The sequence below is a fragment of the Cytobacillus sp. T106 genome, assembly GCF_040492155.1.
Classification (GTDB): domain Bacteria; phylum Bacillota; class Bacilli; order Bacillales; family Cytobacillaceae; genus Bacillus_AB; species Bacillus_AB infantis.
The window spans coordinates 109,893-165,003 of sequence record NZ_JBEUMK010000010.1 but is presented as its reverse complement, the minus strand read 5'-3'; the positions used below and the strand labels follow the sequence as shown (position 1 = coordinate 165,003).

Sequence of the window (55,111 nt, the reverse complement as noted above, 5' to 3'; positions counted from 1 at the left end):
AGCATCAATCCCCCGATCCCAGCCATAAAAAGGAATCCTAATATACTGCCTTCTATTAAGGCAAAAAAGCCAAACACCAAAAAAATGATCGACAGCCATGTAAGAAAGGAATTAATCGTATATTCATAAATCGCACTTATAAAGGTCAGAGTCCTTCCAAGGAACTGTCCTTCGCTTCCTGCCCTTTTTGCGTGAATCGCTGCAAGCAGCGTACTCCATAAGAGTAAAGCAGGCAGCCCCCACAAGAAAATCCATCCAAAAAGCCCCATAGAAATCCTCCCCGCCAAATCAGCAGCAGTCCCAGTTAAACAGCACCCGGTCAAACCGGCGTGCCTTCAGGTCGCTTACGTTAATAAAAAAATTACAGATGCCGACATCGCCCCAAATGACCGCGTATTTTTCACTGACCTTGTCATAATCGCTGTCCAGCTGGAACAGGAGGGTATCATATCTGCTTCCGTCCTCACGCGGATCCATCTGTGTGAAATAAGGGTAGCCGCCCATCTGATGGTGGACTTCTCCCCCAGGATTGCTGTAGTCATTATAAAGGTCGTCAACCTCTTCATATCCTTCTGGCATTTCTTCTTCTGCCAGCCTTTCGAAATAATTTAGGCTTGATTCCCCGATCACTTCATCAAACCGGTAATCCCCTGCTGCTATATACATACTTGAAGCTTTTCCTTTAATCATAAACTCTCCGCCTTCGAGAACTTCATATTCACAATTGGAACGGTGTTCATCTATAGCGGAAAAGTCTGTGACCAGATTTTCTTCATTTTCCTCCACATCCGCAAAAAATAGGACACGGAAGCCTGACTGGTCATCCTGCTGTTCAAAATTCATCCCGAAAACATCATCATTTAAGTCGATGTAAAAAGATAGAATACCTTTGTCCGGAAAATCCGGCAGTTTAGGGAGTTTGCCTAAATTTAGCTGGGCAAGCAAATGAAGGGGCTCCCCTGCTTGATTAAGAGGATATTGGGTGCCTTTTGGCAAGTAAGGATTTCCTCCAGCCTTGCTTTCCCAGAGCCGAAGCTCATATTCAGGCTTTACAAGTTCTAGCTGCACAAACTCTTTCCTCGTCTTTTCAAATGTTTCCCGATCATTATGGCGTATTAATTTTTCCTGTTTCATCAAACAAACCTCCTGATTTCAAAACATAGACTCTCATTTATTTTTTCTGGCGACAGTATTAAACGATGCTGCAGGGAGACAGTTCCTAGTCCATTTTCCTTTTTTCTTAAGAAGTAAGAAGTAACAGCTCAACCCAAATATAGAGTACTTTACAAATTGTAATCGTACAATAAAATTTTTCCGAAAATTCAACATATTATTCTATAATAAAAGCAGATAAAGAACTAAGGGGGAAATAGATTGAGTAAATGGAAAATCAGTCTTATGATCTTCGGAGGATTGCTTCTGCTATTTGCAGCTGTAACCGGTTTCAACACTTTAATGGTCAAATCCCGGCAGCCCGAACCAAAAGAAGCATCCTTGAATATCAATGAAGACCAGGCTGTCGGGCATTTATCAGAAGCAGTTACATACAAAACGGTTTCCTACCAGGACAGAACCAAATTTGACTGGAAGGAGTTTGACAAGTTCATTTCATTTCTGGAGGAAAGCTATCCACTCGTCCATCAGAAGCTGGAGCTTGAAAAAATCAACTCTTACGCACTCGTGTACAGATGGAAAGGAAATACCGGGAAGAACCCAATCGGCCTGACGAGCCATTATGATGTGGTGCCAGTCCTTTCAGGAACGGAAAATAAGTGGGAACAAGGACCTTTCAGCGGGAAGGTGGAGGGAAAGAAAATATGGGGCCGCGGTACCCTGGATGATAAAATCGGGGTCATCAGCATACTTGAAGCAGTGGAGCATCTCCTATCCGAAGACTATCAGCCTGAGAGGGATATCTATTTAATGTTCGGATTCGATGAAGAAATTGGCGGAGATGAAGGGGCCTTTGCCATCGCTGAAACTATGAAAAAGCGGGGTATCGAATTTGAATTTGTCCTTGATGAAGGCGGCGCCATCGTGGATGGGATGGTACCAGGCATCAGCCAGCCGGTCGGAGTTGTAGGGATTTCTGAAAAAGGCTCTGCAACAGCCGTACTATCGATTGAAGGCAGCGGAGGACATTCATCGCAGCCGAAAAACCATACGAATATCGGCCGTATATCCAGCGCGATAGCGAAGCTTGAGGAGAAACAGTTCAAAGGCGATCTGAAAGGCCCTGGCGAGGATCTATTCGATTTCACCGCACCGGAAATGAGCTTTCCGATGAAATACGTTTTTGCCAATAAAATGATCTTTGAGCCTGTCATTGAGCGGATTCTCCTGCAGCAGCCTGCATCAGCCGCCCTTATCCGCACTACGATCGCTCCGACCATCTTTCAGGCCGGGGAACAATACAATGCCCTGCCGGAAAAAGCAGAAGCAATCATCAACCTGAGAGTCATGCCGGGAGACACACTTGATTACATCCAGTCTTTCATAGAAGACACAATCGAGGATGAAGCTATTAAGGTTACCGTCACCGGCAGCGAAGCTTCCAAGGTTTCCAGCATTGACAGCTGGCAGTTCAAGACAGTGCAGCAGGCAGCAAGGAATGTCTATAAAGATGCCGTTATTGCGCCATACTTGATGTTCGCCGGCTCTGACGCCAAGCATTATGACTCTGTCTCCAAAAACACATACAGGTTCCTGCCTGTCCACATCACCTCAGAAGACCTGAACCGGATGCACGGAACAGATGAACATATTTCAATTGAAAACTATCTGAACGCAATTGCCTTTTATGCAGAAATCATGAGAGAGGCGGATGCAGCAGAATAGTTGCACTTGTCCTTTAAATTTCCATTTGCTGTGCTCGGCACAGTTCATGGGCATTTTTCATTTGTTCGGAACATTTTTACAGTGTATGATTCTCTTATCTGAAAAACTTTTAAAAAGGTGAATCTATTTATGTCCCGTACAATCGTCCGCAGTGCCGCCGCTGCACAGCTTTTCTTTCTCCTGTCTCTGCCATTCATCGGCAATCTGATTCAATATCTGCATCCGCTCGCTTTAATTGTCGTATGGGCCAGCATTACCAGCTTCACAATTACAGCTGGTCTGCTGATCCGCGGTGAAAAGCTGCCATTAAACAAATATCTAATTCTGCTCGTTTTTGCCTTATATAGCGCTTCCCTCCTGGTCCTGCTTTTTTTCAGGCCGGGTGATCATGCTAATGCAAACTATAACTTAGACCCCTTCAGTACGATTGAATTTTATTTAGCCGGACGGGTGGACTTCCTGGTTGCCTTTTATAATTTAGCTGCAAATGTCCTGCTGTTCGTCCCTTTTGGGCTTTTTCTCCTTTCCCTTTTGAAAAAGCGGTCTTTCTTTACTCTGCTGGCCGTTCCGTTTGCAGCTATATCGGCCATTGAGATAGCGCAGTTTCTGAGCAGGCGGGGCAGCCTGGACATTGATGATCTGATCCTGAACATGTCAGGAGTATTTTTGGGGTATGCTTTATTGCCGCTGCTAAAGAGATCTTACCGGATTAAGTGATTTAAAAAATCAGCAGCCATAAAAAAACCAATCAGCCAAAATAGCTGATTGGTTTTTTGGGTTTATGCAAGCTCAATCCCTCCAGTGACTCCATATACCTGGGCGGTCACATAGCTGGATTCTTCAGACGCAAGGAACACGTATACGCTTGATAGTTCGACCGGCTGGCCAGCTCGCTTAAGAGGTGTGTCCTGGCCAAATGTCGGGATGACTTCCTGAGGCTGCCCTCCGGAAATCTGCAGCGGTGTCCAAATTGGCCCTGGTGCCACAGAATTAACACGTATTCCTTTTGAAGCTACCTGTTTAGCCAGTCCCCGCGTAAAACCGTTGATGGCAAACTTAGTTGCAGCATAATCCAGCAGGTTCGGACTCGGATTATACCCCTGCACAGAAGAAGTGGTGATGATAGAAGCTCCTTCAGGCAAATGCGGAAGTGCCGCCTGAACGGTCCAGTAAAGGGAGAATACATTGATCTCAAATGTTTTGCGGAGCTGTTCGCTTGAAAGATCTTCAATATTTTCTACTGCCTGCTGCTTGCCGGCAACAAGGGCAAGAACATCAAGTCCTCCCAATTCTGATTGAGCCTGTCCGACCATGTCTTTGCAGAATGACTCTTCGCTTAAATCACCAGGAATAAGAACGGCTTTGCGGCCTTCAGCTTCAATCAGCTCTTTTACCTCTTCAGCATCTTTCTGCTCCTCAGGGAGATAATTGATTGCTACATCTGCACCTTCGCGGGCATATGCAATGGCTGCAGCACGGCCAATCCCGGAATCACCGCCGGTCACCAGTGCCTTTCTCCCCTTCAGTCGACCAGTTCCTTTATAGCTTTTCTCACCACAGTCAGGCTGAGGATCCTTCATCTCATTCTGAACCCCTGGCGGCTCCTGATACTGCTTCGGGAAATCTCCATTGAAGAATTGTTTTAGCGGATTTTCAGGTTTTGACATAGTCCAGCACTCCTTTAAAAAATATAGTCTCAATACATAAAAAGCCTGCTGCTGAGATTGTGCAGCACTTCACTATGTATTCGTACTAATAACATTCCCTTTTATGGTGGCGATAAACTAGCAGAGGGGGATTTTGATTGAGAGCGGAAATTTGTAACTAGTTGGATTTTATGTAGAACCATTCATTTTTTGTGTAGAATTCTAGTATTTTTAAGTAGAATTAATAAATTTTCAGATAGAATTAGGCTGATTTTATGTAGAATTACTAATCTTCCACAAATAAACCCGCCTTTTTGAGGGCGGGAATGATAATAATCAGGCGGAATGCTGCCAATCTGAGAAATACAAGCTCGGTAACCTCTCTGCACATGGCAGATTACGAAAAACCAGTCTAAATTAGGAAGCTGTTTAAGAAGGCTTGCATCACTTTTCGGCTGGTCATATTGCCAGCAGCCCGTATTTTTTAAAAATAGTTATACATGATCCTGTGAAGAATTTTCAGCAGACAGTCCCACTTAATCACAATAAGAGTCTGTGCTGCAGCGGCGCGCACAATGCTGGGTAAGTGCTTCAATAGCTTTTCTTACATCCGAAACTGTGATGAATATGGCATTTTCCTCACCAAAGAACAACGCTTTCACTTCGGTCCTGCACCAAAGAAGTCCATAGATCTGATTGATGAAGCCTGGCACACCTGCCGGGGTCTCTGTATTGGCAACGATTATTTCTATTTCCTTATAACGTATGCCTAAATTATGAAGAATCCTCCTGGCGGCACGCAAAGATTCCTGTGTCTGGCCCTCAGGGGCTCCTGCCACAAGCCTGACAAAATTCTTCCGGCTTTTATCCTTTGCCACCAGAATTCCTGTGATATTTACTGACATATGTGCTAATTTCTCCAATACAAGTGCCAGCTTTTTATCAGAAGCATAAAAGATAAATTGTCTTCGAATGTCAATGTCAATATTAAATTCATCAGAGCCATAGGGGTAGTTCATGTCATCCACTCCTTTACATAGATTTCCCTATATTCTATGAAAGGCAGTGGATTAAGGCTTGGACAAATATATTGCGTAAAAGGCACATTTCCTCATTCCTGAATGTAAAAAAGCCAGGATTCTTGTTCCCGGCTTTTTCGTTTACTTTTTCTTCACATCATCATTCGGTGAATCTCCTGTTGCTTTAAAGCCTTTGCTATTATTCGAGCCAAAGGTCTGGCCGTCATTTGTTACTTTAGCCCCTTCAGGAAAATTGTCCTTTGTTTTCATAGTCGTCACCCCTTTTGCTTATTATTGCACTGCAAAATAATATTATTCTTATGAAAATGGTTAAATTTTCTTAATATATTGACTGTTTATGGTATATAATAAATAATACTTATAAGTAATATAATCTTCAGGAGATAAATTTATGGCTAATCGAGGACGCAAGAAAGGCTCCATTGGGAAAAACAGCAAAAATCTGCTTTTAAAAATTGCTGCAGAGGAATTTGCAGAGAAGGGATTTCACGATGCCAAGATCAGCACAATTGTAAAAAAGGCAGGATTGACCCAGCCCTCCTTTTATCTGTATTTTCCAAGCAAGGAAGCAATTTTCCACGAACTGATCATGGAATTTCAGCAAAGGCTATCTAATTTAACAGAAGCAAGCCGAATAGAGCCAGGTGTAGAGTTGTCTCAGCTTCCCCTAAGAATTAAATCTGGACTTTATGGCATTTTCCATTTTTTCAATGAAAATCAAATGCTTGCTAAGATCGGTTTTTTTGTGAATCCCAATGCAGAAAGCATAAAAACGCAAATGGCTGCCCAAATCCATCACAACCTTCTTTCCGAGCAAAGAGCAGGCTACTTCCGGGAAAATGCTAACATGGAACTGGCTGCTGCGAGCCTTGCAGGTGCTATTGAAAGGCTTGCAGTCACAGAGATTTTTACGGGGAAGAAATCACCCGATATATTGGCAGAGGAAATAGTAGATCTCTTTCTCTACGGACTGATCAACAATAAGAAGGAAATGAACAGGGGGCTATCCTATGGAGGAAAAACAGCAAATTGATCCTGAATGGAGACTGTTAATTCTAAAAGCCAGACACTTAGGATTATCAAAGAATGAAGTGCGCCGCTTTATTCAAGGTTCAAACGGTTCAAAGACCCCCTTGAAGATACAGCTTGCCAGCAAATCAAAGCAAGAAGGAGACAAACAACATGAAATTCTTCCCCGGCAGCAAAGATAATATCCCTCATGAGCTAGATATAATGAATTCCCACCCGGTATTTTATACTATTGCCACAGGGAAGCCTATTCTATCACAAGAAGATATTATAAGGACTATCTAGAAGATTCTATGCTGAAAAAAGAAAGATATTTAATTGGCATTAATAACATTCCAGCAGGCATTATTGAATTTATCATGAAAAACACAAAGTTTTTCACCAAAAGATTCACGAATTTAAACATTTTTCAGCTAATTAGGGAATAAGCTGCCCATTAATCTGCATAGCTTTGTACTTTTGATTTAAATAAAAATATAAAGCCTTTGTTGCGGAGGCAAAGGCTTTATAAAAGAAAAAATTTATTGTTGATCCAGCAGTTTTTTCAGTTTGCCTGCCTGCTCCTTATCGGCAAGATAAAATCGTTCTCCTTCTTTAAGGACCGCTGTCCCGTCCTCTGTGTACCATAAATAAGCAAATTTCTCGGCAACTCCTTGTTTTGGCCGTTTTAAAACAAAAGCAGTATCTGCTGTTCTGCCGGGCTCCCCAATTGAATTTTTTACTGTCAAATCGTCCAATAAAGACCGGAGCTGCTGGATTTGAGCGGAATCATCCACTTCAGTATGAAACCGGACCCCTTCAACTCCAGCCTCATGAAAAGGTTTGCCGACTGACAAAACTTCTTCAGCCGAACAGCCAGCCAAAATAGCAGCCAGCATAAGTAATAACAGTATTAGAATGTTTTTCTTCACTTTCAAAAACCCCTTAGACTTCTCTCTGGATAAGCTAAAAGGACATCACCCTTTTATGAAAATAAGCAGTGAGCTAACTTTATGAAGAACATTTTATAAGCATAGATGAAGTTTCATGCTCACCTGCCTGCAGCCTGCGGGAAGCTTTGGTAATGCCCAGCCAAAGCCATAAAAAAAGGAAGCCGTGAAAGGCTCCTTTCTTAAAGTTCTTTTAAGACAGCCATCTCCCTGCCGAATCTATCTCCCTTATCAATAAAACCAAGGCTTGCATATAAGTGATGTGCAGCCAGATTGTCAGGATGATAGCCAACCGCTATACTCCTGGCACCTGGCAGCTGTGCCATTTGCTCAATCATCAGGAGCGCGGCTGCTTTTCCAATCCCCTGCCCTTGCATACTGGAATCAATCATGATTCTGTATACCCAGATAGAATCCAATTCTTCTGGAACAGTATTATACATCAATAAGCCTGCCATTTTTCCATTATTTAAAATGGCAAAAGCTCTTAAGGTCTGTTCATAATGAGACTGCAGGATTGATACTGCATTAGGCTCCATATAAGCCTCCTGGTCACTGGCTACCTTCAGCTGGCAGCATTCATACCAATTTTCTTCATTGATTTCTTGTAAACTAATCATTGTTTTCCCCTTTCATCATAAGGGGAACGCTCGACTATTTTGTTAAGAAGCCGTATTCCCCTCTGTGCTGTTATGCTTTCTTACTGAATTGTTTGGCATAATGAACGCCTCCTTTAACAAACTGGTCCAGTTATATACTGGCATTCTTATAATAGCAGCATTTTCTATCTTCGCCTATATTTCTCTTATAGGATTACCGCTTTTCTTTTAAAAGAGAATAAAGGTATGTATCATTTGCTTTTCCATCCTGATACATATACCCCCTCAGCAGACCTTCCTTTTCAAAGCCCAGCTTGCAAAGGAGCTTATTAGATGCATGGTTCTCAAGAAACACAACCGCCCCGATCCTGGACAGATCCATTTCTTCAAAACCGTAAGCAATTGCCTTTTCGGCAGCCTCTAAAGCATATCCTTTCCCCCAATAGCCAGGATGAAGCTCATAGCCTATTTCAGCGCGATGGTGCTTGGGGAGCCAAGAGTTAAACCCGATGGTGCCAATCAGCCTATCAGTTCCTTTTATTTCAATAGCCCAGCGGACTCCCCTTTTATCGTTGAAGTTTTTTTGAAAAGAACGAATCATTTCTTCAGCCTGTTCTACCCGCTGGAAAGCATCCTGTCCGTAATGGCGTACAACATCACTTCTCGAAAAATACTCAAACAGGCTTGCCGCATCCTCCATCACAATCTCCCTTAGCCTTAATCTCTCTGTCTCGAGTTCTTTAAACATTTATTCTCCCCCTCGGAAAGTCATTTTCTATTTTACAGATATTTTCCCAATTGTTAAATACTTACTTTTTCAGTTAGTATAATAGTGTAGACTTATAGGCAGGCAGGTGTACGATGAAAAAATACATAATGATGCTTCTGATTTGTTCAATATTTTTATCGGGATGTCAATTGAAGCCTCAAGCGGTATTAACAGAAGATGAGATGATGAATAAAGAAATGCTGAAACCAGAAGACCTGCTTTCTCCTGACGTAATGAAAAAGGATTTTGATTTCATGAAAACAAAAATCATTGAGATCCATCCCGACCCTAAAAGGAATATCGATAATTGGGATAAAGCTGTAAGGGATACCGAGAAAAAGCTTGAAAGGCTATTAACTGCCGGAGAATTTGCACAGGTACTCATGGCGTTTACAAGCAAACTGAAGGACGCGCATACTACTGTGTTTCCTTCTCCTGAAATGCTGAGGAAATCAAAAACCTTCCCGGCAGCTTTGGAATGGGTAAAAGAAGGACTGGTTGTCACCAAAAGTTTTGACTCTTCCCTAAAGGCTGGAGATCTTATACTAAAAATGGGCGGGCGTTCTCCTGAGGAATTGAATGAAAAGTTGAGCAAGCTGATTTCTGCAGAAAATGAATATTGGGAGAAAAAAACCAGCTTAGCATTGCTGCACTACGAAATCTTTCTTAAAGAAGCATCAATCGCTGAAAAGGACGATACAGTCAAAGCAACGATTGAACGAGATGGAAAACAGCTTAAGGCTGAAGTGAAATTATTAGAAAACAATTACAGCACCACTGGCCAATCAAAAGAATGGTTCAACTGGGAGATCCAGCAAGATCGGAATATAGCATATTTCAATCTGGACACATGCTTAGATACAATAGGCTATCAGTCTGCAGTAGACTCTTTTTTTCAGGAAACAGTTGAAAAAGGTATTGATAACATCGTTATTGACCTGAGGGGTAATGCTGGTGGAGATACGGACGTGACAAATAGTTTTCTCAAGCATCTTCCTGCTGCGAATATTCAAAGTATAGGATATATAACGAAGTACTCTAGCGAAGCGGCAAAAAAATATAGCTACAGACGGACTAAAGGTATGCAGAACATACCCTCAAGCAAAGTTGAAAATTTACAGGAGCCTCCTATATTCACTGGCAAGATTTATATTGCTTCAGATAGCGGCACATTCAGCTCTGCTGCTCAATTTGCAGTTATACTTCAGGACAACAATCTGGCTGAAGTCATCGGTGAACCTCCAGGCGGAAATCCGGAAGGCTTTGGCGATTATATTATCTTGAGCCTTCCATACAGCAAATTTGACCTGGGAGTTTCCCACAAGGAGTATTTCAGGCCCAATCCTGAAAAAAGCCATATCCCTTACATTGAACCAGATATATTGATAGAAAAAACAAGGAAAGATATCATCTCCGGACGGGATGGCCAGCTTGAACGGATTTTGGATTATGTAGAAAAGAATGGGCAGAGTTAACAAGAAGATTTGCGTAGAAAAAAAGTGAAAAGGACCTTCTCAAAAGGTCCTTTTCATCTGGCCATATAAAGAAGCAAAGCAACCGCAATATTCGGAAGTCCTATTAAAATAGAGGCAGCCGCTGTTCTTCTGCGCTTTTTTCTCTGCTCCGGAGGTTCTTCCACATGCAAATCAGCTTTGTACCTATGGGGTCCCATAATGATGCCTGAAATAAGAATGGATATTCCCAGGAAGAGCAGTCCAAGGGCTCCGGTCACCAAATGGGCATATTCCAAAATCTCTAATAATAACGAAGCTATAACACCAAGGATGGATATGAAAATCCCTATCAATAAATATTTCAAGCTGTTTCCCCCTTTTCCTTAGTTATAATACGAATCAGGCATCCATTCGGTTTCAGTTTATAGAAAATTCGAAATCATTAACTTTCTTTTTGGATTAACATTAGAGCTGAGGCAAGTTCCCTCTGTGTCAATGGTAATCTCCTTTTTGTCTCTTCATTTCCCAATACTGCATCTTCCGCAAAAAAAGCTGCGAAAGGTTGCCGCTGTCTTCTAGGAATCACATGAATGTGAAAATGGTTCAGGTCATTGAAGATTCCTCCGTTTTGGCAAAGAGTAATACCGTCAGGTTTATAGAGCCGCTTTATCACTGTTGACAAATGCTGGGCAGCTCGAAAAACAGCCACGGCTGATTCTTCATCCAGATCAGTCAATTCTTCTGCATGCTTTTTGGGCAGAATCAGAACATGCCCCTCCCCGAATGGATCATGATCCAAGATACAGGAAATCAGGTTGTTTTCATATATTATAAAAACCGGCTCACTCTTGTGTGCCAGCCGGCATCCAAGACAATCATCCATAAACACCAGGGTCCCCCATTTTTCTTACAGTTATTGTCTCTATACACCTATCCAAATATTAACATATTTCTCAGCGAATGTTATAATACTCACTAAACATCTGAAAATAGTAATTCCGATTTTAGCGCGAATCATGCCTATTAAACTAATAAAATGAAAATAACTGTCGCCGGAGGTCCTTATGAGCTATAAAATTATATTTTTCGATGTGGATGGGACAATCACCCATCATGAAGACGGAAGCATTTCAGATAAGATGAAGGAAACGATATTTAAGCTGAAAGAGCAAGGGATCAAGGTTGCTGCTGCGACCGGCAGGCCCTTGTCATTGTGCAGGGAGATTGAGGAGCTTGGCATTGATACATTTGTGACTGCAAACGGCGGATATGTTAAGCACCGTGATCAGGTCATCCATAAGGTAACGCTTGATCCGCAGGTCATCCGCGATGTGGCTGCCTTTTCCCTAGCAGAAAACCATGGTTTATCCTACTTTACGGAAGAATTCAGCACCAATGGCGTACAAAGCGAAGAAATTCTAAAGACACTGAAGGAGACGCTGGCCTTCACAGATTATCCTCCCTTCTATGAAAATATCCATGAACAGGAAGTCTATTTAATGTGCCTGTATGCAAACGAAGAAATGATGGAAAAATACATTCGCGCTTTCCCCGATCTTTCTTTTCAAAGATGGCATCCGTTTATAGCAAATGTGCTCCAGAAGGAAGTTTCCAAGTCTTTAGCCATCATGAAAGTGCTTGAATTCTTTGAGATTGAGCCATCAGAGATGGTTGCTTTCGGAGATGGAAACAATGATATCGATATGCTTGAACTGGCCGGTCTCGGGATAGCAATGGGGAATGGAACTGATGAGCTAAAAGCCATTTCTGATTTTGTCACCCGCAAATCCAGTGAGGATGGCATCGGATACGCTTTAAAAAAATTTGGGATGCTGGAGTGAATCTGAAAAATAATCTTGCCTTCAAACAGCATTCAGCCGTTAAAATGAACCCTGGATTCTATAATCTAGGGTTCTTTGAATCAGGCACTATATGATAAAATTCTTTAAACCAATCGGCAAACTTTTCGAGACCCTCGTCAATGGTGGTTACAGGCTTGTAGTTAATCAGTTTCTCCAGATCATCAACTTTGGCATACGTCTCCTGTACGTCCCCCGGCTGCATAGGCTTGAAGATCTTAATTGCCGGGATGCCCAATTTGTCTTCAAGAACCCTGATGAATTCTTTCAGCTCAACAGGCTGGCTATTGCCAATATTATAAATACTGAACGGCAAAGACTTCTCCGGTCTTCTCTCCATCAGCCGCCAAATTGATTCTGTTACATCATCCACATAGGTGAAATCTCTCTTCATATTGCCATAATTGTACACTTCGATCGGCTCTTTTTTGACTATTTTCTCGGCAAAGCTGAAATACGCCATATCCGGCCTTCCCCAAGGGCCATAAACAGTAAAAAACCTGAGGCCGGTTGCAGGAACTTTATATAGATGGCTGTATGTGTATGCCATTAGCTCATTGGCTTTCTTCGTCGCTGCATATAAACTTACAGGCTCGTCTGTCCGATCCTCCACTGAAAAGGGGATGGTTTTGTTATTTCCATAAACTGAACTGGAGGAAGCGTAAAGCAGGTGGTCAATTTTATATTTACGGCAGCATTCTAATATATTCATAAATCCAGTCACATTTGATTGGATATAGGCATGTGGATTTAACAGACTGTAGCGGACGCCCGCCTGGGCTGCGAGGTGAACGACGATTCGAGGCTCATGCTGTGTAAAAAGAGATTCAAGCAGCCTTTGGTCTTCAAGTGATCCTTTTGTAAAATAAAAACCAGAATAGTTATTTAATAATTGGAGTCTTGAATATTTCAGATCCTGATCATAATAGTCATTTATAGTGTCCAGGCCAAGTACGGGGAGGCCTTTTTCGAGCAGCTTTTTTGATAAATGAAAGCCAATGAATCCTGCACAGCCAGTAATAAAAATAGGATTTTTCTTCTGATGCACCCTTCAGACTCCTTTCCTTCATGCTTTAAAATGAACTTATGCCGACCCCTTTATAAATAAAACCCGCTCTTTTCATAGCTGAAGGGTCCAGGGCATTGCGTCCATCAAATAAATGGCTTCCTGACGCAAGCACTTTCGCCTTTTCCCAATCCATTTCTACTATTTCGTTCCACTCGGTAACAACCAGAATCGCTTCTGCGTTTTTCACTGCTGCTAAAGGCGAAGAGGCATAAAGAATATCAGGATAGATTTTTTTCATATTTTCTGTTCCTTTTGGATCAAAAGCTGTTATGATAGCTTTCTTATGCAGGAGGAAATCTATTATTCTAAGCGAGGATGCTTCCCTGATGTCATCAGTTTGAGGTTTAAAAGTGAGGCCGAGCAGAGCGATTTGTTTCCCTTCTAATGGTCCAAGAGCATCTGTAACCTTTTCCAGGAACCATTCAGCCTGGGTATCGTTAACATTTGAAACAGCCGTAAGAATATCCATAGGGGTTTTCTTTTCCGAGGCCATGGCAAGCAAAGCCTTTAAGTCCTTTGGAAAGCAGGAACCGCCGTATCCTATCCCCGCTCTAAGAAACTGCGGGCCAATCCGGCTGTCAAGACCCATTCCTTTTGCGACCTCATTAATGTTTGCCCCTGTTTTTTCGCATAGCCGTGCCAGTTCATTGATAAAGGATATTTTTGCAGCTAAAAACGCGTTCGAAGCATATTTAATCATTTCCGCGTCTCTTACTGATGTAAATAAAATAGTTGAGGAAACATCTTTATATAATCTTTCCATTGCTTTTTGGCATGGGCCCGGCTCGCATCCTATTACTATTCTTTCAGGATGGAGGGCATCCTCTAAAGCCTTCCCCTCTCTCAGGAACTCAGGATTTGAGACAAGGTCAAAAGGAATTTTTTTATCTTTTTCTGCAATCGCACTCCCTATTATTTTTTTGATATGGTCACCGGTGCCTACAGGAACGGTACTCTTAATGACAATAATTTTATAATCGTTCAGAAGTCCCCCAATCGACCTGGCAGCAGCCTCCACATAGGATAAATCGGCTTCTCCTTGAGGCGACGATGGTGTGCCGACTGCAATAAAAATATAATCACTTTTCCTTATACATTCTTCTAAATCACCTGTAAATAGTAGATTCCCATTTAGCTGAAGCTGCTGGAACTCGTTTTCTAACCCATCTTCATAAAAGGGAAGTCTATTCTGCTTCATCATGCTGATTTTTGTGGGATCCTGATCCATTACGAACACTTTGTGGCCGTATTTGGCAAATGCCACACTTGTCGTAATTCCGACATAGCCGGCTCCAATTACTCCTATATTCATCTTTTCACCCCGAATCCACTTCTGTCATTGCATTCCAGAAAGGTAATTTTCTATAAACTATGGCAGCCGGTACAGACTTGCAACCGTCAAAAACCCAGCAGAATGCAAACTCTAATGTGATTGATCTTCGAGGGCAAGCTTTCTGAGATAGCTTGAAATCTCTGCTTTCAGATCTTCCCGCTCTAACGCAAAATCGATCGTTGCCCTGATAAAGCCTGCCTTTGTTCCGATATCATATCGCTGCCCCTGGAAGCCGCAGGCTAGGACTGTTTCTGATTTATTTAAAATGTTCAGTGCATCTGTCAGCTGAATTTCCCCGCCAGAGCCTGGCGGTAAATCTTTAAGAATGCTGAAAATTCCTGGCGTTAAAATATATCGGCCCATAATAGCCAGCCTGGAAGGAGCCAATTCCTTTTTTGGCTTTTCTACCAATGCTTCTATATTGAACACATCTTGCTCTAAATTTCTGTTTATCGGTTTGATGATTCCATATTTTGACACATCCTCTTCAGCTACCTGCTGTACTCCTGCAACAGAACAATGATGGAGGTCAAAAACTTCTATAAGCTGCCGCAGGCAGGGTATCCTGGATTTGACAATATCATCACCGAGGAGGACAGCAAACGGTTCGTTGTTAACAAAACTTCTTGCACAGTAGATAGCATCGCCGAGTCCTTTCGGTTCTTTTTGGCGGATATAATGAATATTGGCCAGCTGGGATATTTTTTGGACCTCTTTTAACAGGCTTTGCTTGTTTTTTTTATAAAGGGTTTCTTCAAGCTCATAGGACTTATCAAAATGGTCTTCAATTGAACGCTTGCTCCGTCCGCTGATGATAATAATATCCTCTATTCCTGACAGCACCGCTTCTTCGACAATATATTGGATGGCCGGTTTGTCCACGATCGGAAGCATTTCCTTTGGCAATGCTTTTGTTGCAGGGAGGAATCTTGTTCCAAGTCCGGCAGCCGGTATGATTGCTTTTCTAATTTTCACCTGTCCTTCTCCTTTCCTAAGAATCTCATCATACTTGTTAACTATTTCTATGACAAAACAGACTAAAGCGCATGTGGGATAGCACAGGTGTACAAAATATTGGTGAATATTCTAAAAAAACGGGGGAGCTGTCCTATACAAAAGTCTTTTAAAATCATAATTTAGTAAAAAGTACTCTCCCTTCAAATGACCCTGCTTTAATCCAACAAAGCTAAAATTCCGGCCAGGAGCTTATTACAGAAACTCTTTCGTTATTAATTTTGAGGGAAACTGCTTTTTAATTTTAGGAGGGATAGCGTGGAAAGGATAGAAATTGTCCCATGGGAAGTAACTGATTCCATGCATGAATTTTTTGTTCCAGAATATATTAACGAGCTTGCTGCCGAAGTTCTCAAATCCTACGACCTTTCCGTTCAGAGCATTACGGTGGTCACAACGAAGCCGGATAAAGGCGGAGCCATATGGAAGCTTGAAACCGGCTCTGGCCCGAAAAGCTTAAAGCTTTTGCACCGAAGACCCACAAGGAGCCTTTTCAGCCTCGGAGCCCAGGAGTACTTGGTTGATGTCCAGGATGCCAGGGTCCCGCCCATCTATAAAACAAAGGAAGGGCATAACTATGTTGAAGCAGGAGGAAAGCTCTGGTTTGCAGCTGAGTGGATAGAGCCCCTGGCGCCTGTTACCAAGGATTTGGAGGGTGCGAGGCAGCTTTGCTATGCACTTGGAGAGTTCCATCGCTTAAGTAAGGGATATACACCCCCTCCATCTGCTGAAATTGCTTCAAGAGTTTTAAAATGGCCGAAAAGCTACCAGAAAGTCCTCAACAAAATGGACTGGCTCCGAAATATAGCTGCTGCTTATAAAGAAATGCCGGCAAGCGAAAGTTTAAAAAACGCAGTCGGCCATTTTGAAGAACAGGCTAAGCAGGGAATAGAAAAACTAAAATCTTCAGCTTATGCCGATCTTGCAGCACATGGGAATGAGTTCTGGGGACTCGTGCATCAGGACTACGGCTGGTCTAATGGCCAAATGGGTTCTGGGGGGATGTGGATTATTGATCTTGACGGAGTTGCGTATGATTTGCCAATCCGCGATTTAAGAAAACTAATAACAGGTTCAATGGCAGATTTGTACAGATGGGATATTACTTGGGTAAGGGAAATGATCAAAGCCTATCACGAAGCATACCCAATATCTCCTGAACTATATGACCTGTTATTGATAGATCTTTCCATGCCTAATGAATTTTATAAGAATTTAAAGGAAGCAGTATATGAACCTGAATTATTCCTGAATGAACAAACAACACAGCTAATACAGACAATCCTGGACACAGACCAGACGAAATGGCCTGTGCTGGAGGAAATTCAAAATGACTGGAAGGGAGCCCAATAACTATGAAAATATTAATGATCTGTACGGAGAAACTTCCTGTTCCTCCAGTTCTGGGCGGGGCAATACAAACCTATATCTCCGGAGTCCTTCCTCATATAGGAAAACATCATGATATTACTGTCCTTGGAATCAGCGATCCTTCCCTTCCCGATCAGGAAACACTGGACGGCATTGATTATGTGCGGGTTCCCGGCAAATTATTTGACCTTTATCGTGACGGAGTAGTTGGCTATATAGAAAAAAATCAATTTGACCTGATCCACGTCTTTAACAGGCCCCGCCTGATCCTTCCCGTTCGAAAAGCGGCCCCTCAGGCTAAAATTACCTTGAGCATGCATAATGATATGTTCGGTCCTGATAAAATAGCCCCCGAAGAAGCTGCGGCAGCACTAGAAGAGATTTCAAATATTGTTACGGTCAGCAATTATATCGGAAATGTGATTAAGGATCTTTATCCTCAGGCTGCGCCAAAGCTGCAAACGATTTATTCAGGAGTAGATACCCAGCGCTTCCTGCCGGGAAATCATCCAAAAATGCAGAAAATCCGAAACGAACTCAGAAATGCTCATGGGCTTGAAAACAAAACCGTTCTTTTATTTGCCGGGCGGCTCAGCAACAACAAAGGTGTTGACAGGCTGGTCAGGGCGCTGCCACAACTTTCACAAAAATTTAAGGATCTGGCTTTAGTTATTGTCGGCAGCAATTGGTTCAGCCAAAACCATGTCACAGATTATGTCGCCTATGTTAGGGCATTGGCAAGTAAACTCCCGATACCTGTTGTGACAACAGGTTTTGTCGCACCGAGCGAAATTCATAATTGGTTTGCAGCCGCAGACATGTTCGTCTGTACTTCTCAATGGCAGGAGCCGCTTGCGCGGGTTCATTATGAAGCGATGGCTGCTGGCCTTCCTATTGTCACTACCGCACGGGGAGGCAATCCGGAAGTTATATTACCAGGTGAAAATGGCATGATTGTTGAAAATCCTGAAGATCCTGACTGTTTTACAGAAAAAATTTCTAATATTCTTTCCAGCAAACCATTGATGAAGAAAATGGGGCAAAAAGGGAGAGAATTGGCAGTATCTCAATATGAATGGCCGAGGGTCGCCTCTGAGCTGCTTGGCATCTGGGAGAGAACAAAATTTACGACTTATGGTGCAGCACCAGAAGCAGGGACAATTCCGGTGGTTCAGGAAACTCCATCCAATACCTCAGTCAGGGAAATCACAAATTCTGCCCAAGATCGTAACGAAGCTGCACCCCTGACTGAGAAGACTTCCTTTGAAGATAAAAAAGAAAGGAAAAAACCTCTTAAAGAAATGCCGGTAAAACAGAAGCAGAAAAAACCCAGCCCTGAAAGTATGGATTCTGCCAAGAGTAAGCGAAGCAGCAGAGAACTGCTTAAGCTATTGCAGGATGAATCTATGAAAAAGGAAAAACATGATTCAATTTACAAACTAATAAGGAACAAAAAAGACAATATTTCAGAGGTGAACATGAAAGAGACAGTCAATGATGCCGTCTCCTCCGTAAATTCAAAAGCAGGCAAAGTAAATTCTGAACAGCCACATACAAAAGAGACAACAAAAAACGATAGGCTTAGGGGTATTGTCAGAGAATGGATCAGGGAATCCGCAAAAACGACCCTGGACCGTCTCAAGGAAGAACAAACAAAAAAAGAAAGAAGTACTAATCGAAAGTAAGAATAACTATATTGCCCGCCGTACTTAAAAGGCGGGCTATTTGGGTTGCATATATATGTAAATAGAAAAATCCTCCTTAGCAAAATATTAATGCTGCCAAGGAGGATTGCTTTCAATCTTAATTACATTACAATTCTTCAATCTTCTTTTGGATAGTAACAAAAACCGGACACCCAGCAGTAAGCAGCTGGGTCAGGCCAAGTTTTGTATGTCTAATATTATAGTGCCATTCGGTCAAGTATGAAAGTCTCAATGAGCTTACGTCTTCTGATTCGCTTGTTCTCTGCATCATTTCCTGATGAGGCAGCTTCTGTATCAACAAGCTGAGCATCTTCGTCGTCTTCTTCATCATCTTCATCTTCATCTTCATCTTCATCGTCATCATCTTCATCTTCATCGTCATCGTCATCATCATCATCTTCATCTTCGTCTTCATCTTCATCATCTTCATCTTCATCATCTTCATCTTCATCTTCGTCTTCATCTTCGTCTTCTTCTTCATCTTCGTCTTCTTCTTCTTCGTCTTCTTCCTCATCTTCTTCTGCTAAGTCTTCTCCTTCTTCACCATCTCTTTCAAATTCTGTCTCAGTTCCATCTTCAAATTCAACTTTTAAAGTGACTTCCCCGACAGCTTCATTGTTCATTGAACCTGACAGAAAGCTCAACACATCTTCATAGGTTGAGTTTTCATTCAGTTCAATTCCCTCCGTGAACTCGATCTTGATTTTGGCCTTTACAACTTCTTTAGACATTTCTCTTTCCTCCCTTGGAGCTTTCTTGTTTAATACCTATAAGCTTTTGAATATACATGTCCAAAATTGTCATCAGGGTTTCTGAATCCTTAGTATTAGAATATGTTTCTCTTAAAAACTTGATATAGGACAACTTTCTCATGTTGCGTCTTTATATAAAAATTGGGTAAATGCCCCTGCTGCCTAAGAGCTGACTTGCCAAAACAGAAGCATGAAAAAAAGCATCAAAATGATGCTGAGATTGGGTTCTATATTTTTTGGGAGGTTATTTCCCTTCTGAAGTATTCTCCAAGTATCAAAAACGAAGACTCTTTATAATACAATCACCTAAAAATTTGAGCCCCCATGATCCCTGTTGTCTCCCATCATATAATTGGAATCATCGCCAGGCTTGGCATGAGGATGTGTGACATTGGGCGGGTTATTATTTATTTTCTTTCGCCGCCAGTCGATCAGAAAGGCAAATCCAAGGACAAGGAATATGAAAATAAACAGAAACCAAATCATGATTCTCCTCCTTTTCCATAGTACTCCAGCGGGATTTTCAACTTGCCAATTATCAGTGTATGATCCTCATCCACTTCATATGACATCTTAATTAGTTTATTCTGGCTCTTTTCAGCGAGTTTCGAATCGTCTCTAAATTCTTTTCCCTCTTTATAAACATACGGTAAAACCCTGCTATAGACCTTTACGGCCACACCATCATAATCTTTTTGCGGTATTTCATAGCTAAATCCGGTGATGGCATAATCTGTACCTTCAATGATCGTATAATTTTCTGCAAACATGAGCCTTGGCAGGATGGATACAAGAATGATAAGCAGCAGAAGCACCGCTGCCATCCCAGGTATGCTTTTGTTTTTAAAGTATATTCCCGCAACCAGTGTGAACACAAAGACCATCAGAAAGTCGGGAACCAACGCTGCCATCTGCAGGTCCTGCCCTTCTGGTCCGATAAGAGCGAAGCCTGCCGCCGACAGAATGATCATGGCCAGTCTAATGAGGAGATACATTCCCGTAATTCCCAATAATGTTAAACAAAAAAAAGAGAGGATATAATGATAAGGACGCCCACTGGCATTCATCGCTAGACCTCCTTCTATCTGGCTTTTTCAAATACAATGAAGTGAAGAAAAGGTAAGCCTTCAAAACATCGACGCAAGCAGCAGCTCATTCTCTCTCATAAATTCCCTATGCTTCTCTGCCCCCCTCTTCTGCCCCCAGCCGACAGAACAAAATGCATCAAAGAACTTATAAAAAGGAAGGATGCTTTCCAGATCAATCATGGGCCTTATGGTTTCATAGCCTTCTGTATAAGCCTCCCTGGAACCTTCATGACGTTCCCAGACATCCCGGTTTATCTTAGAAAAGTCCATTTCAGGAGATCCGGAACGGGCACTTTCAAAATCGATGATACCTGCCACATTATTGTCTTTCTCCAGAATATTTCCCGGCCTGAAATCCATGTGGATGATACAAGGGCCATCAGGGGCGGGAAGTTCCTGCAAACTTTTATAAAAATGCTTCTGAGACATTTCAAGCAGACTATCAGGAAGCACCTTGGAGGCATGCAGGCCGAAATGTTCGAATGTCTCTCTGACCATTTCTCTCCACGCCTTAGGATCAAAGCAGGAATATGCCTTAGGAAGCGGCGCATTATGCAGCATTGCATGGTGCCTGCCAATCTTGAAGGCAAGATCCCCGTCCATACTCCGGGTGCATGGTTCGCCTTCGATTCCTTCAAGCAGCAGTGCACCTGCCATTTTTTCATCCCCTTCCCAATGATCAAGGACAGCAGGCACCGGGACATGTCCTCTTAATAATTGGAGCATTTCCAGTTCTCTTTCAAGCTTCTCCCTGGAAAATGGAATTTTTAAATATATCGTCTGTCCTCCATTAAGTACTAATTTGTACACAGTTGAACTGAAAGACTCGGGAACATTGCTGATTTGCTTTACACATATTTGAAATCGGTCAATATATTTCTGCATATATTCCATGGGTTCTCCTATTCTGCTATAAGCTTTTTACATAGCCTGTGCTTTTGGCCGCATAACCTGCGCTTAAATAAAACTGATGCGCTATTTCACGTTCTTCGCGGTTGCCGCTGTTCAGCACAATTCCTCCTGCGCCAAGCTTGACGGCCTTTTCCTCCATCTTAGCCAGGAGCATTTTACCTATGCCTGACCCGCGGAAATCTTTGTGTATGACTAGCGCAGTCACTCGTGCATACAGACTGTCCTGGGTATACAGATAGCCTGTGTGAAAGCCAATCATTCCCATTAAGCTGTCTTTCGATACTGCAGCTAAAGTATAATGATCAGCAAGTGTTTGAATCTTCTTAAATCGATCTGCCATCCTTTCGATCGATACTGGATAGCCGAGCTGCTCTATTAGTTCAGTCAGCTCCGGAATATCTTCATATCTGGCCTCCCTGATTTCCATTTTTATCTCCTTTTATGGTTGCTTTTGTTTTTACATTCGACTAAAGAATAGGAATAACCTCTTAAAAAGTAATTTATTGTAAAATAAAAGCAGGGTCAGTGCCCTGCTTTTCCATCCAGTTCAATCTTTATGTTTTTGCTGCTGAATATGGTGTAGCTGTAGCCCTTGATTTCAAGCCGTTCAGGAATCACCTCCCGGCTTCCATCTCCTCTTAGATTAATAGTATGCTTTGTTGTATACAGTCTCGGTTCGGATAGTTCGGCTGTACGCATAAAGTATTCGTCAGCCTTGTATCTCTGGCCATCTTTGTCGATAAAATAACCGTCTGAATTGCCTGCTGATGATGTCCTGCCTTTACCTTCAATTGTAAATTGCAGTTTTTCATATGCACGGCTTTCCGGCAATTCCTCAGTCAAGACTACTTGAGCCGTTTTGCCGGGTTCTATGCTGTCGATTGAGATGCTGTTTCCTTTATATTCAGCCTTGATGGGAAGGCTTTTTCCCTTAAGATCAATGCTTTTTGGTTCTTCTACTGAATATTGCAGAGCACCCAGATTTATTTTAATATCCTTTGGCTCTTCCCCGTATATAGAATCGAAGGAAGCTGTCACTGTATTCCACCCACCGCCTGATATGTCTCCTCCAGGACCGAAGAGCTGGTTGCTGACAAGGCCTTTCTCTGTTTCAATACTGTCGATGGCAATATAATCAAGGATTTTATCACTATGGGTGTTTTGATATCTGTAGGTAATCATGGTCGCTGTAGGAGCAATGACGAGTTTTTCAAAAACAATTGGATTCCCATCCGCTTCTGTTTTGGCAGATAAAGGGTATTCCAAGCTGGGATGTTTTACCACTGGAACCGTGAATGACCATTCCCCTTTCAAAACTTCAAGTGTATTTTCTTTTCCCTCATCCCGATTTGATGCTTCAATAAATTTCTCCAGCTGCACAATTTTAAGATTAATGGTTCCTTCTGGCTGATCCATTGGCGCCACAGCAAGTTTTCCCCTAAAGGTATTTTTTTGATTGGAATAAAGATTCATTTGGCTTCTAATGGGCGAAAATGAGGGTTCATCCTGATCCCCCCAATACTCTTCAGCATTCATGACTTGAATGCCGTCATAATCCGGCTTAAAAAGATCGTCGTTCTTCAAATTTTCTACTTCATAATAGATCAGAGTCTGGATATCATCTGCCGCCACACTTGTTATCCTCACTTTTACCCCGCCGCTTTCTGCTTCCAGATCCAGCTTTTCGCCAAGTCCTGACTGGATGTATTTCTGCTCCTGCTCACTTTCTTCGGTACTGAAATTCTGCCACCAATCTTTAAAAGTAGTGAATCCGCCATTGGCAGCTGCCGTACCGACAAATAAGGTAAGGCAGACAGCTGCCGCCAAACCGCCGATCATGCTGGCTTTGCTCTTCTTCTTCCTTTCCGATTCTGACAGCCTGACCCTTTTTGCCACATTCAGCATAAATTCTTCAGGCATGTCAATTTCTTTTGATCTTACAGATAATGCTGCCGTTATTTCCTGCAGCTGTATCATTTCAGCTCCACATTTTCCGCAGTTTTCCAAGTGGCCTTTCAATATTTTTTCGTCTTCATGCTGGAGTCTTCCTTCCAGGCTATCCATCATCAAGTTTTCTATTTCACTGCATGTCATGGCCAGCACCTCCATATTCTTTGCGAAGAATCAGCAATCCCCTATAAATACGGCTCTTGACAGTGCCGAGCGGAAGCCCGAGAATGCCTGCAATTTCTTCCTGAGAAAATCCTTGTATATATTTCAGCAGAATCGGCTCCCTGAATTTCTCATCAACCTGATCCAGTGCATCCAGCAAATCCAGACGGTCAGAGGGATGCTGCCCGGCCTCACTTCCTTCTATGGCATTTTCCTGCTGCCTGCGCTTATTCCTCCGGTAAATGTCCCTGCACTCATTGATGAAAATAGAAGTGACCCATGTTTCAAAATAACGGTCCTGCTTCAGTGTATCGATATGGTCATGAACCTTAAGAATCGTATTATGGAATACATCCTCCACATCATGATGATTCTTTAAATAAGCCCAGCCGATTTTGTAAAACTTTGATTTGCGTGCCTCAAACCAGCTTAAAACGGCATCTATATCCTTTTCCTTTATTTTTTTCAGCATAATTGAATCCTTTATCGCTTTAATCACACTCTTCCCCCGGCCCCTTCTGCTGTATCTTTGTTAATTAGAGGAATGACGGCTGCAAAAAGTTCCCATTAATTTTAGTTTTCAATAAAAAAAGAGCTGCAGAGCAGCCCTTCAAGACAGTCATAATCTCACTTGTATTTTTTTAATGAATATGATTGCTGTAAGGATCATAAATCCCTGTCAATAAAAGCACAGAAATACAAAGAATAATAGTAGCGAAAGCCAATGTTAATGAGGCTGCCTTTTTGTTCAGCTTTAAAATTGAGCATCCTGTTATCAGGAGAACAGCACCCATGATCAGCAGTATGATGCCAGCCCCAACATTCATAAGAAAATCTCCCTGTGATCAATAAAGCCTCTGCACATAGCCTTCATTCAGTTCCTTTTCAACCTGCTCTGCAGAGACATTCGGTATCTTTGTATGAGCGACGATCATTTTAGCTGCAGATGGAAGCTCTTCTTTGTCTGCCCATGTTTCCGGGTTCCACAGCCCTGACCTGATAAAAGCTTTGGCACAATGGGTATAGCATTCCTTCACCCGGACCCCGATGCCGAACAAAGGCAGCTTACCATTCACCGCACTCATCTCAAGCAGCTCGTGGTCGCGGACTATAAAAGCCTCCCCATTAACCCTTAAGGTCTCACCAAGCCCCGGTATAAAAAAAACAAGACCAACATGGGGGTTTTTCAATATATTTTGGACAGAATCCAGCCTCTTATTTCCTGGCCTTTCGGGAATGAATAAGTGCTTCTCGTCAATTACGGCAACAAACCCCGGCATATCGCCTCTTGGAGAAACATCGCATTCGCCAGCACTGTTGGACGTTGCCATCGTTAGAAACGGTGACATACGGATGAACTCCCGGCAATGTTCATCGACTATTGGAATCACCTTGCTTTGTGCCCTTTCACTTGGAGAGCCGACGACAGGACGGAACTCTTCAAATTCTTCCTTTGTTTGAATGACATTTTTAAAAATAGTATTCATTTTAATCACCTTTTTCATCAGATTTACGCACCGCCTGGCTGTCACTCTTCTTTTCTGTAAATGCCCATGTAAAAAATAGCCTGGCTCCAGTAATACAGATTGCGATACTCACGTTCCTTTGCCAATGGATGCTATCTCCACGAATCACATCATATAGACTGAATGAAAACATCCAGATCAGATATAGGACTGCGGTATGCCATTTAGGGTTCCTGATGCCTGTTCCCCCAATCTTCATTCCAGGAAAAATCCTTTTTTAATATGTCTAAAACTTCCAGATAAGTATATGTATTCAGTATAATAGACGAAATGCTGAGAATAAAGATTCAATTTTCCTCAAAAAAAAGAGAAGCAGTTTCTGCCTCTCCTTTCTTCTGTCTATAATACCTGATGAAGGCTTGAAAAAACTTGTATGTCGTTTAAATTCACCCCAAGCTTCACAAATGTCTGGGCAATTTCCGGCCGGATCCCTGTCAGCTTAACTGTCATCCCTGTTATCTGAATCGCTTTGACTGTCCTAAGAAGTTCATGAGCGATGCGGGTATCGATGAATTCTACACCTGACAAATCAATGACCATGCAATTCAGTGACCTGCTTGCACCATACTGCAGCGCTTTTTCCATGAGGTCATTCGTCCTTTTTCTATCAAGATCGCCAACTAGCGATATGACCGCTACGTCGTCAGAAACCCGGATAATTGGTATAGACAGCATCTTAACCTTCGCTTCTGCTGCCAGCAATCTCGTGCGCATCAAAGCAGATCCCTTTTCACTGGTCCAGCAGATGATATCATCGGCTGTTTTGTGAAATTGCCTGTCCCATTGTTCATAAAGGTCCTCAGTCCAATCTTTTTGTTTGGCCACCTTTCTGAGCTTTGCAGCAGTTTCCTCTCTGAAGGAGCATACCTGCTCTATCATTAGCTCAGCCGGTGTACCTGCCGCTAGCAGCTGATCCAGATTATCTTCCCAAAAGCCAATTGTTGTCTTCCTATATTCCTTGTCAGGATGAAAGGCCTCCGCAAACATATCAGCCAGATAGTTTCTCCAATGATGGAGCACATTTTTCCACTCAGGGGGCATATCCCGAAGTTTGTTTTCCAGGAAAACCTGATGAGTAATCTCTCTCATAATGCTGGTGTATTCCATAATCGTCTCTCCGTTCTTCATAGACTGCTAATAAGTTTTATTTTGTGACCTGATGAAGAAGGATTCGGCTATTGTTCCCTCTTAACCTACCTTTTCCAGTATGGGGGTTCATCAAACGAAAAAGGACTTAAAGAATGTGGCGGGTTTGACCCGGTAGGTCAAGAGCATAGAAACTTGACAAGTCAAAATGGTTTTCCAAAGATAACCATCATATAATAGAAGAATAAGGAGGTATGTTCATGTCGGATATAATTGTGTATTGGGGAGATGCGAAAATCAAGCTTTCCTGGACTAAAAGCAGTTCATTGCCGCCATTAAATAAGATTACCAGCATCCATAGCTTCTGTTTTTATAATGACCAATTACTGCTTGTTAATCTGAATGAACGGGGATGGGATTTCCCTGGAGGACATCTTGAGGAAAATGAGACACCGGAGGAATGCTGCAGGCGGGAAGCCTGGGAAGAGGGCTATATAGAAGGAAATTGCACCCTTCTTGGGTATATCACTGTCAGCCATGAGGAAAATCCGCTTTGGAACGAAACCAGCCCGTATCCTAAGATAGGATTCCAGGCTATTTATAACATGGAAATAGAGCTGCTCCACCCTTTTGAAGGGAAATTCGAATCTGCAGAGAGAATGCTGATAGATCCTGATAGAACCTCTATATGGTATAAAGGCTGGAATTCGCTGTACGAAGAAATACTGGAAGATTCATTGGCCAGCCGGCAGCTTAGAGCAGTGCCTCCAGATATATAATGGGGACATTCCGGGCCGCGAAGCTAGACATGGTAAAGCCTGGTTACCTTTGAAAGTATGATTCCATCAAATTCCAATTTATATAAATCAGGCTTGGAGGAACTTAATAAAAATCCCAATCCGTATTCTCTACTAAACTTACCCATCATAAGAGTCATAACAGCCCCATGCGTACCGATGGCAATTCTCCTGCCCTGATTTGTTCGAATCAGATGAAGCAATACTCTTGTTGCTCTATCTTGGCAAGCTCTATTCGACTCCCCGCCCGGCAAAGTGTAATCAGGGTCGGAAAAAGACCGCTCCAGCAGCGGCAGCAATTTCTCTTTACTTATAATAGCTTCATCCGGCAGGAACACTCTTTCCTTCAGATCCTCAAAAACATGGATGTCTTTATTGAGCCTTGCTGCGGCCCCCTCAATTGTCTGTACCGCACGCTGATAAGGACTTGATGCAAACATATTAACTCCTTCATCCAGAAGGCATTCACATACCTTTTGTGCATCTCTTTTTCCTTTTTCAGTCAACCCTCTTGATCTTTCATTTTCATTTTCTTTTGGCGACTCTCCATGCCTCACCATGTATATGTATGTTATCATAGCTTCCCCTTTGTCTTTTTTTAGACGCCTCTATAGGCCATTTAATCAGCAGGCAAACTAAATATTAAAAAGGAAAGGATTGCTGCCCTTTCCTTTCTCATTCATTTAAAGGGTGTCTTCCGTTTTATTACCGGTATCCAAATTTCGCTTTTGAATTGAGGGGATGAGGTATCTTTGCTTTCGTTCCAGAGAATTTCCGGACCTTCCGTCTGTTCATAACCTGATGAGGGAAACCATTCAGCATAAATGCGTCCCCATATATTCTGCAAAGTCTCAGGAAAAGGCCCCTTCGCTTCAAACACAGCCCAGGAGGAAGACTCAATCTTGAGTGATTCATATCGTGCTGGGCCCGGCTCTCCAGTGGCAGCACCAATATAATGGTCAAGCTCTCCTTTTTCCTTCATCCTTCCTTCTGAAAAGTGGACAGAAGCACTAATCAGGCCCCCGGGTTCCTGGTCGGACAATGCTTTCAGTTCCTGGATCTTATCTGGAGTCAAACTCCTCCACATTTCAGCGATTTCTCCGTTCACACCATTAAATTGGATTCGAACCCTTTTTTTAAGGCCCACAATATAAAAAGGACCCTTTTCTTCAAGCCGGAAGTTCATTTCATTTCCTCCTTTTATTGTCAACTGAAAGGACATCGGTGGAAATGCTTTTAGCCTATAGCCAGTTTTCCGAGCTTCTGATGGGGTAATCCCATGCATCTGGAAAAATGCCCTTGAAAAAGAATCCGGCGAGCTGTAGCCATACTTCACTGCAGCATCAATCACTTTTATCTTTTCATCAGCCAGCTCGAGCGCTGCCATGGTCAGCCGCCTTTTGCGTACATATTCTGATATGGAGACCCCAGAAAGGAAAACGAACATCCGCTTAAAGTGAAATTCCGAACAAAAGGCTTTTTTTGCTGCCTCCCTATAATCTATATCTCCTGTCAAATTTTCCTCAATATAGGCAATAGCTTCATTCAGCTGCTTTAGCAAATCCACTTGGATGACCTCCTTTCATATTTAATTTAACAGTTGAAGGAATTGAGCATCCGACTTTCTATGCACTCTAGTGCATGATTGATCTTGTTTTGCAGCTGTTCTTTATTTTCTCTTTTTAATAAGCAAGAAATAAGTAAAGAATCCCACAGTCGCCACTATAGACAGCAGGTGAGGAACAAAAAAGAATTCTGAAGGGACTACCCAAAACATTATAATTGACACGGCAATAACCGGCAGCATGATGAGCACCCACGCTCGAACAAGCTTATTATTCAGGCTAAAATCAAAGCGATCCATATAGCCTTCCTCCCTCTATACGTTTTTTATTACAAGGATGAGACTTAGGGCATTAACTAACCAAACGCAAAACCATGCGGATTGTCATTAATACATGTCCTTCAAATTCCTCCTCGAACTCTTTGATAAGCTCAAAACCTTTTGCCAGATAAAAATTCCTGCCGATCTCATTATCTTTTTCTACATTTATATAAATCTCTTTCACACCGGCCAGTTCTTCTATACCTTTGTTGAGGAGGGAGGTTCCAATCCCTTTGCCCTGTGCTTCCGGAAAAAGATAGATGGCACCCAACTCTGCTTTTCCTTCCTTGTTTACAGGTGAAAAGTTGGCAAAGCCGACAATCTGCCCTTCTGCCTCTGCAACAAAAAGATGGGATCTTTCAATTCTTTGCAGCATACGTTCACTGCTGTAGGCTGCAGCCAGGAATTGATCCTGCACCTCCCTGGGTATGATGCCTTCATAGGTGCTGTGCCAGCTTGCCTTTGCTACATTCTGTACCTGTTCTGTATCATTTGGTTCCATTTTACGGATGGTAAGTGTCATCTTTTCTGCTCCTCTGCTAAAGTTGCTGATGGCTGTTATTTTACATCGTATTTGCTGTTCAAGACACCAGAAAAAAATAAGAAGAATAGCCTATAGAGGGATTCCGGCAGGATCTGACGCTGCATGATGGCCTGCAGGGATGCTTATACAACCGGCTGTACAAGATATCCTGCTTATTGACCACGATGAGGCAGATAAAGAACCAACCAGCAAATAGATATATTAGACACCCAGTTAGAATAATCGTACCAGTTGTCTCCATAACCGAAAGGATTTCTTTTACAACTGATTCTGCAAGATTCTGCCCATAACTATTGTGTCATAATATTTACCGTCAGACAGCAGCTTATCTCTTCTCAATACACCCTCAATTTCAAAGCCAACCCTTTTGTAAAGCTGGATGGCATTTTCATTTGTTTCCAGTACTTGAAGGGTGATTTTTTTAATATCTGCATCTTCCGCCCACCTGATAGAATCAATCAGAAGGCGTTTACCGATTCCATTTCCCCAATAATCTTTCAGAACGCATACTCCGAACTCCACTTTATGGGCCGTTCTTCTTAAATTGGAGCCTTCGCAGCGGGAAAAGCCGACAAGTTTGCCATCCGCTTCAGCTACCAGAAAAAGATGGGTCTTCTGCTTGCTGTCATTTAAAATGACTTTTTTAAATCCTTCTTCACTGATAAAATCCTCGCCGCTCTCCCTGTCCATGTTTTCCGTTTCGCCGTCTATTTTCACCCTCAGTTCAGAAAGGCTTTTGGCATCTTCTATTTTCGCTTCCCTTATCGAGAAAGCATGCTTTGCATCCTGCAGCAAAATAATCTCTCCTTGAGCATTAGTATCTTCTTAGGATTTCGTCTTTTAGAAAAATGGTTATACCATCCGCATTTTGTGCAAAAAACGAATATAAAAAAGTCATTCGAACGCCTTTGCCATCTTTTCATTGAGCAGCTGGAATGATTGATTGAGCAGGTCTTTTGGAACCTCCTCATACAAGTCGCCAATGCTTACCTCATAATAGGAGGAATGGCTGTCTTTTTCTCTAAGATTTCCTGTAAAGCCTATCCCTGTCTCTTCCTGTATTTGAATCAGAATTGGTTCGATTTCTCCTTTCGGGTGCTCAAAATGGACATGAAACATATTGGATACCGGAATAGTTGGTAAAGTATATACGCCTTCACAGCTGTTGTATAATTGTGCAAGCTCTTTTGCTTCTTCATAATAAGCATCCATTTTCCCGGAACGCTGGTCATAATAATAATCAGCTGAAAGGATATATGGATAAAGGCTGATCAAATCGCCTCCGTGGCGCCGTTTCCAGACCTTTGATTTCTCCGTGAACTCTTTGCTCCCCGCAAGAACTGCACCGGCAATCCCGCCAATTCCCTTGTAAAGTGAGACATAGACACTATCAAATAGTGCACACACTTCTGCGGCTGTTTTTTTATAGTAGGGGAGCACTTCCAGTAAGCGGGCACCGTCCAGCTGCAGCTTAATCCCTTTTTCACGGCAATAGGCTGATATTTTTTCCAAAGTCCCATAATCAGGAAGCTGTCCGCCGATCTCACGCTGAGGCAATTCAAGCAGCAGGCAGGCAACGTCCTCTTCCATGCCAGTGACATCATCAAGTTCAATCACCCTTGTTTGGTCTGCGAGCAGGACAGTTTCGATATGGTGCAGCTCTTTCAACCCATCTTCTTCATGAATTTCAAGATGGCTTAAAGGGTGGTAAGCAACCTTCGCAACGCCCTTTTCGTCGCACCAGATACGCAGAGCGATCTGCTGGGCCATTGTACCGCTTGGGAAAAAAACAGCAGCCTCCTTTCCGAGCAGGTTTGCCATTTTATCCTGAAAATCCTCGATTACCTTCCCTTTCCCGTACATTTCACTCTCTATAGAACCGCTGATCTGTTCAAATGCGTTTTTCAGTACTTCTACATTCCGTTTGCCATGGCCTGCGAGCGGATATTTAACCAGGCTGTATGATTCTTGAAGCGATTTAGTATGCATATGTATTCTCCTGTCTTTTCAGAATAATAGAATTATATCCCAAAGCGAGCTGCCGGGTCTATGGAATGCTCTGTTCCAGGAAAAAAGGGCCGCCGCAAGGGCTGCCCTTCCCATTCTTATCTGTTTTTGAGTTTGTAAAATAATGAAGCAATCAGATTCGCTCCCCAGAATAGGAACCCTTGAGCATTATAATGCAGCAGCTGATTTTCAAAGGCCATGCTCTCATAAAACTCATCCTGGGCTTTTCCTTGTGCTTTCCGCTCCTGATCCATTTTCTTCAGCTCTTTAATATATCCATATTGAACGGGAGCAAGAATAAATGAAAGCAGCAGGTAAATGCCCGCAATCCATAAAAAGATCATACGGTCCATTTTTACAGCTCCTTTCCAGTGGTTTTCCTATATTTACGAATGGCGGTATGGAAAGGTTTCATTTTTTCAAAATATTTCCTTTATCTTTTGTTTAGCCCCTCATATTTGTTTGTTTAACCACAGGACAATTTTGTTTAAGCTAGGATGATATCTTCATGCAGAAATAAGGTTTTAAAAAAAGCAGAAAAAAAGCTGTCTTTTTAGTCGACAGCCTGACATAATGGTTTGTTTTTAATTATTATAGCGAATCGGTTGGATGGATCCCTCTGTTTCGATTTTCTGTGTTCAGAGGGTCTTAGCCCGTATGACTAGTACCCTCTGTTTCTTTTTTCTCTGTCCAGACGGTCTTAGTCCGTCTGACTAGTACCCTCTGTTTCTTTTTTCTCTGTCCAGACGGTCTTAGTCCGTCTGACTAGTACCCTCTGTTTCTCTTTTCACTGTTCAGACGGTCTTAGTCCGTCCGATTAGTACCCTCTGTTTCTTTTTTCACCTTTTAGAGGGTTTTAGTCCGCATGACTAATACCCTCTGTTTCTTTTTTCTCTGTTCAGACGGTCTTAGTCCGTCTGATTAGTACCCTCTGTTTCTTTTTTCACCTTTCAGAGGGTTTTAGTCCGCATGACTAGTACCCTCTGTTTCTTTTCTCTGTCCAGACGGTCTCCACTATGCCTATCGCCAGCCTCTCAGTAATTTTATTTGGTATATAAAAAGATTCCGTTCTGCGAGCATAGATGAGTGTGCCATTTTTACATAAAAGCTATCATTTTCTATCCTTACCATCAGCCTTTCTTTAAGAAGCATCCTCAAACTGGCTATTATACAAATCGGCATAAAAGCCATTCTGCCCCAGCAGTTCCTCGTGATTTCCGCTTTCGATGATGTCCCCATCTTTCATGACGAGAATCAGGTCGGCGTTTTTGATGGTGGACAGCCTGTGGGCTATGACGAAGGATGTTTTGCCTGCTGTCAGCTTATCCATTGCCTCCTGGATCAACACTTCTGTGCGTGTGTCTACAGAGCTTGTTGCTTCATCCAGAATCAGGAGCGGTGCATCTTTTACCATGGCCCGTGCTATCGTAATTAACTGCTTCTGTCCTGCTGAGAGATTTGCCTTATCATCGAGGATGGTATCATATCCCATAGGCAGCGTCTGGATAAAATGATGCAGGCCAACGGCTTTTGCAGCTTCCGCTACCTCCTGATCACTTACCCCTTTTCTGGAATAGACAATGTTTTCACGGATCGTCCCTTCAAACAGCCATGTATCCTGAAGCACCATGCAGAACAGGCTTCGCAATTTTTCACGGCTCAATTCTTTTGTGGGCACACCATCGATCAGGATTTCTCCCCCGCTTACTTCATAAAAGCGCATAAGCAGGTTGATGATGGTCGTTTTTCCCGCCCCAGTCGGTCCGACAATCGCCACTTTTTGCCCTGATTTTGCGAGAGCAGAAAAATCATTGATAATCATTTTATCTTCGCTGTAGCCAAAGCGGACATTTTTAAATTCAACTTCTCCTTTGACATCATTGAGAACTGTTTTCTTATTATCTTCATTTTCCAGCTCATCTTCAGCCAAAAACTCAAACACACGCTCACTTGCAGCTGCGGTGGCCTGAAGGTTTGCCGCTGCCTGTGCAAGCTGGGAAAGCGGCTGCGTGAACAATCTGATATAGATCATGAATGCGACGATGACTCCAAATGTTATTGATCCATTTACAGCCAATACTGCACCTGCCACACATACAACGACATAGCCTAAGTTGCCGACGAACATCATGATCGGCATCATGAGCCCAGAAAGGAACTGAGACTTCCAGGCGCTTTCATACAGCCTTGTATTGATTTTGTGGAATGTTGCCTTAGCTTCCGGCTCTCCGTTATATACTTTTACCACGCTGTGCCCTGAATATATTTCTTCAATATGTCCGTTTAGCCTTCCCAGCTCTGCCTGCTGCTGGGCAAAGTATTTCTGGGACTTGGATATTAAGAAACTCATAAACACAAAACCGATCAATGTTGAAAGGATGGCAGAGACAGCCATGATCCAATTTGTATAGAACATCATGACGAGTGAGCCGAGGAACATCGTGATGGCTGATACTAATGTGCTTAAGCTCTGGTTCATCGTCTGCCCGATCAGGTCGACGTCATTTGTCACGCGGCTGAGAACATCTCCGGTGCTGCCTGAATCAAAGTATTTCAAAGGCATCCGGTTCATTTTAGAGGATAAATCGCTCCTTAAGTTTTTGGATACCCGCTGGGTAACTGTTGCCATGATGAATCCCTGAATATAATTGAACAGAAAACCCAGGCCATATAAAAAGGCGAGGATGGAAGCAATACTCACTACCTCATCCAAATTGATTTCTGTCATCAGCCCTTCTGCAATCAGGTCAGTGATCCTGCTGAGAAGGTCCGGGCCGATGATGCTGAAGATGGATGCTGCCATTGCCAGAACAAGGGCAGTCACAATAAACGGCAGATAGGCCCTGCAATAGGAAACCAGCTTCTTTATAGTCTTCTTGAAATTCTTTGGTTTTTGACCGCCTTCCGGCCCCATGGCACCTGGTCCGCCTTTTTTTCCTGGCCTTTTGCGGTTATATTTTTTATCAGCCAATTTCCAGTTCCTCCTTTGACAGCTGAGAATAGGCAATCTCCTGATACACGCTGCAGCCGTCCAGCAATTCTTCATGTGTTCCGATGCCGGCAACCTTCCCTTGATCAAGGACTACGATGCGGTCTGCGTCTTTGATGGTACCGATCCGCTGGGCCACAATCAGGGTGGTGCTGTCACTGGTTTCTTTTTTCAAAAGTGACCGCAGCCGCCTGTCTGTTTTATAATCAAGTGCCGAGAAGGAATCATCAAACAGATAAATTTCCGGCTGCTTATAAATGGCCCTGGCAATGGACAGCCTCTGCTTCTGGCCTCCTGAAAGATTGGTTCCTCCCTGGGAAATAACGCCTTGATACTGGTCTTCCAGCTTTTCAACAAATTCAGTGGCCTGCGCTATTTCTGCCGCTCTTTCCATCTTCTCTCCAGGTTCTGTCCCGCCGGTGCCGTAGGCGATATTTTCCGATACTGTGCCGCTGAACAATACAGCCTTTTGCGAAACGTAGCCAAGCTTATTGCGGAGATCTTCTTGCCTGTAATCTTTAACGTTGATGCCATCGACCAGCACTTCGCCTTCTGTCGCATCATAAAAGCGGGGAATCAGGTTGAGCAAGGTGCTTTTCCCGCTGCCTGTTGATCCGATAAAAGCGACAGTCTCCCCTTTATGGGCGGTAAAGCTGATATTCTTCAGGATATAATCCGCCGCATCCGGATATTTGAAGCTGACATTCCGGAATTCAATCTCCCCTGCAGCTTTTGAATCATTCCCTTTTAAGGTGCCGTCAAGGATTTTGGAATCTGTTTGCAGCACCTCATTGATCCTCTTTGCGGATACCGTCGCACGCGGCAGCATCACAAAGATGATCGACAGCATCATAAAGGCCATTATGACCTGCATGCTGTAAGAAGAGAACACGACCATATCAGAGAAAAGGGTCAGTTTGTCTGGTGTAGCAGCATTGTTGATGATAAAGGCACCGATCCAATAGATGGCAAGATTGATTCCCGACATGATCAATGTCATAACCGGCATCATGATCGCCATGGTCCTTCCTGTAAAAAGATTGGTCCTCGTCAGCTCACTGTTTGCCTTTTCAAACTTATCTTCCTGGTATTCCTCAGCATTATAGGCTCTGACTACCCGGATTCCAGTGAGGTTTTCCCTGGTCACGCGATTCAGGTTGTCTGTTAAAGTCTGGATCACTTTAAATTTAGGGAGCGCTATGACAATGATGACAGCGAGCATCACCATAAGAACGGCAACAGCAATCCCGGTCGCTGCAGTCCACTGCCAGCTTTTGCCCATAATTTTCAAAATCGCCCAAACAGCCAGTATCGGCGCCTTAACAATCGCCTGCAATCCAACAGCGATCAGCAGCTGAATCTGGGTGATATCATTGGTGGAGCGCGTGATCAAACTTGGGGTTGAGAACCCATTGATCTCCTCCATAGAAAACGACATTGTTTTTTCAAACACCATTCCGCGCAGCCGTACGGCAAATCCGGCAGCCACCTGTGCGGCAAAAAAGCCGACTATCATGGCAGCAGCCATACTGCCGATGGCACATAAAAGCATGTAAGCGCCCTGAATAAGGACATCACCCATACTGCTGCCTTCTGTCTGGACAAGCATGGTGATTTCATGCATATATTCAGGCAGCTTTAAGTCAAGCCAGACCTGTACAATGATAAATATGAGGCTGCACAGGACAAGCAGCCAATCTTTCCCTTTAAAATGCTTAAACATAGCAAGCATCCGCCAAATTCCCCCTTAGACTTTATCTAACAGTATTAGATATTAAGTGCAGATTAACCGAATTGCGCGGTTGAACATTATTCCATTTCTTTATGAATTTCTTCTATGCGCTTCACAATACGGACAAACTCTTTAGCATCATGTTCCCCGAGCTTCCTGAAGGTCTTTTCGACAATACGCTTTGCTTCTCCATGCTCTTCCATTACAAAAGTTCTGCCAAATGGAGTAATGGAAACAATCACGAGACGTTTGTCATTTTCGTCCCTGCTCCGCTCGATATATTCTTTCTTTGCCAGATTTTTGAGTGCGGCAGCTACTCTCGGAGTTGAAAGGCACAGCTTTTCACTCAGTTCACCTGAAGTAACCTCATTTTGTATAAAGGTCAGGTAGCCCAATATACTCCTTTCCCCATGAGAAAGGTCATTGACTTTCTTTTGGAAAGGCATCTTTGGTGATTTGCTTATATTCTGGAAAAATTCATCCACTAAATCTTTATAATCCATAATCAGCACCTTTTAATTTATTTTATCTAATACTATTAGATATCATAATGCCAAGAATGTCAACGACGTGAAACAGCAGCTAAAGGCAGCCAGCATAAACCCAAAATAAAAACCTTTAACATTGGTTATTTTACTGATATGGAGGTGATTGGAATGGCGGAAAAGGAATTTCCGAATGTGAGTCTTGGGGGTAAGATCGCCAAGGAAAAAGGGGACGGCGGAGACCAGGTGCACGGGCATGAAAAAGAAAATAAAAACGGAAGAGTCAATACAAATCCAAAAACGAATATGTGAGGGCTGCATGCCGGCAAGACAGGAGCATCTAAAGCTGTTCTCCTTTCTTGCCGGTTTTTATACGAAGTTTAAGTTTCCAAAGATGGGGACATTGGAAACGAGACAGTCACAGCTGTGCCCCAGCCCTCTTTACTTTTGATCAGGAGCTCTCCTGAATCAGCCTTGACTAATTTATGGCAGATGGTCAAACCAAGGCCAGTTCCTTTTTCTTTAATTGAATAAAAAGGTTCTCCAAGCCGGGTTATTTTTTCGGCTGGGATTCCGGTTCCTGTATCAATCACCCTCATTCTTGCTCTGTTATCAGCGGAATCAACCACAACTTTTATTACTCCAGATGGCTGTGAAGCTTCTATTGCATTCTTAATAATATTTTCAGTGATGCGCTTAAGGTAATGCCGGTTAACAAATATGGAACAGGAAGCTTCCCTCTGTTTGTGGATCTGCAGTTTTTTCCCCTCTTTTCCGGCTTCAGTCTGAAGCGTCTTGACCGCTGTCTTTATTTCAGAAAAAAGATCGATCTCTTCTTTTCCTTGAAAATGTTGGGCAGCTTGAGGATTCGCCAATAAAAGCAGATCTTCTAAATATTCATCCATCCGGTCAATTTCTGTCATTATGACCTTTTCATATTCCTTAAAAGGAGTATTCCCCTGTTCACCGGCCAATTGCAGAAATCCCTTAACCACTGTCATTGGATTGCGGATTTCATGTGCAACACATGCAGCTAATTCACCCAGAACCTCCAGTTTTCCGCCTGCTTTATGTGCGGTTTCTTTAGTCGTAAAATTAACCACTTTGTCTCCTCCAAACAGCCACATATCAGTATGTATAAACTTACCATTTTAGTCATAATACCATAACTGGGTGAATGAAAATGTGGCTATCCAGATAAAGATGCATTGTTAGATGAATTTGACAATATATTGAAAAGCACAGCAAAAAAATGATTCCTTAAACACACTCAAACAGGAAGCCACTCTCAGTCTCTGCTATTCTCTTTATTAAAGACATAATGAAGGAGTCCTGAAATTGGAAGAAGACCATTTGAATGAACTGCTGAAAATACTGGAAAAATACCCGCAGACCGAAATAACCCTCACCCTTTCGACCCAGCAAAATATTCCCTACGCCATTATAAATTACGTAAAGAATGTATTTGTACTTGTAGACCAAGGAACACAAATGTCCTCTGTTTATACAGATAAATGGACATTAATATCAGCCATACAAAGTTACTGGGATAACAAAAAGAAACTGGCAGGAGCCTAACATCACTTCCCTGGAACCAAAATAAGCATGTTTCCCCTTCAACTGTGCACTCTAAAAAGAGAAATTAAGAGTAGCCGCAAAAACCGAGGGGGTAAGTCTGCATGTGGAATGCCTTGTTTTGGGGAGGACTATCAGGATCTGCTGTCTTATTGGGGGCAATGGCATCAATGCTTTTGCCTATCCCGCAAAAAATCATAGGGCTGATCATGGCATTCGGTACAGGTGTACTGATTGGTGCAGCATCTTATGAACTGATTGGAAATGCCGTTCTTGAAGGCGGCATCCTAGCCACTAGCATCGGATTTCTCTCGGGCGCCCTCCTTTTTACCATCCTTGACAGCATAGTTTCCCGGAGAGGTGCAGATAAACGGAAACGGTCCAGCCATATGGCTGCAGGAAGCGGAGGAATGGCCATTTTTATCGGCACCGTCATTGATGCAATTCCTGAATCGATCATGATCGGAGCAAGTTTGATCGAGGGACAGTCTGTCAGCTTCCTCTTAGTCGCGGCCATATTCATCAGCAATATTCCGGAAGGACTCTCCAGTACTGCCGGCATGAAAAAAAGCGGATATTCCTATACAAAGATTTTTCTGCTCTGGTTCACTGTACTCGCCATCTCTGCCATTGCATCGCTTACAGGCTACAGCCTCCTTGCCGGGGCTCCTGCTGAAGTGATGGCGGGAATCGCTTCTTTTGCTGGGGGAGGCATCATTAGCATGATCGCTTCAACGATGATGCCGGAAGCCTATGAAGACAGCGGTCCTGTTACAGGGCTTGTCGCCTCCCTTGGGCTTCTTGTATCCATCATCCTGGATCATGCTTCTTAAGAAAGCTCCCGTTATTAAAATCACTTGTTCCCCCCCTCCTCCTTAGCGAAAAGATGATGCTTTCATCTAGTACAAGCTCAGCCCCTCAATCATAAAATAATGTAGCGCCATGATGAGGGAGGTGGAGTCATGAGATGCAATTGCAGAAAATGCCGTGAACGTGCTGCAGCTGACAAAACGATTGTAAGCCCAACGGAAACAGTAGTCCGCAATAACACACGCACTAAAACAATCAGAAGGATTCACCCGACGGAAATTGTGAATGTTAACCGTACGATCATCCGCAATGAGAATTATTTCCCTGTCACTGAAAGGACAGTGAACGAAACTATTGTGGAAAATTTCGATTGCGGCAGGGACCCTAACAATAATCGCAACTGCCGCAGAATCTAAGCTTCCAGAATAATAGGCACCCTGCATGGGTGCCTATTTCAATTTTTTGATTAGATCGATAACATAATACAAAAGTGCAATCAAAAAAGAAACTAAGATAATAATGATGCAGCCAAATGTCACTGCGGCGAATTCCCCCGGTGAACTGTCATCAAAAATACTTGCAAAGATAAAAAACAGTATGATGCTGGATCCGATCCCAAGAAAAAAGATGCTGATATATTTAGCCATGGCCCCTCCTTATTTCTTAAGCTTTGTTTCTGCCATAACTGTACCCGCCATTAAAAGAACAAATATAATAACAAGAACTGGGATAAGCAGCGGCAGAAATGTACTTTCCTCATTAACAAAGGTATATTTTCTTTCCCTGTCAGCTCTTACATATATTCCGCTCCCTGCTTCCACTGCAATAGATTCTTCAGTACTCACTCCTTTTATTGAGAAATATTTGCTTCCTTCCTCAAACTCATTGGAAAAATTGCCGCCCATAGGATACATATCTGAATAAGATGTCACTTGCCCGATTTCTGACTCGATTTCGCTTTCTTCTATATAATCATCCTGTACTGTATACTGATAGCCTTCCCAGACAACAAAGCTGCTCACCCACTTGGTCGCTCCAGTGATAGCCGGACATGCTGCAATCAAAAGAAATAGAAGGCTAAAGGTAAAGAACATTCTCCGGATTCTCACTTTTCTTCTCCTAACCCGGCATTTCCATTTCTGCTGAGTATACCAAGATACTCTACCCAAGGGCCGACATCCTTACGATATCTTTCTGCCATAACCCTTGCGATCTGTGAAAGATGGGTCAGGTCATGCACTGCCCAGGTGGAAACCAGCTCCCTTGCCTTCACGGTTCCAAATTCAGGATGCTTTCCTGCAGCTTCCAGCCTGTCTTCGGTCACCATCAGTTCCCGCAGAAGAGCCAGGTTTTCAGCCCTGATCTCTTTAAATTCATGAAGCTTCCGGGCGACCGTCTGTTCCTCCTTTTTCAAGTGGGAAAAGCGGTCAAACGGAGGGAATGATTCTTCTTCCCCTTTTTCCAGCATAAACTTGAGGCGAGGCACCCAGTTATGCTTTTCTCCTTCAATCAAATGGTCGACCACTTCGACAGGATTCCAGGTTCCTTCCCCTTCATTGGCCCCAAGCCATCCAGGAGACAGCCCTCCCAGAAGTATCTCCAATACCCGGGGTGTACGCTCCAGCACTTCCATTGCTTCACCCAGCTTGAATTTCATCCCTTAACTCTCCCTTATGTTTATAATTTCTATAATTCTATTCCAGACTTTTACCAATTACCTGCTGTACATAGATTTCAGGAAAATAACAGTCTTGGATTTGCTCCGCTATTTGTACTATAGTAAGTGCAAACCGAAGGAGTGATATATATGTTCATCAAGCTGACGAAAGAACAGCAGCAAACCATGGTTTCTGATATCCAGGAGTTTTTCCTGCAGGAGCGTGACGAAGAAATATCAGAATTTGCAGCTGAAAGGGTGCTCGATTTTGTAAAACAGACACTCGCCCCTCATTTTTATAACAGCGCAGTTTCAGATGCCAAAACCTTAGTGGAACAGCAATTCGCTTCAATGGAAGAAGAAATTCTGACGCTTCTGCGCCCGATAAAAAAATAGATGTGATTGCCTGGATATACTCCGGGCTTTCTTTACTTAATGGAATCCAATAGCTCCACGTTCACATGATCAGTATTATCAGGATCGCTGTTAAAATCATAAATCTCCAGATTCCATCTGTCATTTGCCCGTTCATATCCCTCAGCTTCTATCCAGCGGTGCAATATTTCATAGCTTTTACGGATATCTGAGTTCGGCCCATGATGATGGATCGCAGCATACCGCTGAGGCGGAACAGTCTGACTTGTCATCCCTTCTGGCACCTGATCTTTTTGGTCAGCTGAAACCCCTATCCAATAACCATCTTCATCTTCCGAAGCCGGATTCACCACAAATGCGCCAATCTGCCGCCCGCTATCCTTTACACCTTGGATTTCGGAAACCCGCTCCTTCAGCCACTTAGCTGCCATGGGTATCTCCTCTATATATTGGCTTCCCTCACAAAGTACGCGAAAGCCTATCAGGTATACTTCCTCCATTTCGACTATCCTTTTTTCATATTTCAAGTTCGCCTGCATTCTGCCAGCTCCTTTCTTCTCACACCTTATTTCGACAAGGAGAGCAGGCAATCCCCCTCATTCACTAAAATTTGGGCAAAAAAAATGAGCTGTAGCCAGCTCATTTTTGATCAGAATTCCTCATATTCAGCCGGGTCCTGGTCATGCAGCCTGCCGCCGGGATGGCTTAATTTTGAGATGGCCTCCATATCCTCCACATCCAGTTCAAAATCAAAGATAGAAATATTCTCTTTCTGTCTTTCAGCAGAGGAGGATTTAGGAATGGATACAGCTCCCAGCTGATAATGCCAGCGAAGAACCACCTGGGCTATGGATTTCCCATGCTTTTCAGCAATCTTTTGAATATCCCCATTTCCGAGAAGATCGCTGCCGCGGCCGAGCGGGCTCCATGACTCTGTCAGAATACCATGTTTCTCATGATAGGCGCGCTGTTCTTCCTGGTTGAAATAAGGATGCAATTCGACCTGGTTCATGCTCGGTTTAACCCCTGTCTCCTTCTCCAGCCTGTCCAAATACTCCGGCAGGAAATTGCAGACACCGATTGAACGGACATACCCTTTTTTCTTTGCTTCTATTAAAGTTTGCCAGGCTTCAACATACAATTCTCTCTTCGGGTTTGGCCAGTGAATCAAATAAATATCATAATAATCCAAGCCAGCTCTGTAGAGGGATTCTTCAATTGCAATCATCCCTTTTGCTGATTCATGATAACGCCCCGGGAGCTTCGATGTGATGAGCAGATCCTCCCTGGAAACAGAGCTTCTTTTTACAGCCTCGCCGACTGTCCCCTCGTTTTCATAGTTATACGCAGAATCCAGAAGCCGGTATCCTCCCTCATCAATCGCCTTGCGGATCGACTCGGCGCCTGCACTCCCCTTCAATTGATATGTACCCAGCCCGATTGCCGGAATGGACAATCCATCATTAAGCTTTACTTCAGGTATCCCATTAACCATCTTCCATCACTCCTTTATCTGTCATACTATTACCTTACCATACTTTGGATTTTATACCCTGCTGGGGGGATTTGATTCTTCCCTCTTGGTATTCAGAAAACCGATCTCCTCCTGCAATTTTTGTTTTTCACTCCATATTTTTAAGGCAGCCTATTTGCTATTCTTGATATCTGGAGTGCTCTATAGACCTCTCTTGAAGCACTCTGAACGTTCCTTCAATCCTCTAGAGTGCTTCATAGACTTCGTTTGAATCACTCTGTACGCTTCTTCCATCCTCTAGAGTGATTCATAGACTTCGTTTGAGGCACTCTGTACGCTCCTTCCATCCTCTAGAGTGCTTCATAGACTTCGTTTGAATCACTCTGTACGCTTCTTCCCATCTTTAGAGTGCTTCATAGACTTCGTTTGAGGCACTCTGTACGCTCCTTCCATCCTCTAGAGTGCTTCATAGACTTTGTTTGAGACACTCTGTACGCTCCTTCCCATCTTCAGAGTGCTTCATAGACTTCGTTTGAGGCACTCTGTACGCTCCTTCCATCCTCCAGAATGCTTCATAGGCTTCTTTTGAATCACTCTGTACGCTCCTTCCCATCTTTTGAGTGCTTCATAGACTTCGTTTGAGGCACTCTGTACGCTCCTTCCCATCTTTAGAGTGCTTCATAGACTTCGTTTGAGGCACTCTGTACGCTCCTTCCATCCTCTAGAGTGCTTCATAGACTTCGTTTGAATCACTCTGTACGCTCCTTCCCATCTTTAGAGTGCTCCATAGACTTCGTTTGAGGCACTCTGTACGCTCCTTCCATCCTCTAGAGTGCTTCATAGACTTTGTTTGAGACACTCTGTACGCTCCTTCCCATCTTCAGAGTGCTTCATAGACTTCGTTTGAGGCACTCTGTACGCTCCTTCCATCCTCCAGAATGCTTCATAGGCTTCTTTTGAATCACTCTGTACGCTCCTTCCCATCTTTAGAGTGCTTCATAGACTTCGTTTGAGGCACTCTGTACGCTCCTTTCCTACTCTAGAGTGCTCCATAGACCTCTCTTGAAGCACTCTGTACAATCTTTCCTCCCTCTAGAGTGCTCTATAAACCTCTCTTGAAGCACTCTATCTGCTCTATTCCCACTCTGGAGTCCTCCAAAGATCAAACAATCCCCACCTCAATTCTCAACCTGCATCAATTTCACCCAAAAACAAAAAACCTCCCGCAAAGGAGGTTTTTCTACTATCAAATGCTTTCTTTCGCCTGCGATACACCGCCGCTGCGAATGGCAGCCACAAAGAATCCGATCACTGCACCCACTACGGCCGGCATGATCCATCCAAGCCCGACTTCATATAACGGCAGAATTGTGCTGAATACCTCTTCAACCGGTCCAAAGCTTAGGCCTGCAGCCTTTAACCCATCGAATAAGCTGACAATGAAAGTGAACAGCATACTTACCTGGTAAACTTCCTTTTTCCCTTTGAAAAGAGGATGAAGGAAGGTAAGGAACATCAGGCAGATGGCTAAAGGATAAATTCCTGTCAGAACTGGAACCGAAATGCTGATCAGCTGGCTGAGCCCGATATTGGAAAAGACGGCGCTGAATACAGACAAAATGACAACAAAAACTGTGTAAGAAACCGAAGGAAACACTTTATGGAAATAAGATGAACATGCTGTCACGAGTCCGATGCTCGTTGTCAGGCATGCCCCAAGAACAATGACGCTTAAAAGCAGGGCGCCGAATGAACCAAAATAATATTCAGATGCACCGGATAACACGGCTCCGCCATTATCAAGCCTGCCAAGCTCACCCACGCTTGATGCGCCAATATATGACAGTGAGGTATAGATAATAGCAAGAAGTGCTGCTGCAATAAGTCCTGCTTTAGCTATCGAAACCATGATCTCTTTTCTCGTGGCAGCTCCTCTTTCTTTTACTGCATCGACTACAATGATGCCAAATACGAATGCTGCCAGGGCGTCCATTGTCAGATAGCCTTCCTGGAAACCTTTAAAAAAGGTGTTAGCTAAATAATTTTCTCCTGGTGATTGGAAAGAACCCATAGGATTGAAAAAAGCGGCAATGATCAAAATGCCTACTACAATCAGCAGGATCGGCGTCAGGTATTTACCGACAATATCAACAATCTTGGAAGATTTTAAAGAAAAGAAGCCTGTTACTGCAAAAAACAAAACAGAAAAGACAATCAGCCCGATTGTGCTGTTCCCGGCTAAAAAGGGCTTTACGCCCATTTCAAATGAAACGGTTGCTGTCCTGGGAATCGCAAACAGCGGCCCTATGGACAGATACAAAAGCATCGTAAATACTGCGCTGAATGCTGGGTGCACCCTTCCTGCCAGCGACTGCAGATCGCTTTTGCCAGAAAAGCCAAGCGCCAATATCCCTAATAGCGGGAGCCCCACCCCAGTTACTATAAAGCCTGCATTGGCTGACCAGATACTGGTTCCTGCAGACTGTCCGAGCATCGCAGGGAAAATGAGATTTCCTGCCCCGAAGAAAAGTGCAAACAACATAAAGCCTACGGCGACTACATAAGAAAACGGTATTTTAGTTCCCATCCTATTCTCCTTTATGCTAAAGATTCTAGCTGCTTATTTTTTACCAACTTAAAAATTTCAGAAAATGATAAAAGCAGTTTAATAGTTACGTAATATATTGCATAACTCAAGATAACACACCATTAATCCGTATGCAATATATCGCATAAAGAAAATTGTCGAATTGTGCAATATATTGAATTTTTCTTTCTAATTCTCTATACTAAATGTATAATCCAGTAAAATTAATGAGTTTATGAAAATACTAGAGGTGAAAATAGATGCCCATCCCTGCCAATTTTGCTTCTCCTGCACGTGTATCAGCGAAAGACCGCGCCTTCCTTCAAATCCAGGAATGGATTATTGACGGCACCTTAAAGCCTCAGGAAAAATTAAACGATGCCGATCTTGCCAAGGCGCTCGGTGTAAGCCGCACACCGATCAGGGAAGCGCTTCAGCTGCTGAGCGTCCAGGGATTCGTAGAAATGTTCCCAGGCGTCGGCACTCAGGTCACTACCGTTAATCCGGAAGATATCAACAAGATTCTGCCGCCGCTTGGAGCCTTGCAGGCATTAGCTGCAGAGCTAGCAGCACCATACATGGACAGTTCGACGATTGAGAAATTGAGATCCATTAATCGTTCTTTTGCGGATTCCCTTCTACGGGGCGATACTTTTTCAGCACTGAAACAGGACGAACAATTGCACAATCTCATCATTGAAAAAGCGGATAATCCATACATCACCAGTTATGTTTCTTCCATGCAGGCACATGTAATGAGGCTTTATTATAATAAAACGATCATCTTGAAGCCCCGCTCAATCGATGAGCATGAGGATATCATCAAAGCTTTTGAAGAAAAAAATACGCATAAAGCTTCAGATGTAGCACGGACCAACTGGCTGAGGGCCATTGATGAATATTATGGTGAAAAATAAGATTAACAAAAAGGAAATGGCATATGCCCATTTCCTCTTTTTATTCTGCATCGGCCCTCAGATGTGCTCTTCTCACCAGCCTGGTGCCTATATAAGCAATAAAGGCAATGGCAAGATCTATCAAAAACAAGTAAAACAAGTTCATTCCCTTATTCAGCTCCACCATGCCGAGCGCTTTCTCTATCGAAGCAAAAACAAGCGAATACACTGCACTCAGAATGATAATATACAGAATAAAATTTTTCCCATGACTGGTGCAGTACTGATAGATCAGCATAAATCCTACAGGCAGTACTGACATCGTGATGTTAAAAGCATGCGGGAAAATCGGCAGCATATAATAGGTGTGGACGAGCAAGGTATAATTACCGAGCACAATGTCCGTGTAGGTCCAAAGAGCATGTACAATAAATCCGAAAAAGAATATCTCAAAAATCCTCTTGCGATCCACTGTAAAATATAATAAAACAAGCGGCAGCACCAGAACTACTGCTACAGCCCAGAACTGCCATGTACCAGGACCGGAATAGCTTTTCCAATAAGAATCAACCAAGGAAGTCATCTCTTCGCTCAGCTGAAATATTTTATCCCAATATTCGCTATAGCTCATCTGCAGCACTCCATGACATGTATTTCAAGCCCGACTTTTACAGCTTGCCTTCTTATTGTTCGTAGAACTTATATAGATATACACATAATTCCATGAATCAAAATCAGAAAGAAAGGCACGCCAGCTCAGAACATCAACCTGGTAATATTCCCATTATCGACTGATTGCTTCCATTACTAAAAAAAGCCAAAATAAAGACACCCAATTTATTTTAGGGTGTCTTCTCAGCACTATCCTTCCGTTTACCAGCGGGCAGTCAGCATCTTTCTTCTGGTATAAAACTCGACTCCGTCAGAGCCGTTGGCATGGAGGTCTCCATAGAAGGAATTCTTCCACCCGGAAAATGGGAAAAAGGCCATCGGTGCAGGTACGCCGATATTGACACCGAGCATTCCAACTTCAATGTTTTCCCTGAAATAGCGGACATTGCTTCCGCTGTCGGTAAACAGGCAGGCGCCATTGCCAAAATCTGATAGATTTGTCACCTCAATCGCTTCCTCAAGGCTTTTTACCCTGACGATGGAGAGCACCGGCGCAAAAATTTCTTCTTTCCAGATTTTCATGGTTGGATCCACATGGTCAAAGATGGTTGGTCCTATAAAATACCCATTTTCATGATAGGCTTCGTCTTTACGCCCATCACGAATAAGGACTGCTCCTTCTTTCTCGCCGACTTCAATGTAATGCCTTGTCCGTACTTTATTTTCCTGGCGGATGACAGGTCCTAAGAAAATATCTTCATCCAACCCATTTCCTATTGTCAGGCTGTCTGCCTGCTCCTGCAGCTTTGCCGCGAGTTCGTCAGCGATGGAGTCTACAGCAACCACAACTGAGCAGGCCATACACCGCTCCCCTGCTGACCCATATGCAGCTGCAATAATTTCTTTAACAGCTCCGTCAAGGTCCGCATCCGGCATCACAATCGAATGATTCTTTGCACCAGCAAGCGCCTGGACCCGTTTGCCCTTCGCTGAAGCTGATTTATAGATATACTCGGCAACAGGCTGAGAGCCTACAAATGAAATGGCCGGTACGTCCTGGTGGTCAATAAGGCTGTTTACAACCTCGTGGGCGCCATGCACAATATTGAAAACACCTTCAGGGAGGCCCGCTTCGGCAAATAGCTCTGCCAAACGGTTTGCGAGTATCGGTGTCCTTTCGGAAGGCTTTAGCACAAAGGTGTTTCCGCACGCGATTGCCAGCGGGAACATCCAGCAAGGGACCATCATCGGAAAATTGAAAGGCGTGATGCCGCCGATGACGCCAACAGGGTAGCGGTACATGCCGGATTCAATATTTGTCGCAATATCGGGCAGCTGCTTGCCCATCATAAGAGATGGGGCTCCTGCAGCAAACTCCACACATTCGATTCCCCGCTGCACCTCTCCATACGCTTCTTTATAGTTTTTCCCGTTTTCCTGTGTGATCAGTTTTGCAAGTTCGTCCCAATTGTCTATTAAAAGCTGCTGATATTTAAACAGAATTCTTGCTCTTTTAGGAACTGGCGTTTTGCTCCATGTTTTATAGGCTTCCCTGGCTGCCTGTACGGCATCCTCCACGTCTTCCTTGGTGGAAATCGGTGTACGCGCCAGTTCCTCGCCGGTTGCAGGATTGGGGACAGCTTCAAACCTTTCTGTTTTTGCATCCACCCAATCGCCATTGATAAAGTTTTTTAAAATATTTGCCGTTTTCGTTGCCATAAAAATAGCTCCTTTCAGCATTAGTGACAGTCAGCAATTATACTTTCTCAGATGCAGAGGAAAAATGATAGTCGTAGCAAATATGATAAAGTTCCTCCAGTTCCAGCTGGCTGGGCACTTTGGGATTATTGGCCGGGCTGCCGCTGTCAATAGCGTCTGCTGCCATTTTTCCGACGGCCTTCTCGAAGGCTTCCCCGTCAATTCCCCACTCCTTTAAGTTGGGTATATTTAATTTCCTGCATAACTCTTTTACAGATTGTACAGCTATTTCAGCTGCCTTAACACCGTCACCGCTTACAATATCAGGCCTGAAGATTCTGCCTATATCAGCAAGCCGTTCCACGCAGGCTTCCTGGCTGAATTCTAATACAGCAGGCAAAAGCATAGCATTTGAGATGCCATGCGGCACATGGAATAAGGCACCGATCGGACGGCTCATTCCGTGGACAAGGCAGACTGAAGCATTCGAAAAAGCCATTCCCGCCTGCAGTGAGCCAAGACTCATTCTTTCTCGCGCATCTAGATTCCCGCCATCATTGTAAGCGGTTAAAATATTCTCTGCAATGAGCTTCATGGCTGAGATGGCCATCGTGTCTGTCATGGGATGTGCTTTTTTAGATAAGTATGCTTCAATAGCATGACTTAGAGCATCAATCCCTGTAGCCGCGGTGATATTCTTTGGCGAAGATACTGTCAGCAGGGGATCCACAATTGCAGCATCCGGCAAGAAAGCAGGCTGCTTGATCATCATTTTAACATTGTTGGATGTATTAGTAATTACGGTTACATCAGTTGCCTCAGAACCTGTACCGGCTGTGGTTGGTATAGCAATATGCGGGACAGGGGTTTGCTGTGCCAGTTTCTTACCTCCCAAATAATCGCCAATAGATCCGCCATTTACTGCCAGGACTGCTATTGCTTTTGCAGTATCGATACAGCTGCCGCCTCCAATGGAAATCACCAAGTCGCACTGCTCACTTTTAAAAAGATCCAATGCTTCTGACACATATTTATCAGTGGGTTCAGATGCAATACCCAGGTAGACTTCGCTTTGAACACCTGCAACATGAAGCAAAGCTCTGCCTTCGGTCACATATCCAAGCTGATCCATTACATTATCACTAATGATCAATGCCTTCTTCCCTTTAAGAGCCGCTTGCGATCCTAAATTTTCAAAGGAGCCCCTCCCATAAAAAATGGACTCCGGCACCCGGAATACCGCTGGTTTTTTCAATGCTTTTACACCCCTTTTTCATAGACGGCCGCAATTCCATCCCAGGCGTTATTTTTACAAATCATCCGGCAGATCCTGGCTAATTAGGTGAAAGGGCTGGAGGAACGGACGTCAGAATAGTTAGATTATTAAAATTATATCATTAAATTAAGAATTCCCGTGTGTTATTATGCAAAATTTCTCCCCTAAACAAAAGAAAACCCATCCTTATCCTTAGTTTCCCTATTGAAAATTGAATGTATATTCTCTCAGAGAGCGGGTAAACAATGAAGAGTGAAAATATAAATTTAGCTTTGAATGGAGGATATTTTAATGACTGTCAAACTAGCAATTGTTTATTACAGCTCAACCGGAACGAACTATCAGATGGCCCAGTGGGCTGCTGAGGGCGCAAAGGAAGCAGGCGCTGAAGCCACAATCTACAAAGTGCAGGAACTTGCGCCAGAAAGCGTGATTGAAGGCGTTCCTGCATGGAAAGCACATTTGGAAGAAACAAAGGATGTGCCTGTAGTTACACCTGATGATATCGCTGAAGCGGATGCCATTATCTTCAGCACACCGACACGTTTCGGGAATATGGCAGCCCAGATGAAGCAGTTCCTCGATACAACCGGCGGCATCTGGGGTGCAGGAAAAACAGTCAATAAGGTTGTCAGCGGTATGACTTCCGCTCAAAACCCGCACGGCGGTCAGGAGGCAACCATCCTTTCACTTTATACAACCATGTACCATTGGGGTGCCATCGTCGTGACACCAGGATATTCAGATCAGTCTTTATTCCCTGCTGGCGGCAATCCTTACGGAGCAAGTGTGACTGTCGACCAAAACAATGAAATAGTTGGGGATAAGGATGCTTATAAGGGAGCGATTAAATATCAGGCGAAACGTGTTATCGGAATAGCTGAATCTGTAAAGAATGGCGCAGGGCAGCAGTAAAGCGAAAAAAGCAACCAGCTCGCCAGCTGGTTGCTTTTTTTTGAAACTGATTTATTGCCTGTGCTGAGTTCGTGTGAAACAGGATAAGAGCCTAAACCAACATGTAAAAGGCTTCACCTTAAATCCCCTGCCACTCCTGTCCAAACAGGTCTTTCTCTGTATCAAGCTTTATTGAAAGTTCAGCCGCCGCAGCCTCCAGAAACTCCCTGCAAAAATAATAGCTTTTATGCCGGATGAGCTTTCCATCCTCTATCTCCGCTGTTGCTATGTCCCATAATACAGGGCCGCAGCCTGCATCCCTTGTATAGATGACAGCATACCGTCCCCATAAGAAAGCAAGCTCTGCCGAGAGTCCAGCTGTACTGCTGCCCCAGTCGCCCATAGAGTTCTGCCGTATCTGTGTTATTCCGATATCCATGCCCTGCCCGACCACTTCATTTGTTGCATATTTACCTAAAAGCTCGCCGATAGACTTAAAATCGCCTTTCACAAAATAGTCCATATACTGCTGGATAACTTGCTTTTTTTCATCCGCCAGCACTGCCTCTTGGAAAGGAAGATTCTCCACTGCTTTCTTCTTTTTGAGATTAGCTCTCGCCCGGCTTAACAAGGACTGGACACTGCCTTCTGTTGAACCGATCATTTCAGCGGTTTCCCGGATGGTGAAACGGTATACCTCTGCTAAAAGAATGGCTGCTGCCTGCTTCGCAGGCAATTGATGAATCAGAATCTCTACACTTTCAAGCACTTCTGAATAAGGTACGAGGTCTCCATCCGGAATTTTTTCGGACTCCATATCCAGGAGCTGAGGCGATTTTTTCCTGCAATGGTCTATCCAAATATTCGTCGCAATCCTGAACAGGTAGCTTTTTGCATTCATTGTCTGCCCGATTCTTGATAAAGAAGAAAACGCCTTTAACAATGTGTCCTGCAGCAAATCTTCCGCGTCCCAGGGTGAACCAGTCAGCTTCCTGCAGTAATGCCATAGCTGTTCCCGGTATGGCTGAACAATGCAGTCAAAAGAAGGTGCAAGCTCCTTCATATCTTTACTGATAGAAGACAAATCATTATGTTTTTCCACAAAAACTCCCCCTTTTTTATATCTAACTTGTAAGACGGAAAAGACTTGTGAAAACATACGGGCTGCATGAAATTTATTTCGTCATTTTTATAGCATAATTTCAGTTGGTTTTTTAGAATTTGAGAAAAATGCCTTCAGCTTCCAGCAAGCGGAATGAGGTAACTAAACGTCCGGCTCTCAGGAAATTCGTATTTTTCCAGTTTCATTCCTTCTGCTTTAAATCCGAACCGGTGAATCTGCCTCATATAGTGGAAGCAGGTGAAAGGATCATATACATTGCACTCTACTGCAGCAAATATTCTTGGCCCGAACGGCTCTGTATATAAGTCATCGAAAAAATCAATTTCTTTGCCGGGTATATTATGTAATAGGAAGCCCACTTCCCCGGTTATTGTATCTCCCTTTGATTCTAACGTTCTTACAAACACACCTGGCTTTGTCTCAATCCTCAATATCCTCAGTCTTTCGCTTATTTCAGACATTTTCTCTTGAAAAGGATGAAAAGCCCGTGGAACAGTGCACCTGAACCAGATGAAGCAATTGTCCCCCTCCCACTTAACGAGATGCAGATGCCGCTCTTCAGCATGCATGGAGCTCAAATATTGCTTCGCGATATTAATGGACGCAAGCTTTTCCTCTATTTCCCGCTTCCATCCGGATATCCATGTCTTCTTCTCTTCTTCTTCTGCCTCCAAATAGGATTGTATTTCTTCTATTTTTATATCAGCCTGCCGGAGAGAATGGATGATCATTGCCTTGTGTATCTGTTCTTCTGTATAGATACGATATCCTTTTTCACTGCGTACTGCCGGCTGGATCAATTTTTTCCGGTCATAAAATCGGAGAGTACTCGGAGGAAGTCCAGTCCGCTCAGCAAACTTCTGTATATTCATTTCCAATGCAGTACCTGCTTTCTTTTATAAGGGATACGACCAGACATTGATCATGTTCCCATCAGGGTCATAGAAATGGAAACCGCCCCAGCCTGCTGTTGGATTGCCCGCAATTTCGGATGGGCTTAAGCCTTTTTCAGACAGCAGCTCATATGTTCGATAAAACTCATCAGGCCTAAGATCAAAATAATTTCTCGCTGAAGGACTCCCTTTTTCGAAAGCAGTGCCAGCAGCCGTTTCGAGCCATACACTGTCATGGAATATTTGTTTATGCTGAATCCAATCGTAAGCATCTTCCACCTGCATATGAGCAAATTCGCTCCCAAAACGTTTAGCCAGTCTAAGTCCTAAGTGCTCCTCATACCAGGAAATTGCTTCATCCAAATTTCTCACGCCTATTCTTGCATTAACAGGACCGAATCCCGTGATTCTCGCATCCGGAAATTGATCTGCCTCATCAGAATTATACACGGCTGTGATTCTAGCGTTTTCATATGCAAATATATCAAAGCTCTTTTGTCCGCCAGGAAGCTCAGCTATCGGAGTAACTTCAATCCCCTCATTTTTAAAATAAGAAAGGGACCTGTCGATATCCAAAATTTCAAAACATAGCCTCACATGGCCTTCAGTCCCGCTGTCCTTTTGAAAGTGCTCAAAATTCCCTTCAAAAGATTTCAGTGTCACAACCCCCAGTCTTGGCATCTTCAAAAAGGCCTTTTTGCCGACCGGCGAAATGATCTTATCCAGGCAGCTCCAGCCAAAATGCTTAGTGTACCATTCTACCCCTTCCTCAAATCCATCCCATGAAACCATGATAAAGCCGCCATCCCAACGAAATGTCATTTTGCGAACCTCTTTTCATTTAAAATACGGAAAGTTCTTCCATACTTTATACTAAAGCTTAAAGTAAGTTTAAGGTCAAACAAAATTATTGATAAACTTAAAATGTTTGTTTGCTATTTTAAAATACATGCATTAGAATACAAATAGTAATCATTACGCTTTAATATGCTGTGCAGCTATTTTTTTACCAAGTAAATCGTAATGATTTCTAATTACAGTACATAAAAGATTTAGAGAATAGGAGATTACACGATGAAAATAAAAAAATGGAAAAATGTCCTGCTCGGCACTATGCTTGTCTCCTCTGCTTTCCTGGCAGCCTGTTCAGATGCAGATAATGACGGAAAGTCCGGTAAGGAAAATACAGGAGAAAAAATCCAAGTGTTCACCACAATTTTTCCTCTTCAGGATTTTGCAAAGAAAATTGGCGGAGATGAAGTTGTGGTTGAGAGCATTTATCCCCCTAATATTGATGCCCATTCTTATGAGCCGGATATTAAAACGATGACTAATATAGCAGATGCAGACCTGTTTATCTATACAGGAGCGGGTGTTGAAGGATTTGCAGAAAAGGCGGAAAAAACACTTCAAGGAGAAAAAGTAAAAATTGTAAAAGCGGCTGAAGGAATCGAACTCTTAAAAACGGCGGATGAACATAGTCATCAAGACGAAGGACACTCTCATGAAGAGGAAGACCATGAGCACTCTGAAGAAGGCCACTCCCATGAAGGAGAAGACCATGACCACTCTGGAGAAGGCCACTCCCATGAAGGAGAAGATCACGACCACTCTGGAGAGGGCCACTCCCATGAAGAAGGACACCATCACGGCGACCATGATCCCCACGTTTGGCTTGATCCATCAAAGGCTATAACACTGGCTGAAAATATAAAAAACAGTATGGCTGAATTAAAACCCGAAGCAAAAGAACAGTTTGAAGAAAACTTTAATACTTTGAAAGAACAGCTTACATCATTGGACGCTGACTTTAAACAAACGATAGCAGAAAGCAATACAAAATACATTCTTGTTTCCCATGCAGCATATGGATATTGGCAGGAGAGGTATGGGCTTGAACAAATCGCAATTGCAGGCCTATCCCCTACACAGGAGCCCAGCCAGAAGCAGCTTGCAAGAATAATAGAAGAATCCCGGAAGCATGAACTGAATTATATCCTGTTTGAACAGAATGTTGAATCTCGTGTGGCAAAAGTCATCCAGGAAGAAATCGGTGCGGAAAGCTTGACTCTTCATAATCTTGAAGCGCTCACCGAAGATGACATTAAAAATAATGAAGACTATTTCTCTATAATGGAGCGCAATTTAGAGACGCTTGAAACGGTTTTGAATTAAAATTTCCAAGCCGAGTGTATTTTATTATAGAACTAATGGCCGGCGGTTAGCCGGCCTCTTCTTATTCGCCCTCCCCTACTTTTTCCATCCGGCTAAAACGGCATAAACCTTACTTATCTGTTAAAATACTGTTAAGTGACTATCTAAATTGCCACAGCTTGGAGGAATACACATGAGTTCAATCGGCCGCTTGCCGGAACATATGCAGCCGCTGGATGCACTCAAAAGCATCGGCGAAAACATCATCATTGCTGATAAAGATTACAAGGTAGCCTGGATGAATGACAATGCCAGGAAACTCCTTTCTCAAGCCGCCCCTTTATTTGGCTTTGCAGGATCGGAGGATTTGATCGGCCTTTCTATGGACCGGTTCCATCGAAACCCCGGTCACCAGAAGCAAATAATGAAAAGGCTGAAGGGCAGCCACCGTTCGAGGATCAATATAAAAGACCAATTTGTAACTGATATCGTCATAAGTCCCGTTAATGACAAAAA

65 protein-coding genes (2 of these 65 only partly in view) are annotated in these 55,111 nt (G+C 43.2%); 18 read left to right on the top strand and 47 right to left on the bottom strand.

The features are described 5' to 3' along the window. A protein-coding gene (locus ABU165_RS17850) for a hypothetical protein (protein ID WP_009793537.1) crosses the window boundary here: on the bottom strand, positions 1-269 show its 5' portion. 37 nt of this gene lie to the left of the window's left edge; the window shows 269 of its 306 coding nt (coding positions 1-269); it begins with the start codon at positions 267-269; its stop codon lies beyond the left edge, outside the window. Positions 270-288: 19 nt separating this feature from the next. After that, positions 289-1,134, bottom strand: a complete 846-nt coding sequence (locus tag ABU165_RS17845) for a YwqG family protein (RefSeq protein ID WP_094767569.1) — start codon at positions 1,132-1,134, stop codon at positions 289-291. 240 nt (positions 1,135-1,374) lie between these two features. On the opposite strand from ABU165_RS17845, the gene ABU165_RS17840 reads away from it, so the two are divergent. After that, positions 1,375-2,838 (top strand): M20 family peptidase, encoded by a 1,464-nt coding sequence (locus ABU165_RS17840; protein WP_129612740.1) that lies wholly within the window; start codon positions 1,375-1,377, stop codon positions 2,836-2,838. 129 nt (positions 2,839-2,967) lie between these two features. Further along, positions 2,968-3,555 (top strand): VanZ family protein, encoded by a 588-nt coding sequence (locus ABU165_RS17835; RefSeq protein WP_129612739.1) that lies wholly within the window; start codon positions 2,968-2,970, stop codon positions 3,553-3,555. Between the two features lie 62 nt (positions 3,556-3,617). Here the strand turns inward: ABU165_RS17835 and ABU165_RS17830 are convergent, their stop codons facing one another. The 3 genes from ABU165_RS17830 to ABU165_RS17820 all read right to left on the bottom strand — a co-directional run bounded on the left by ABU165_RS17830 (position 3,618) and on the right by ABU165_RS17820 (position 5,773). Beyond that, the gene (locus ABU165_RS17830; RefSeq protein ID WP_129612738.1) at positions 3,618-4,505 is read right to left on the bottom strand and encodes an SDR family oxidoreductase; all 888 of its coding nucleotides are present in this window, start codon (positions 4,503-4,505) and stop codon (positions 3,618-3,620) included. Between the two features lie 515 nt (positions 4,506-5,020). Continuing rightward, positions 5,021-5,503 carry a hypothetical protein gene (locus ABU165_RS17825; protein ID WP_009793531.1) on the bottom strand — a complete coding sequence of 161 codons (483 nt, stop codon included), beginning with the start codon at positions 5,501-5,503 and terminating at the stop codon, positions 5,021-5,023. 141 nt (positions 5,504-5,644) lie between these two features. Next, positions 5,645-5,773, bottom strand: a complete 129-nt coding sequence (locus ABU165_RS17820) for a hypothetical protein (RefSeq protein ID WP_009793530.1) — start codon at positions 5,771-5,773, stop codon at positions 5,645-5,647. Between the two features lie 142 nt (positions 5,774-5,915). Between ABU165_RS17820 and ABU165_RS17815 the strand changes: the two genes are divergently transcribed. Continuing rightward, the gene (locus ABU165_RS17815; protein ID WP_094767574.1) at positions 5,916-6,557 is read left to right on the top strand and encodes a TetR/AcrR family transcriptional regulator; all 642 of its coding nucleotides are present in this window, start codon (positions 5,916-5,918) and stop codon (positions 6,555-6,557) included. After that, the gene (locus tag ABU165_RS17810) at positions 6,535-6,735 is read left to right on the top strand and encodes an anti-repressor SinI family protein (RefSeq protein WP_009793528.1); all 201 of its coding nucleotides are present in this window, start codon (positions 6,535-6,537) and stop codon (positions 6,733-6,735) included. The genes ABU165_RS17815 and ABU165_RS17810 overlap by 23 nt, the downstream gene beginning before the upstream one ends. 339 nt (positions 6,736-7,074) lie before the next feature. On the opposite strand, the gene ABU165_RS17805 is transcribed toward ABU165_RS17810, so the two are convergent. From ABU165_RS17805 to ABU165_RS17795, 3 genes are all read right to left on the bottom strand, one after another. Next, a complete protein-coding gene (locus ABU165_RS17805; RefSeq protein WP_148949391.1) occupies positions 7,075-7,464 on the bottom strand; it encodes a hypothetical protein in 390 nt (129 codons plus the stop codon). Between the two features lie 200 nt (positions 7,465-7,664). Further along, entirely contained in the window at positions 7,665-8,102 is a 438-nt protein-coding gene (locus tag ABU165_RS17800) for a GNAT family N-acetyltransferase (RefSeq protein WP_094767578.1), read from the bottom strand. A 193-nt stretch (positions 8,103-8,295) separates the two neighbouring features. Further along, positions 8,296-8,829 carry a GNAT family N-acetyltransferase gene (locus tag ABU165_RS17795; protein WP_148949390.1) on the bottom strand — a complete coding sequence of 178 codons (534 nt, stop codon included), beginning with the start codon at positions 8,827-8,829 and terminating at the stop codon, positions 8,296-8,298. A 113-nt stretch (positions 8,830-8,942) separates the two neighbouring features. Here ABU165_RS17795 and ABU165_RS17790 point away from each other — a divergent pair, with 113 nt between their 5' ends. Further along, complete coding sequence (locus tag ABU165_RS17790) at positions 8,943-10,325, top strand: S41 family peptidase (RefSeq protein ID WP_318060273.1); 1,383 nt, start codon at positions 8,943-8,945, stop codon at positions 10,323-10,325. A gap of 53 nt (positions 10,326-10,378) precedes the next feature. Here ABU165_RS17790 and ABU165_RS17785 read toward each other — a convergent pair whose 3' ends face one another. After that, on the bottom strand, positions 10,379-10,669 hold the full coding sequence (locus tag ABU165_RS17785; RefSeq protein ID WP_009793522.1) for a DUF5316 family protein: 291 nt from the start codon (positions 10,667-10,669) through the stop codon (positions 10,379-10,381). Positions 10,670-10,746: 77 nt separating this feature from the next. Continuing rightward, positions 10,747-11,187 (bottom strand): HIT family protein, encoded by a 441-nt coding sequence (locus tag ABU165_RS17780; RefSeq protein WP_318060408.1) that lies wholly within the window; start codon positions 11,185-11,187, stop codon positions 10,747-10,749. 181 nt (positions 11,188-11,368) lie between these two features. On the opposite strand from ABU165_RS17780, the gene ABU165_RS17775 reads away from it, so the two are divergent. Then, positions 11,369-12,145 carry a Cof-type HAD-IIB family hydrolase gene (locus ABU165_RS17775; RefSeq protein WP_009793520.1) on the top strand — a complete coding sequence of 259 codons (777 nt, stop codon included), beginning with the start codon at positions 11,369-11,371 and terminating at the stop codon, positions 12,143-12,145. A gap of 58 nt (positions 12,146-12,203) precedes the next feature. Here the strand turns inward: ABU165_RS17775 and ABU165_RS17770 are convergent, their stop codons facing one another. From ABU165_RS17770 to galU, 3 genes are all read right to left on the bottom strand, one after another. Then, positions 12,204-13,211: an NAD-dependent epimerase/dehydratase family protein gene (locus tag ABU165_RS17770; RefSeq protein ID WP_129612733.1), complete on the bottom strand. Its 1,008-nt coding sequence runs from the start codon at positions 13,209-13,211 to the stop codon at positions 12,204-12,206. 25 nt (positions 13,212-13,236) lie between these two features. Further along, positions 13,237-14,544, bottom strand: coding sequence for a UDP-glucose dehydrogenase family protein (locus ABU165_RS17765; RefSeq protein WP_009793518.1), 1,308 nt, complete (start codon positions 14,542-14,544; stop codon positions 13,237-13,239). Between the two features lie 111 nt (positions 14,545-14,655). Further along, the gene (galU, locus tag ABU165_RS17760) at positions 14,656-15,540 is read right to left on the bottom strand and encodes a UTP--glucose-1-phosphate uridylyltransferase GalU (protein WP_094767585.1); all 885 of its coding nucleotides are present in this window, start codon (positions 15,538-15,540) and stop codon (positions 14,656-14,658) included. 339 nt (positions 15,541-15,879) lie between these two features. On the opposite strand from galU, the gene ABU165_RS17755 reads away from it, so the two are divergent. Together ABU165_RS17755 and ABU165_RS17750 are read left to right on the top strand one after the other, a co-directional pair. Then, a complete protein-coding gene (locus ABU165_RS17755; RefSeq protein WP_396349979.1) occupies positions 15,880-16,932 on the top strand; it encodes a CotS family spore coat protein in 1,053 nt (350 codons plus the stop codon). A 2-nt stretch (positions 16,933-16,934) separates the two neighbouring features. Beyond that, on the top strand, positions 16,935-18,635 hold the full coding sequence (locus ABU165_RS17750; protein WP_318060275.1) for a glycosyltransferase family 4 protein: 1,701 nt from the start codon (positions 16,935-16,937) through the stop codon (positions 18,633-18,635). Positions 18,636-18,853: 218 nt separating this feature from the next. Here the strand turns inward: ABU165_RS17750 and ABU165_RS17745 are convergent, their stop codons facing one another. The 11 genes from ABU165_RS17745 to ABU165_RS17695 all read right to left on the bottom strand — a co-directional run bounded on the left by ABU165_RS17745 (position 18,854) and on the right by ABU165_RS17695 (position 26,153). Continuing rightward, complete coding sequence (locus ABU165_RS17745; protein WP_318060276.1) at positions 18,854-19,387, bottom strand: hypothetical protein; 534 nt, start codon at positions 19,385-19,387, stop codon at positions 18,854-18,856. 327 nt (positions 19,388-19,714) lie between these two features. Next, positions 19,715-19,894 (bottom strand): hypothetical protein, encoded by a 180-nt coding sequence (locus ABU165_RS17740; protein ID WP_009793511.1) that lies wholly within the window; start codon positions 19,892-19,894, stop codon positions 19,715-19,717. After that, the gene (locus tag ABU165_RS17735) at positions 19,891-20,475 is read right to left on the bottom strand and encodes a hypothetical protein (protein ID WP_022543935.1); all 585 of its coding nucleotides are present in this window, start codon (positions 20,473-20,475) and stop codon (positions 19,891-19,893) included. Before ABU165_RS17735 ends, ABU165_RS17740 begins: the two co-directional genes overlap by 4 nt. Positions 20,476-20,535: 60 nt before the next feature. Further along, positions 20,536-21,390: an aminoglycoside 3'-phosphotransferase/choline kinase family protein gene (locus ABU165_RS17730; RefSeq protein WP_318060277.1), complete on the bottom strand. Its 855-nt coding sequence runs from the start codon at positions 21,388-21,390 to the stop codon at positions 20,536-20,538. 16 nt (positions 21,391-21,406) lie between these two features. Continuing rightward, complete coding sequence (locus tag ABU165_RS17725) at positions 21,407-21,835, bottom strand: GNAT family N-acetyltransferase (RefSeq protein WP_009793508.1); 429 nt, start codon at positions 21,833-21,835, stop codon at positions 21,407-21,409. 95 nt (positions 21,836-21,930) lie between these two features. Beyond that, positions 21,931-23,502, bottom strand: a complete 1,572-nt coding sequence (locus ABU165_RS17720; protein ID WP_318060278.1) for a DUF4179 domain-containing protein — start codon at positions 23,500-23,502, stop codon at positions 21,931-21,933. Beyond that, positions 23,489-24,019, bottom strand: a complete 531-nt coding sequence (locus tag ABU165_RS17715) for an RNA polymerase sigma factor (RefSeq protein ID WP_009793506.1) — start codon at positions 24,017-24,019, stop codon at positions 23,489-23,491. Before ABU165_RS17715 ends, ABU165_RS17720 begins: the two co-directional genes overlap by 14 nt. A 142-nt stretch (positions 24,020-24,161) precedes the next feature. Next, positions 24,162-24,347: a hypothetical protein gene (locus tag ABU165_RS17710; RefSeq protein WP_009793505.1), complete on the bottom strand. Its 186-nt coding sequence runs from the start codon at positions 24,345-24,347 to the stop codon at positions 24,162-24,164. Between the two features lie 18 nt (positions 24,348-24,365). Continuing rightward, a complete protein-coding gene (locus ABU165_RS17705) occupies positions 24,366-25,007 on the bottom strand; it encodes a pyridoxamine 5'-phosphate oxidase family protein (RefSeq protein WP_035402472.1) in 642 nt (213 codons plus the stop codon). Position 25,008: 1 nt separating this feature from the next. After that, positions 25,009-25,245: a hypothetical protein gene (locus ABU165_RS17700; RefSeq protein WP_094767595.1), complete on the bottom strand. Its 237-nt coding sequence runs from the start codon at positions 25,243-25,245 to the stop codon at positions 25,009-25,011. Positions 25,246-25,385: 140 nt separating this feature from the next. Beyond that, positions 25,386-26,153 carry an STAS domain-containing protein gene (locus tag ABU165_RS17695; protein WP_165352601.1) on the bottom strand — a complete coding sequence of 256 codons (768 nt, stop codon included), beginning with the start codon at positions 26,151-26,153 and terminating at the stop codon, positions 25,386-25,388. Between the two features lie 239 nt (positions 26,154-26,392). On the opposite strand from ABU165_RS17695, the gene ABU165_RS17690 reads away from it, so the two are divergent. Beyond that, positions 26,393-26,911 carry an NUDIX domain-containing protein gene (locus ABU165_RS17690; RefSeq protein ID WP_253617078.1) on the top strand — a complete coding sequence of 173 codons (519 nt, stop codon included), beginning with the start codon at positions 26,393-26,395 and terminating at the stop codon, positions 26,909-26,911. Between the two features lie 23 nt (positions 26,912-26,934). On the opposite strand, the gene ABU165_RS17685 is transcribed toward ABU165_RS17690, so the two are convergent. The 10 genes from ABU165_RS17685 to ABU165_RS17640 all read right to left on the bottom strand — a co-directional run bounded on the left by ABU165_RS17685 (position 26,935) and on the right by ABU165_RS17640 (position 36,589). Next, complete coding sequence (locus ABU165_RS17685; protein WP_253617080.1) at positions 26,935-27,507, bottom strand: histidine phosphatase family protein; 573 nt, start codon at positions 27,505-27,507, stop codon at positions 26,935-26,937. Between the two features lie 101 nt (positions 27,508-27,608). After that, complete coding sequence (locus ABU165_RS17680) at positions 27,609-28,496, bottom strand: AraC family transcriptional regulator (protein ID WP_009793498.1); 888 nt, start codon at positions 28,494-28,496, stop codon at positions 27,609-27,611. A gap of 102 nt (positions 28,497-28,598) precedes the next feature. Next, the gene (locus ABU165_RS17675; protein ID WP_009793497.1) at positions 28,599-28,793 is read right to left on the bottom strand and encodes a hypothetical protein; all 195 of its coding nucleotides are present in this window, start codon (positions 28,791-28,793) and stop codon (positions 28,599-28,601) included. A gap of 52 nt (positions 28,794-28,845) precedes the next feature. Further along, positions 28,846-29,337: a GNAT family N-acetyltransferase gene (locus tag ABU165_RS17670; protein ID WP_318060279.1), complete on the bottom strand. Its 492-nt coding sequence runs from the start codon at positions 29,335-29,337 to the stop codon at positions 28,846-28,848. A gap of 279 nt (positions 29,338-29,616) precedes the next feature. After that, complete coding sequence (locus ABU165_RS17665) at positions 29,617-30,153, bottom strand: GNAT family N-acetyltransferase (RefSeq protein WP_253617089.1); 537 nt, start codon at positions 30,151-30,153, stop codon at positions 29,617-29,619. Between the two features lie 99 nt (positions 30,154-30,252). Then, a complete protein-coding gene (locus ABU165_RS17660; protein WP_253617091.1) occupies positions 30,253-31,347 on the bottom strand; it encodes a threonine aldolase family protein in 1,095 nt (364 codons plus the stop codon). Between the two features lie 116 nt (positions 31,348-31,463). Beyond that, complete coding sequence (locus tag ABU165_RS17655; RefSeq protein WP_253617094.1) at positions 31,464-31,718, bottom strand: DUF3949 domain-containing protein; 255 nt, start codon at positions 31,716-31,718, stop codon at positions 31,464-31,466. A gap of 788 nt (positions 31,719-32,506) precedes the next feature. Beyond that, positions 32,507-34,279: an ABC transporter ATP-binding protein gene (locus ABU165_RS17650; protein ID WP_249276788.1), complete on the bottom strand. Its 1,773-nt coding sequence runs from the start codon at positions 34,277-34,279 to the stop codon at positions 32,507-32,509. Between the two features lie 49 nt (positions 34,280-34,328). Further along, entirely contained in the window at positions 34,329-36,086 is a 1,758-nt protein-coding gene (locus ABU165_RS17645; protein WP_318060280.1) for an ABC transporter ATP-binding protein, read from the bottom strand. Between the two features lie 77 nt (positions 36,087-36,163). Beyond that, entirely contained in the window at positions 36,164-36,589 is a 426-nt protein-coding gene (locus tag ABU165_RS17640; RefSeq protein ID WP_009793488.1) for a MarR family winged helix-turn-helix transcriptional regulator, read from the bottom strand. A gap of 153 nt (positions 36,590-36,742) precedes the next feature. Between ABU165_RS17640 and ABU165_RS17635 the strand changes: the two genes are divergently transcribed. Further along, positions 36,743-36,883 carry a hypothetical protein gene (locus ABU165_RS17635; RefSeq protein ID WP_022543939.1) on the top strand — a complete coding sequence of 47 codons (141 nt, stop codon included), beginning with the start codon at positions 36,743-36,745 and terminating at the stop codon, positions 36,881-36,883. A 68-nt stretch (positions 36,884-36,951) separates the two neighbouring features. Here ABU165_RS17635 and ABU165_RS17630 read toward each other — a convergent pair whose 3' ends face one another. Next, positions 36,952-37,674, bottom strand: coding sequence for an ATP-binding protein (locus ABU165_RS17630; protein WP_253617098.1), 723 nt, complete (start codon positions 37,672-37,674; stop codon positions 36,952-36,954). 235 nt (positions 37,675-37,909) lie between these two features. Between ABU165_RS17630 and ABU165_RS17625 the strand changes: the two genes are divergently transcribed. The 3 genes from ABU165_RS17625 (at position 37,910) to ABU165_RS17615 (ending at position 39,372) form a co-directional block, all read left to right on the top strand. Next, positions 37,910-38,149, top strand: coding sequence for a hypothetical protein (locus ABU165_RS17625; protein WP_009793485.1), 240 nt, complete (start codon positions 37,910-37,912; stop codon positions 38,147-38,149). Positions 38,150-38,250: 101 nt separating this feature from the next. After that, positions 38,251-38,979 carry a ZIP family metal transporter gene (locus tag ABU165_RS17620; protein ID WP_009793484.1) on the top strand — a complete coding sequence of 243 codons (729 nt, stop codon included), beginning with the start codon at positions 38,251-38,253 and terminating at the stop codon, positions 38,977-38,979. 129 nt (positions 38,980-39,108) lie between these two features. Further along, entirely contained in the window at positions 39,109-39,372 is a 264-nt protein-coding gene (locus ABU165_RS17615) for a CotD family spore coat protein (RefSeq protein ID WP_129612712.1), read from the top strand. 33 nt (positions 39,373-39,405) lie between these two features. Here the strand turns inward: ABU165_RS17615 and ABU165_RS17610 are convergent, their stop codons facing one another. From ABU165_RS17610 to ABU165_RS17600, 3 genes are read right to left on the bottom strand one after another with little or no spacing between them, the layout of a single operon-like run. Continuing rightward, positions 39,406-39,603, bottom strand: a complete 198-nt coding sequence (locus ABU165_RS17610) for a hypothetical protein (protein WP_129612711.1) — start codon at positions 39,601-39,603, stop codon at positions 39,406-39,408. A 9-nt stretch (positions 39,604-39,612) separates the two neighbouring features. Next, entirely contained in the window at positions 39,613-40,065 is a 453-nt protein-coding gene (locus ABU165_RS17605; protein ID WP_253617100.1) for a hypothetical protein, read from the bottom strand. Then, positions 40,062-40,613, bottom strand: coding sequence for a DinB family protein (locus ABU165_RS17600; RefSeq protein WP_253617102.1), 552 nt, complete (start codon positions 40,611-40,613; stop codon positions 40,062-40,064). The genes ABU165_RS17605 and ABU165_RS17600 overlap by 4 nt, the downstream gene beginning before the upstream one ends. 150 nt (positions 40,614-40,763) lie before the next feature. Between ABU165_RS17600 and ABU165_RS17595 the strand changes: the two genes are divergently transcribed. Continuing rightward, positions 40,764-41,009 carry a DUF2164 domain-containing protein gene (locus ABU165_RS17595; RefSeq protein ID WP_009793479.1) on the top strand — a complete coding sequence of 82 codons (246 nt, stop codon included), beginning with the start codon at positions 40,764-40,766 and terminating at the stop codon, positions 41,007-41,009. Positions 41,010-41,041: 32 nt separating this feature from the next. On the opposite strand, the gene ABU165_RS17590 is transcribed toward ABU165_RS17595, so the two are convergent. The 3 genes from ABU165_RS17590 to brnQ all read right to left on the bottom strand — a co-directional run bounded on the left by ABU165_RS17590 (position 41,042) and on the right by brnQ (position 45,049). Further along, on the bottom strand, positions 41,042-41,527 hold the full coding sequence (locus tag ABU165_RS17590) for a GyrI-like domain-containing protein (RefSeq protein WP_253617104.1): 486 nt from the start codon (positions 41,525-41,527) through the stop codon (positions 41,042-41,044). A 110-nt stretch (positions 41,528-41,637) separates the two neighbouring features. Beyond that, complete coding sequence (locus ABU165_RS17585; RefSeq protein WP_009793477.1) at positions 41,638-42,483, bottom strand: aldo/keto reductase; 846 nt, start codon at positions 42,481-42,483, stop codon at positions 41,638-41,640. A 1,225-nt stretch (positions 42,484-43,708) separates the two neighbouring features. Then, positions 43,709-45,049: a branched-chain amino acid transport system II carrier protein gene (gene brnQ, locus ABU165_RS17580; protein ID WP_094767614.1), complete on the bottom strand. Its 1,341-nt coding sequence runs from the start codon at positions 45,047-45,049 to the stop codon at positions 43,709-43,711. A 260-nt stretch (positions 45,050-45,309) separates the two neighbouring features. Between brnQ and ABU165_RS17575 the strand changes: the two genes are divergently transcribed. Further along, positions 45,310-45,966, top strand: coding sequence for a GntR family transcriptional regulator (locus ABU165_RS17575; protein WP_094767615.1), 657 nt, complete (start codon positions 45,310-45,312; stop codon positions 45,964-45,966). Between the two features lie 40 nt (positions 45,967-46,006). Here ABU165_RS17575 and ABU165_RS17570 read toward each other — a convergent pair whose 3' ends face one another. The 3 genes from ABU165_RS17570 to ABU165_RS17560 form a co-directional block, all read right to left on the bottom strand. Continuing rightward, positions 46,007-46,576, bottom strand: coding sequence for a CBO0543 family protein (locus ABU165_RS17570; RefSeq protein WP_253617108.1), 570 nt, complete (start codon positions 46,574-46,576; stop codon positions 46,007-46,009). 242 nt (positions 46,577-46,818) lie between these two features. Next, entirely contained in the window at positions 46,819-48,276 is a 1,458-nt protein-coding gene (locus tag ABU165_RS17565; RefSeq protein WP_009793473.1) for a CoA-acylating methylmalonate-semialdehyde dehydrogenase, read from the bottom strand. 37 nt (positions 48,277-48,313) lie between these two features. Continuing rightward, complete coding sequence (locus ABU165_RS17560) at positions 48,314-49,510, bottom strand: iron-containing alcohol dehydrogenase (RefSeq protein ID WP_253617111.1); 1,197 nt, start codon at positions 49,508-49,510, stop codon at positions 48,314-48,316. Positions 49,511-49,822: 312 nt separating this feature from the next. Between ABU165_RS17560 and wrbA the strand changes: the two genes are divergently transcribed. Beyond that, positions 49,823-50,446, top strand: a complete 624-nt coding sequence (gene wrbA / locus ABU165_RS17555) for an NAD(P)H:quinone oxidoreductase (protein ID WP_187445368.1) — start codon at positions 49,823-49,825, stop codon at positions 50,444-50,446. Positions 50,447-50,564: 118 nt separating this feature from the next. On the opposite strand, the gene ABU165_RS17550 is transcribed toward wrbA, so the two are convergent. From ABU165_RS17550 to ABU165_RS17540, 3 genes are all read right to left on the bottom strand, one after another. After that, positions 50,565-51,527: an RNA polymerase sigma factor gene (locus tag ABU165_RS17550; protein WP_253617113.1), complete on the bottom strand. Its 963-nt coding sequence runs from the start codon at positions 51,525-51,527 to the stop codon at positions 50,565-50,567. A 134-nt stretch (positions 51,528-51,661) separates the two neighbouring features. Beyond that, positions 51,662-52,420, bottom strand: a complete 759-nt coding sequence (locus ABU165_RS17545; protein WP_318060409.1) for a MerR family transcriptional regulator — start codon at positions 52,418-52,420, stop codon at positions 51,662-51,664. 24 nt (positions 52,421-52,444) lie between these two features. Next, positions 52,445-53,263 carry a VOC family protein gene (locus ABU165_RS17540; RefSeq protein WP_253617115.1) on the bottom strand — a complete coding sequence of 273 codons (819 nt, stop codon included), beginning with the start codon at positions 53,261-53,263 and terminating at the stop codon, positions 52,445-52,447. Positions 53,264-53,515: 252 nt separating this feature from the next. On the opposite strand from ABU165_RS17540, the gene ABU165_RS17535 reads away from it, so the two are divergent. After that, positions 53,516-54,616, top strand: coding sequence for a metal ABC transporter solute-binding protein, Zn/Mn family (locus ABU165_RS17535; protein WP_253617117.1), 1,101 nt, complete (start codon positions 53,516-53,518; stop codon positions 54,614-54,616). 172 nt (positions 54,617-54,788) lie between these two features. Next, positions 54,789-55,111, top strand: the beginning of a protein-coding gene (locus tag ABU165_RS17530) for a PAS domain-containing protein (RefSeq protein WP_009793466.1). Its footprint extends 469 nt past the window's final position; only the first 323 of its 792 coding nucleotides appear in the window; the start codon lies at positions 54,789-54,791; its stop codon lies off the right edge, out of view.

What these genes read in the sequence shown, in the direction of transcription:
- ABU165_RS17845 (WP_094767569.1), bottom strand. Translation starts at nt 1,134, where the DNA reads ATGAAACAGGAAAAATTAATACGCCATAATGATCGGGAAACATTTGAA.
- ABU165_RS17835 (WP_129612739.1), top strand. Translation starts at nt 2,968, where the DNA reads ATGTCCCGTACAATCGTCCGCAGTGCCGCCGCTGCACAGCTTTTCTTT.
- ABU165_RS17830 (WP_129612738.1), bottom strand. Translation starts at nt 4,505, where the DNA reads ATGTCAAAACCTGAAAATCCGCTAAAACAATTCTTCAATGGAGATTTC.
- ABU165_RS17825 (WP_009793531.1), bottom strand. Translation starts at nt 5,503, where the DNA reads ATGAACTACCCCTATGGCTCTGATGAATTTAATATTGACATTGACATT.
- ABU165_RS17820 (WP_009793530.1), bottom strand. Translation starts at nt 5,773, where the DNA reads ATGAAAACAAAGGACAATTTTCCTGAAGGGGCTAAAGTAACAAATGAC.
- ABU165_RS17815 (WP_094767574.1), top strand. Translation starts at nt 5,916, where the DNA reads ATGGCTAATCGAGGACGCAAGAAAGGCTCCATTGGGAAAAACAGCAAA.
- ABU165_RS17810 (WP_009793528.1), top strand. Translation starts at nt 6,535, where the DNA reads ATGGAGGAAAAACAGCAAATTGATCCTGAATGGAGACTGTTAATTCTA.
- ABU165_RS17800 (WP_094767578.1), bottom strand. Translation starts at nt 8,102, where the DNA reads ATGATTAGTTTACAAGAAATCAATGAAGAAAATTGGTATGAATGCTGC.
- ABU165_RS17795 (WP_148949390.1), bottom strand. Translation starts at nt 8,829, where the DNA reads ATGTTTAAAGAACTCGAGACAGAGAGATTAAGGCTAAGGGAGATTGTG.
- ABU165_RS17790 (WP_318060273.1), top strand. Translation starts at nt 8,943, where the DNA reads ATGAAAAAATACATAATGATGCTTCTGATTTGTTCAATATTTTTATCG.
- ABU165_RS17780 (WP_318060408.1), bottom strand. Translation starts at nt 11,187, where the DNA reads ATGGATGATTGTCTTGGATGCCGGCTGGCACACAAGAGTGAGCCGGTT.
- ABU165_RS17775 (WP_009793520.1), top strand. Translation starts at nt 11,369, where the DNA reads ATGAGCTATAAAATTATATTTTTCGATGTGGATGGGACAATCACCCAT.
- ABU165_RS17765 (WP_009793518.1), bottom strand. Translation starts at nt 14,544, where the DNA reads ATGAATATAGGAGTAATTGGAGCCGGCTATGTCGGAATTACGACAAGT.
- ABU165_RS17755 (WP_396349979.1), top strand. Translation starts at nt 15,880, where the DNA reads ATGCATGAATTTTTTGTTCCAGAATATATTAACGAGCTTGCTGCCGAA.
- ABU165_RS17750 (WP_318060275.1), top strand. Translation starts at nt 16,935, where the DNA reads ATGAAAATATTAATGATCTGTACGGAGAAACTTCCTGTTCCTCCAGTT.
- ABU165_RS17745 (WP_318060276.1), bottom strand. Translation starts at nt 19,387, where the DNA reads ATGTCTAAAGAAGTTGTAAAGGCCAAAATCAAGATCGAGTTCACGGAG.
- ABU165_RS17740 (WP_009793511.1), bottom strand. Translation starts at nt 19,894, where the DNA reads ATGATTTGGTTTCTGTTTATTTTCATATTCCTTGTCCTTGGATTTGCC.
- ABU165_RS17735 (WP_022543935.1), bottom strand. Translation starts at nt 20,475, where the DNA reads ATGAATGCCAGTGGGCGTCCTTATCATTATATCCTCTCTTTTTTTTGT.
- ABU165_RS17730 (WP_318060277.1), bottom strand. Translation starts at nt 21,390, where the DNA reads ATGGAATATATGCAGAAATATATTGACCGATTTCAAATATGTGTAAAG.
- ABU165_RS17725 (WP_009793508.1), bottom strand. Translation starts at nt 21,835, where the DNA reads ATGGAAATCAGGGAGGCCAGATATGAAGATATTCCGGAGCTGACTGAA.
- ABU165_RS17720 (WP_318060278.1), bottom strand. Translation starts at nt 23,502, where the DNA reads ATGACATGCAGTGAAATAGAAAACTTGATGATGGATAGCCTGGAAGGA.
- ABU165_RS17710 (WP_009793505.1), bottom strand. Translation starts at nt 24,347, where the DNA reads ATGAATGTTGGGGCTGGCATCATACTGCTGATCATGGGTGCTGTTCTC.
- ABU165_RS17705 (WP_035402472.1), bottom strand. Translation starts at nt 25,007, where the DNA reads ATGAATACTATTTTTAAAAATGTCATTCAAACAAAGGAAGAATTTGAA.
- ABU165_RS17700 (WP_094767595.1), bottom strand. Translation starts at nt 25,245, where the DNA reads ATGAAGATTGGGGGAACAGGCATCAGGAACCCTAAATGGCATACCGCA.
- ABU165_RS17695 (WP_165352601.1), bottom strand. Translation starts at nt 26,153, where the DNA reads ATGGAATACACCAGCATTATGAGAGAGATTACTCATCAGGTTTTCCTG.
- ABU165_RS17690 (WP_253617078.1), top strand. Translation starts at nt 26,393, where the DNA reads ATGTCGGATATAATTGTGTATTGGGGAGATGCGAAAATCAAGCTTTCC.
- ABU165_RS17685 (WP_253617080.1), bottom strand. Translation starts at nt 27,507, where the DNA reads ATGATAACATACATATACATGGTGAGGCATGGAGAGTCGCCAAAAGAA.
- ABU165_RS17675 (WP_009793497.1), bottom strand. Translation starts at nt 28,793, where the DNA reads ATGGATCGCTTTGATTTTAGCCTGAATAATAAGCTTGTTCGAGCGTGG.
- ABU165_RS17670 (WP_318060279.1), bottom strand. Translation starts at nt 29,337, where the DNA reads ATGACACTTACCATCCGTAAAATGGAACCAAATGATACAGAACAGGTA.
- ABU165_RS17660 (WP_253617091.1), bottom strand. Translation starts at nt 31,347, where the DNA reads ATGCATACTAAATCGCTTCAAGAATCATACAGCCTGGTTAAATATCCG.
- ABU165_RS17655 (WP_253617094.1), bottom strand. Translation starts at nt 31,718, where the DNA reads ATGGACCGTATGATCTTTTTATGGATTGCGGGCATTTACCTGCTGCTT.
- ABU165_RS17650 (WP_249276788.1), bottom strand. Translation starts at nt 34,279, where the DNA reads ATGGGGCCGGAAGGCGGTCAAAAACCAAAGAATTTCAAGAAGACTATA.
- ABU165_RS17645 (WP_318060280.1), bottom strand. Translation starts at nt 36,086, where the DNA reads ATGCTTGCTATGTTTAAGCATTTTAAAGGGAAAGATTGGCTGCTTGTC.
- ABU165_RS17640 (WP_009793488.1), bottom strand. Translation starts at nt 36,589, where the DNA reads ATGGATTATAAAGATTTAGTGGATGAATTTTTCCAGAATATAAGCAAA.
- ABU165_RS17635 (WP_022543939.1), top strand. Translation starts at nt 36,743, where the DNA reads ATGGCGGAAAAGGAATTTCCGAATGTGAGTCTTGGGGGTAAGATCGCC.
- ABU165_RS17620 (WP_009793484.1), top strand. Translation starts at nt 38,251, where the DNA reads ATGTGGAATGCCTTGTTTTGGGGAGGACTATCAGGATCTGCTGTCTTA.
- ABU165_RS17615 (WP_129612712.1), top strand. Translation starts at nt 39,109, where the DNA reads ATGAGATGCAATTGCAGAAAATGCCGTGAACGTGCTGCAGCTGACAAA.
- ABU165_RS17610 (WP_129612711.1), bottom strand. Translation starts at nt 39,603, where the DNA reads ATGGCTAAATATATCAGCATCTTTTTTCTTGGGATCGGATCCAGCATC.
- ABU165_RS17600 (WP_253617102.1), bottom strand. Translation starts at nt 40,613, where the DNA reads ATGAAATTCAAGCTGGGTGAAGCAATGGAAGTGCTGGAGCGTACACCC.
- ABU165_RS17595 (WP_009793479.1), top strand. Translation starts at nt 40,764, where the DNA reads ATGTTCATCAAGCTGACGAAAGAACAGCAGCAAACCATGGTTTCTGAT.
- ABU165_RS17590 (WP_253617104.1), bottom strand. Translation starts at nt 41,527, where the DNA reads ATGCAGGCGAACTTGAAATATGAAAAAAGGATAGTCGAAATGGAGGAA.
- ABU165_RS17585 (WP_009793477.1), bottom strand. Translation starts at nt 42,483, where the DNA reads ATGGTTAATGGGATACCTGAAGTAAAGCTTAATGATGGATTGTCCATT.
- brnQ (WP_094767614.1), bottom strand. Translation starts at nt 45,049, where the DNA reads ATGGGAACTAAAATACCGTTTTCTTATGTAGTCGCCGTAGGCTTTATG.
- ABU165_RS17575 (WP_094767615.1), top strand. Translation starts at nt 45,310, where the DNA reads ATGCCCATCCCTGCCAATTTTGCTTCTCCTGCACGTGTATCAGCGAAA.
- ABU165_RS17570 (WP_253617108.1), bottom strand. Translation starts at nt 46,576, where the DNA reads ATGAGCTATAGCGAATATTGGGATAAAATATTTCAGCTGAGCGAAGAG.
- ABU165_RS17565 (WP_009793473.1), bottom strand. Translation starts at nt 48,276, where the DNA reads ATGGCAACGAAAACGGCAAATATTTTAAAAAACTTTATCAATGGCGAT.
- wrbA (WP_187445368.1), top strand. Translation starts at nt 49,823, where the DNA reads ATGACTGTCAAACTAGCAATTGTTTATTACAGCTCAACCGGAACGAAC.
- ABU165_RS17545 (WP_318060409.1), bottom strand. Translation starts at nt 52,420, where the DNA reads ATGAATATACAGAAGTTTGCTGAGCGGACTGGACTTCCTCCGAGTACT.
- ABU165_RS17540 (WP_253617115.1), bottom strand. Translation starts at nt 53,263, where the DNA reads ATGACATTTCGTTGGGATGGCGGCTTTATCATGGTTTCATGGGATGGA.
- ABU165_RS17535 (WP_253617117.1), top strand. Translation starts at nt 53,516, where the DNA reads ATGAAAATAAAAAAATGGAAAAATGTCCTGCTCGGCACTATGCTTGTC.